Below are 54813 nucleotides of genomic sequence, written 5' to 3'. Positions count from 1 at the left end.
CCGGCACCGGACCGGCCGCCGCGGTGGTCGAGCGGCTCACCGCGACGCTCTGACGCGGCCGCCGCGATCGCGACGAGCGCCGGTGAGCGCGTCGTCGGCCGGGGCTCGGACCGACGGGTCGCTACTCGGCCTTGGCCAGCCGGAGGGCCAGCTCGGCGTCCACCCGCGCGTCACACCGCCGTGGGCGGTGCTCCGCCGGCGGCCAGGGCGAGTTCGGCGTCGGCCCGCTGCCGTACCAGGGTGAGGACCCGTCCGGCCACGGTCAGGTCGTCGGCGGGGATGTCACCGTACAGCCGGGTGGTGATGGCGGTGACCGCCTCGGCGACGCGGCGCTGGACCGCCCGGCCGGCATCGGTGAGCGCCAGGCCGGACGCGTCGGTGGGCGGCATGCCCAGCAGGCCGGCGTTGGTCAGGTCACCCACCACCGCCAGCACCGCCGATTCGTCGATCTTCAGGGTGCTGGTTATCCGCCGCACGAGGTACGCCCGTGCAACGGCCCCGCCCTCGGCGGCGACGGCGTTCAGCGCGATTGACTGGTGGAACGTGATGCCGAGCCCAGCCAGCTCACGCTCCAGCAGGGTCCGGGTGGCGTAGTGGGCCTGGCCGATGATCTGGCCGTTCAAGGTGGTCATGACACTCCTCGTCGCAGTCGTTGGAAGGACCAACGTTGGTCGAACCAACGTAACAGATTTCGTGGGTCCGACCAATGATTGGGTTAGGCTTGCGGCATGGACCACAGCGGCGAGCAGGAGAGCCTCACCCGGCTGCTCACCACCCCGAGCTGGCTGCTCAGCCAGAGCGCCGCCCACGCCGGGCGGCTGGTCAGCGACGGTTTCGCCGGCATCGGCGCCCGCGGCTACCACTACCGGATCCTCGCCGCGCTCGAGGAACTCGGCCCCGCCAGTCAGGCCGACCTCGGTCGGCGTGGCGGCATCGACCGCAGCGACGTCGTGGCCACAGTCAACGAACTCGCCGCGAAGAACCTGGTCGTGCGCGCGCCCGACCCCGCCGACCGACGGCGGAACGTCATCACCCTCACGCCCGCCGGGCGTCGCGAGCTGCGGCGGATGGAGAAGACCCTCGCCGGCGTCCAGGACACCCTGCTCGCCCCGCTGACGCCCACCGAGCGCGACCAGCTCACCCGCCTGCTCGGCAAACTGCTCGCGCACCACCGACAGCGGCACTGACCGGCGGAAAAATCGACGGCGGGGCGTACAGCGTCTGCGCCATACGCCCCGCCGTCGGCGGCCCTCAGCCGGCCTCGCGCAGCTCCGCCAGCCGGGCCTCGATCTCGGCCAGCTCGGCGCGCAGCTTCTCGGCCTGCTGCTCCGCCTCGGCCCGCTCGGCGGCCAGGATCTGCTCCACCGCCTCGTGCACCCCGGGCACGTCGACCAGCGCCACCATGCGCAGCGCCTCCGCCGGCTTCACCACGTACGGCTTGGCCAGGGCCTTGCTGCCCTGCTGCGCTGCCACCGTCCACTCGCCGTCGGCGTAGGCCAGGGTCACCGTCAACCCTGCCGGTCCCTTCGGCTTCGCCGCCTTCACCGGCCGGCGCGCCGGCTTCGCCGCCTCCACCGTCTCCACCTTCGGCTCCTCTCGCCGCTCCGAGCGCTGCGCCGGCACCCGGTCCAGGACGAACTCCGGCTCTGCCACCGCGGGCGCCTCCTCGGCCGGCGGCTCCGCCGGCGCCTCGACCGGCTTACGCCCCGCGCCGCGCGGCGCCACCGCCACGTCGGCGGGGGAGAACGGCAACTCGTCACGACCGAACCGGACCACCACGAACTCGTCCGACGCCGCCGGATCGGTCAGCTCCACCACCTGACCGACCTGCCCGGCGATCTGCCCGGCCGCGGCGGTGAACACCACCTTCGGCTTACGCCCCGCCGCCAACGCCTCCCGGAAGCTGCGCACGTCGTCTTCGGACAACCCCTGGCCCGCGGCACTCATCTGCAACCTCTTCCGTACACCTGTTTGATTCCTGCCTTGATACCAGCCGGCTGCGACACCACCCGATCGGGGGGCTCAGCCGCCCAGCGCCCGCAACGCACGGTCGGCGTGCCCGGTCATGCTCAGCTCACTGTGGACCACCTCGATCACCCGCCGGTCCTGGCCGATCACGAAGGTCATCCGCTTGGTGCCCAACGACCCCAACGGCAGCCGCCGCCGCACCCCGAACTGCTCCGCCACCGCACCGTCCGGGTCGGACAGCAGCGGATAGTCGAAGCCGTGCAACTGGGCGAACTCCGCCTGCTTCGCCACCGGATCGCGGCTGATGCCCACCCGCTGCGCGCCCAGCGCCGCGAACTCCGCGGCCAGGTCCCGGAAGTGGCAGCTCTCCGCCGTGCACCCCCGGGTCATCGCCGCCGGATAGAAGAAGAGCACCACCGGCCCCGCGACGAGCAACTCCGACAACCGCCGCACCGCCCCGGTCTGATCCGGCAGCGCGAAATCCTCCACCACGTCTCCGACTTCCACCACCGCGCACCTCCACCTCGACACCGACGCGCGGCGAGCCTAAGGGATCAGCCCCACACCGCTGACACCTCGTCCAGCACCGAGGCCGCCTGCGCCCGCCCCGACCGCGCCGCGGCCGCCCGCCGCGCCGGATCCAGCATGTTGCGCCCGATCGCCGAGCGGGCCGCGGCGTCCGGTGCCACCACCGCCACCTGCGCCCCAGCCGCCTGCAGCGTCGCCACCTGCGCCGACAGTCGGGGCATCGGCCCGAACGCCGCCGCTGTCGGCGCCAGCACCACCACCCGCTGCGCGCCGGCCGCCAGATCCGCGTTCACCGGCGAGCGCATCCCGCCGTCGACGTACCGGCGGTCACCGATGCTCACCGGCGGCCACACCCCGGGCACCGCGCAGCTGGCCCCCACCGCGTCCACCAGCGACACCCCGGACCCGGCGTCGAAGACCACGAACTCGCCCGAGGTCGCGTCCACCGCCGTGACCAGCAGCCGCCGCGCCGGCCACTCCCGCGCCGGCAACCGCGACTCGATCACCGCCCGCCGCGACGCCTCCGACGGGGTACGCGCGGCCAGCGCCATCGCCCCGATCCGGGCCCGCGACCGGGCCGCGTCCCGGGTACGCCCACCCGCCCACACCAGCCGCGCCACCGCCGCGAACCCGAACCGCGCCGCCACCTCACCCTGCGGTGGCGCCACCTGCGCCGCGTACGAGTCCTCGACCGAACGGCCCGAGCGCAGCTGCGCGCCGACCACCGAACCGGCCGAGGTGCCCACCACCAGATCCGCGTCGGCCAGCTGCACCCCCCGCTCGGCCAGCCCGGTTAGCACGCCCCACTCCCACGCCACCCCGGTGACCCCGCCACCGCCCAGCACCAACGCCCGCGTCATGTGATCCTCGCCTCGCCGTCGCCACGTGCCGGTCACGGTAGCGTCGGCGCACCGGCAACGGCAGGGGAGAGGCTCGATGGGTTCCGTCACCGTCATCACCGGCGGCAGCCGTGGCATCGGCGCCGCCACCGCCCGGCGTCTCGCACTCGCCGGGCATGACATCGCCTTCGGCTACCGGCGCGATCACGACGCCGCCGCGGCGGTGCTCGCCGACGTCCGCGCCGCCGGCCGCCGTGGCCTCGCGCTGCCCGCCGACACCACCGACCCCGACCAGGTGGCCGCGCTCTTCGACGCGGCCGCCGACCTCGGCCAGCTCACCGGCCTGGTGAACAACGCCGGCGTGACCAGCCCGATCGGCCCGTTCGTCGACCTCGACCCCGACGACCTGCGCCGCGTGGTCGACGTCAACCTCATCGGCTATGTGCGCTGCGCCCAGCACGCCGCCCGCCGGATGCGCACTGGCGCCGCCATCGTCAACGTTTCCTCCGCCGCCGCCACCCTGGGCAGCCCGGGCGAGTACGTGCACTACGCCGCCGTGAAGGCCGCCACCGACACGCTCACCATCGGTCTGGCCAAGGAACTCGCTCCACGCGGCATCCGGGTCAACGCGGTGGCCCCGGGCATCATCCGCACCGACATCCACGCCGTCTCCGGCGTACCCGACCGCGCGGACTCCGCCGCCGGACGCGTTCCGCTCGGTCGCGCCGGGGAAGCCGACGAGGTCGCCGGGGCCATCGCCTGGCTGCTCGGCCCCGACGCCTCGTACACCACCGGCGCCGTGCTGCGCGTCGCCGGTGGCCTGTGACCGCAGGCGAACAGCACGGCGACGAACGACGGCCCGGGGCGCACGCCCCGGGCCGTCACGGTCAGCTCGTGAACAACTTCGCCGCTGTGATCACCGTCTGGACCACCCCGTAGCCCAGCAGCACCGACACCACCAGCCAGGAAATCCACAACCGGGCCTGCTGCCCGCGCGGGTCCACCTCGTTCATCGCGTACCGCTCCTCTGCGCAGTCTCCGTCTCGACATCGCCCGCCACGTCCCGGGCCGCGGGTTCGTGGAACCGCTCCGGCACCGGACGGATCAACAGGTTCGCGATGAACCCCACCGCCAGCACCCCGACCATCGTGAACAGCGCCGGCCGGTACGCAGCCGCCGTCAACGTCCCCGGCTCACCCTGCGCGTCGAGGAACCCGTTGACGATCAGCGGCCCGGCGATCCCCGCCGCCGACCACGCCGTCAACAGCCGACCGTGGATCGCGCCCACCTGGAACGTGCCGAACAGGTCCCGCAGATACGCCGGCACCGTCGCGAACCCGCCACCGTAGAAGGAGAGGATCACGCACGCCAACAGCACGAACAGCGCCGTCGCGGCGTGCCCGACCAGCGCCAGCAGCGCGTACAGCACCATGCCGACGCCCAGGTAGACCAGGTAGATCGGCTTGCGGCCGATCACGTCCGACGTCGACGACCACACGAACCGGCCGGCCATGTTGAACAGCGACAGCAACCCGACGAAGCCGCCCGCCGCGGCCACCGACACCGCCGAGGCCCCGTTGTCCCGGAAGAAGTCCTGGATCATCGGGCTGGCCTGCTCCAGGATGCCGATACCGGCGGTCACGTTGCAGAACAGCACCACCCAGAGAAGCCAGAACGAGCGGGTCTTAACCGCGTTGGCCGCCGACACGTTCGCCGCGGTCACCAGCGGCTTCGCCGCGACCTGCGCCGGGTCGAAGCCCGCCGGGCGCCAGTCCGGCGCCGGCACCCGGACGTTGAACACGCCGAACATCATGATCAGGAAGTAGCCGACGCCCAACGTCACGAAGAGCCACACCAGCGCGCTGCCGGAGGCCGTCGAGCCCGCGTTCGCCGGGTCGTACCCGGGGTCGTAGAACGACAGCAGCTGCCGCGACAGCGGGGAGGCCACCATCGCGCCACCACCGAAGCCCATGATCGCCAGCCCGGTCGCCAGGCCGGGCCGGTCCGGAAACCACTTGATCAACGTGGAGACGGGGGAGATGTAGCCGATCCCCAGGCCGATGCCGCCGAGCACGCCGTACCCCAGGTACAGCAGCCACAGCTGCCCCGTCGCGATACCCAGCGCGCCGACCAGAAAGCCCGCCGCCCAGAAACACGCCGAGACGAACATCGCCTTACGCGGCCCGTTCGCCTCCACCCACGTGCCCGCCACCGCGGCCGACAGGCCGAGCATCACGATCGCGATGCTGAAGATGACCCCGATCGCGGTCTGACTCGCGTCGAAGTGCGCGATCAACGAGTTCTTGTACACGCTCGTCGCGTAGACCTGGCCGATGCAGAGATGGATCGCCAACGCCGCCGGCGGAATCAGCCAACGGCTGTAGCCCGGCGGCGCGACGGTGTGCCCACGATCGAGTGCGGAAAGCATGCGCTGCTTCCTCTCCGGTGATGGCGAGAAACCTTCAGGGGAATTCATGCCCCTGATCACGGCTCGCGGCAAACCCGCCCGGGGGTGGCCCGTCGCCGGACGGTTGACCCGGTGAGCCGAACGGTCACTGTGCGCCCCACCCACCGCCGGCGCACCGTGCGAGAACGGCGCGCGTGAGCCTGGTCTTCGGAGGTCGCCGACGTCCACGACGACGCCGTCGACAGCCACCCTCCCGTTCCGTGATCATGAGGGCATGAGCCAGTACTTCCAGGTCGGCCCGCAGGTGCTGTGGAACCCGTCCAACAACGTCGCCGAACTCTTCGTCCGCACCGGCGACGCCCTCGGCCCGCTGCTCGGCCTGCCCACCGGCGTCGGCCCGAACGTCAACGACAACTACCAGATCGACCTCGACGCCTTCGGCGCGTTCGTGACCGCGCTGGCCGACCGGTACCGGTCGAGCACCCACCTGATCCTGCGCTCGCTAATCGAGGGATATCTCGTGACCGCCGTCGTCATGCTGGGCCGAGCCGGTCGCGCCGTGCCGGACCTGGACGCCGCGGCCGCGCCGCATCCGCGTGACGTCTCCGTCGGGCCGGACGGCTTCGGCCGGCAGGCCGAGCCGGGCCGGCTGCGCGCGCTCGTGGCCGAGCACGCCCGCTTGATGCCCTGCTGATCCCGCGCCCCTGGGTGCGGCGGGCACCGGTGAGAATCACCCGCATGCCGCTGACCGTCGCACCCGCCCTCACCCCGGGCCTGATGGCCCGCCTGCCCCAACCCGAGATCGTCGCGGACGGCCTACGGCTGCGGCCGTGGCAGCCGGGCGACCGCGCGGCGGTGCTCGCCGGCTACGCCGACCCGGCCGTCCAACGCTGGCACTGCCGCACGATGGACGACGACGAGGCCCGCGACTGGATCGCCGCCTGGCCCGAGCGGTGGCGGCGGGAGACCGGCGCCGGCTGGGCCATGGTCGACGGCTGCGAGGTGCTCGGCCAGATCAGCCTTCGTCGGCTCGACCTCGCCGACGGCCTGGGGGAGGTCTCCTACTGGGTGCTGCCCGCCGCCCGGGGCCGGCGCAGCGCAGCCCGCTCCCTGTCGGCGCTGGCCGGCTGGTGCTTCACCGCCCTGGGGCTGCACCGGGTGGAGCTGTCCCACTCGAGCGCCAACCCGGCATCCTGTCGGGTGGCCCAGCGCGCCGGCTTCCCCGCCGAGGGCACCAGGCGCGGTGCGGCGTTGCACGCGGACGGCTGGCACGACATGCACGTGCACGCCCGCCTCGCCACCGACCCTGCCTGACGACGGCCACCCACCGCTACCTCGGCACCCGCCGCGTCCTGGTACGGGACGGCAAGGAGTCGCTCTACAGCGCCACCGCCGTCGTCCGGATGGCGATCGTCGACCGGTCGGGGCAGGTGCCCTGAGCGGGCCGGCTTTCATAAGGAAGGTTTACAGTCCGAAGGCGGCGCGGGTAGCGTGCGGAACAGATCGATCACCGCCGATCAGACGAGGCCTGGAGGTATCCGTGCGTCGCCGACCCACCACCATGACGCGGCTGCTGGCCATAGCCGCACTCGGACTACCGTTCGTCCTTCCGGGCGCTCCGGCAGTCGCCACGCCCGCCACCCCGGCCCGACAACTGGGCGAGGTGATCCCCGCGCCGGTCGAGGCCCGCCCCGACGCCCGGGGCACCTTCACGCTCGGCCGGCACACCGTCATCCGCACCTCGCCCGGCTCGGGCGCCGCCTGGCGGGTGGGCCGACAGCTCGCCGAGACGCTGCGCCCCGCGACCGGCTACCCGCTGCCCGTATTGCCGGTGCGGGCCACGCCCCTGCCCGAGATCGCCCTGCTGCTGGGCGGCGCGGACGCACGCGTCGGCCAGGAGGGCTACCAGCTCGACGTCACCCGCCGCGGCGTGACGATCCGGGCGAACACCGCCGCCGGGCTCTTCGCCGGCACCCAGACGCTGCGTCAGCTGCTGCCCGCCGAGATCGAGGCGTCGCAGCGGCAGCGGGTCACCTGGAGCGTTCCCGGCGGCCGGATCGTGGACTACCCGCGCTTCGCCTACCGGGGCGCGATGCTCGACCTGGCCCGACACTTCCACACCGTCGACGAGATCACCGCCTACCTGGACCTGCTCAGCCAGTACAAAATCAACTACCTGCACCTGCACCTCAGCGACGACCAGGGCTGGCGCATCCAGATCGACTCCTGGCCGAGGCTCACCACGGTCGGCGGGGGCCCCGGCACCGGCGTCGACGGCGTCGGACCGGGCTACCTCACCAAGGCCGACTACAAGGCGGTGGTCGCCTACGCCGCCGCCCGGCACATCACCATCGTCCCCGAGATCGACATGCCGGGGCACACCAACGCCGCCCAGTCCACCTACGCCGAGCTCAACTGCGACGGCGTCGCACCGGCGCCGCGTACCGACATCGCGGTCGGCTACAGCTCGCTCTGCATCGACGACGAGCTGACCTACCGCTTCGTCGAGGACGTCATCCGCGAACTCGCCGCGATCACCCCCGGCCCGTTCCTGCACATCGGTGGGGACGAGGCCCACGCCACCACCGACGAGGAGTACCGCACGTTCATGACGCGGGTCCTGCCGCTGGTCGCGAAGTACGGCAAGCGCGCCTACGGCTGGAACGAGGTCATGCAGGTCGACCCGCCGACCGACGTGGTGGCCCAGTTCTGGGGCACCGGCACGACCAACGCCGACCTGGCCGAGGCCGCAGCCCGGGGCAACAAGGTGGTCATGTCACCGGCGAACAAGGCGTACCTCGACATGAAGTACGACCGCAACACCCGCCTCGGCCTCTCCTGGGCCGCCTACATCGAGGTCCGCGACGCCTACGACTGGGACCCGGCGACCCGGGTCGCCGGCGTGGGCGAGCAGGCGATCCTGGGCGTCGAGGCGCCACTGTGGTCGGAGACGCTGCGCAGCCTCGACGACATCGAGTACATGGCCTTCCCGCGTCTGCCCGCGATCGCCGAACTCGGCTGGTCGACGGCGGCGAGCCACGACTGGGAGTCGTTCCGGACGCGGCTGGGGGAGCAGGCGCCGCGCTGGCGCCTGCAGCAGGTCGACTTCTACCCGTCACCGCAGGTGCCGTGGATCTGAGCAGGTGAGGTGGGGGTCCGGCCCGGACCCCCACCCCCGCGGTCTGCCGTACGTCCCGCCCCATCCGATCATTATCCGAGTGTATATACGCGAGGTATACCCTCAGTGTAGTCTCCTCGCATGAGCGTGCCACTGACCCTTCTCGGCCTCCTCGAACGCGAGCCCAGCCACGGGTACGACCTGAAGCGCGACTACGACGCCTTCTTCGGGCGCGGCAAGCCGCTGCCGTTCGGCCAGGTCTACTCCACCCTCAGCCGCCTGGCCCGCGACGGCAAGGTGGTGATCAGCGACGTCGCCCCCGGCTCCGGCCCGGACCGCAAGCGCTACATCATCACCGACCTGGGCGCGACCGAGGTCGAGCATTGGCTGACCCAGCCGGTCGAGCCGGAGCCGCACCTGCAGACGGTGCTCTTCGCCAAGGTCGTGCTCGCGCTGATGCTGGATCGTCCGGCCGACGAATACCTCGACACCCAGCGCAGCGCGCACCTGCATCGGATGCGCGAGCTCACCGAGGTCAAGCGCGCCGGCAACCTGGTCGACGCGCTGCTCGCCGACCACGGCCTCTACCACCTCGAGGCGGATCTGCGGTGGATCGAGATGACCGGCGCCCGACTGGACGCCCTGAGGAAGGCGGTGCGGCCATGAGCGCCGTGATCGAAGCACGCGAGGTGGAGTTCTCCTTCGGCCGAACGCCCGCGCTGCGCGGCGCCAGCGTCGCCGTGGAGGCGGGCGAGATCCTCGCCATCATGGGCCCCAGTGGCTCGGGCAAGTCCACCCTGCTGCACTGCCTGGCCGGCATCCTCGTGCCCGACGCCGGTGAGATCCTCTTTGCCGGGGCCCGGATCGACACCATGGCCGAGACCGAACGCAGCAGCCTGCGCCGGGACCGCTTCGGCTTCGTGTTCCAGTTCGGCCAACTCGTCCCCGAGCTCACCGCGGTGGAGAATGTCGCCCTGCCGCTGCTGCTCAGCGGCGTGCGCCGGGCGCAGGCGCTGCGCAGGGCGCGAGCCTGGTTCGAACGCCTCGGCCTGGACGGCCTGCAGCAGCGCCGGTCGGGTGAGCTGTCCGGCGGGCAGGCACAACGCGTCGCCCTCGCCCGCGGCCTGGTCGCCGAGCCGCAGGTGCTCTTCGCCGACGAGCCGACCGGCGCGCTCGACTCGCTCACCGGCGAGCAGGTCATGGACCTGCTGGTCGACGCCGCCCGCGAGCAGGGCACCACGGTCATCCTGGTTACCCACGAGCCCAGGATCGCGGCGTACGCCGACCGCGAGGTCATGGTCCGCGACGGGCGTGTGAACGCGCCGGACCGGATCGCCTCATGATCGCCTTCGCGTTCCGCCTCGCCGTGGCCGGCGGCCGGGAGGCCCTCACCCGCCTGGTCGTCATCGCCGCCGCCGTCGCGGTCGGCACCGGGCTGCTGCTGACCACCCTCGCCGGGGTCAACGCCGTCAACGCGCAGCTCACCCGCTACGCGTCGGTGTATCCCAGCGCCTCGACCGGCGGCGACGCCGACCCGCTGTGGTGGTCGACCCGCGACGACTACTTCCACGGCAGGCAGATAACCCGGATCGACGTCGCGGCGACCGGCCCGAACGCGCCCACCCCGAACGGCATCCCGGCCACCCCGGCAGCCGGGGAGTACTACGCCTCGCCCTCGCTGCGGACGCTGCTGGCCGCCCACCCGGCCGACCAACTGCGCGACCGCTACCCGGGGCGTGACCTCGGGGTCGTCGGCCCGGCGGCGCTGACCTCACCGGACACCCTGCTGGTCATCGTGGGCGGCACCCCCGACGAGGTCGGCAAGCTGCCCAACGCCAAGCAGGTCACCAGCGTCGGCGACAAACCCGCGCTGCCCGAGACCACGGTGAACCTCATCCTGGGCGTGGTCGCCGGTGGGCTGCTCTTTCCGGTGCTGATCTTCATCGGCACCGCCACCCGGCTCAGTGCTGCCCGACGGGAGCAGCGCTTCGCCGCGATGCGCCTGGTCGGCGCGACACCGAAGCAGATCTCGGTGGTCGCCGCGGTGGAGGCGACCGCGGCCGCCGTCGCCGGCACCGCCGTCGGCTTCCTGCTGTTCTACGCGTTCCGCGGCCCGCTCGCGGGCATCCCGTTCACCGGCATGCCGTTCTTCCCCAGCGACATGTCGCTGGGCGTGCTGGACGTCCTGCTCGTCGCGCTCGGCGTCCCGGCCGGCGCGGCGGTGGCGGCCCAGGTGTCGCTGCGCCGGGTGCGGATCTCACCGCTGGGCGTCACCCGCCGGGTCACCCCCCGCGCCCCCCGCGCGTACCGGTTGATCCCGGCCGTGCTCGGTGTCGCTGTGCTGTTCTTCGCTCTCGGCTTCCGGCCCGAGACGTCCGACGGCCAGACGGCGGTGTTCCTGCCCGGCCTGCTGCTCATCATGGCCGGCCTGGTCTTCGCCGGCCCGTGGCTGACGATGGTCGGCGCCCGCGTCATGGCCCGGTACGCCAGCCGCCCCGCCACGCTCATCGCCGCGCGACGCCTCGCCGACAACCCGAAGGCCGGCTTCCGGGCGATCAGCGGGATCATGCTCGCGCTCTTCGTCACGAGCGTGGCCGTCGGCGTGATCACCACGATCGTCGCCAACCGCGGCCCGGCCCCGGTCGGCTCGACCGACGCGGGCACCGTGACCACCGTCTTCGACGAGAAGGCATCGTCGGTGCCCGACACGCTCTTCGCCGAGCTACACGCGATCAGCGGCGTGCGGTCCGCGACCGCGATCCGCGAGAACCCGGTCCTGACCGGCTCCAGCGAGGTCGGGGTGATCGCGTGCACCGACCTCCCGGGCGCGTACGGCCGGTGCGCCGAGGGCGCCACCGTCGCCGAGGTGCCGTTGGGCCTCAGCCTCTGGCAGGAATCGGCGTCGTCCACAAAGTTCTGGCACACCGCGTCGGTCACGCTCGACGAGCTTCAGCGGCTGCCGGTGGTGTCGATCGTCGTCGGCACGGACGGGTCCGCCACCGCCATCGAGCGCACCCGCACCGTGCTCGAGATCGCGTACCCGACCTTCTGGGTGGGGCCGAACGTGCCCGGTGACTTCGAGTCGGACTTCGCCAACACGCTGCGCGGCTGGGAACAACTGGCCAACGTCATCATCATCGCCAGCCTCGCGCTCGGCGGGTGCAGCCTCGCGGTCAGCGTGATCGGCGGCCTCACCGAACGCCGGCGTCCGTTCAGCCTGCTGCGCCTCAGCGGCGCACCGGTGCGGGTCCTGCGCAGGGTGGTCGCGCTGGAGAGCGCCGTACCGATGCTCGCCGTCGCCGCCATCGCCATCGGGATGGGCCTGCTCGCCGCCCACCTGTTCCTCCGGGCGCAGATGGACTACACGCTCGTCGCGCCGGAACCGCGCTTCTACGTGATCATCGTCGTCGGGTTGGCCACCTGCCTCGGCGTCATCGCCGCCACGATGCCGCTGCTGGAGCGCGTCACCGGACCGGAGACCGCACGAAGCGAGTAACCCTCCCACCAGGCGCGGCCGGGTGGGAGGGCGCACGGGCCGCTCGGCGCCCCGTCGCTGCGCACCCGGCCGCGCCGCCGCGGGTCACCCGGACCCGCGGCGACGCGGCGCCGCGGCCGGATCAGCCGTTCGCCGCGGGCTGCTGCGGCGGCAGGTCGACCGGGTACGGCTGGTCGAAGTCGGCCGACCGGCTGACCTGCTCCCACGCGCTGGCCTCGGCGATCTGCTTCCGCGAGTAGTCCAGTGCCATCGTCGCCGCGAGGGCGCCGATCGGCAGGTGGGACGGCAGGTCGCCGCGGTGCACCATGCGCACCAGGATCTCGGCGGCGCGCTTGGGGTCGCCGGCGGTCAGCAGCGGGTTGTTCTGCCGGCGCAGGCCCACCGTGTCCGCGTACTCCGGCGGGACGTCGTGCACCGTCATCGACGAGCCCGCCCAGTCGGTGGCGAAGCCGCTGGGCTCGACGACGAGGGTGCGGATGCCGAACGGGGCCGTCTCGGCGGCGAGGACCCGGGTGAAGCCGTCGACGGCGAACTTCGCCGCCTGGTAGGAGCCCAGGCCGGGGCTGCCGCCGACCCGCCCGCCGATGGACGAGAACTGGATGATCGTGCCGCCGCGCTGCGCCCGCAGCACCGGCAGCGCCGCCTTCGACACGTGGTAGACGCCCCAGAAGTTCGTGTCGAACTGGCGTCGGAAGTCCTCGTCGGCACCGGTTTCGATCGGTGCGAGGTTCGCGTATCCGGCGTTGTTGACGACCACGTCGATGCGGTCGAAGCGGTCGACCGCGGTCTGGACAGCCGCCACGGCCGCAGCCTGGTCGCTCACGTCGAGGGCCACCGGCAGGATGCGGTCTCCGTACTGCTCGACCAGGTCGGCGAGCTGCTCGGGCGTCCGCGCGGTGGCCACGACCTGATCGCCGGCATCGAGGGCGGCGGTGGTGAGGGCCCGCCCGAAGCCGCGGGTCGAGCCGGTGATGAACCATGTCGTTGCCATGCACCTAGCGAAACACGGTTTCGTTATTAGTGCAACCGAGTTGTGTTAAGATGGATGTGATGTTCCCGACCCCTCCGAAACGTGCCCGCAGCGGCGAGGCCAAGCAGCTTCGCGAACGCACCATCCTCGACGCGGCGCGCTCCCTCGGCGCCCAGCACAGCGTCCGCGAGGTGACCCTCACCGACATCGCGGCAGCCGTCGGCATGCACAAGTCCGCCATGCTGCGCTACTTCGAGACCCGCGAGCAGATCTTCCTGACCCTCACCGCCGAGGGGTGGCGCGAGTGGTCCGCCGCCGTCCGCGCGGCCCTCGACACCCTCGACCCGGCCACCCCCGAGACCATCGGGGCCACCCTCGCCGAGACGCTGACCGCTCGCCCCTTCTTCTGCGACCTGCTCTCCCAGGCCCCGCTGAACCTCGAACGCAACGTGTCACTCGACGCCGCCCACCGGTTCAAGACGATCGCCCTGAGCCAGGTCGCCGCGATCGTCGAGGAGCTGCGCCGGCACCTCGACATCACCGAGCGCCAAGCGGTCGATGTCGTCGCCACCGCCACGAGCATGGCCGGCGCCCTCTGGCAGATGGCCGCCCCCGGCACCCAGCTGCGCACCCTCTACGAGACCCACCCCGAGCTCGCCCACGCCGCGGTCGACGTCGGCCCCCAGCTCACCCGCATCCTGACCGCGTTGCTGACCGGGATGCGGGCCGGCGCCGAAGCCACCACCTGACCGGCGGGCCCCGCACCACCAGCGTGTGCCACGCCCACCGGACGCGGGGCGTGGGCAACTGTCGGCCCGGTGTGGCACCATCCAGCACGTGACCAGCAGACCCGCCGAGGAGCAGCACCTGCGTGACCTCGCCCGGCTGCGCCGCGTCCGCGACCGCATCGACAGGGAATTCGCCAAACCCCTCGACGTCGAGGCGCTCGCCCGCGGGGCCAACATGTCCGCTGGGCACCTCAGCCGCCAGTTCCGCCAGGCCTACGGCGAATCGCCCTACTCCTACCTCATGACCCGCCGCATCGAACGGGCCATGGCACTGCTGCGCCGCGGCGACCTCACCGTCACCGAGGTCTGTTTCGCCGTCGGCTGCTCGTCGCTGGGCACCTTCAGCACCCGCTTCACCGAGCTGGTCGGCGTGCCGCCGAGCACCTACCGGGCCCAGACCGCCCCCGCCACCGCGGAGATCCCCCCGTGCCTGGCCAAACAGGTCACCAGACCGATCAGGAATCGAGAAGCGCGGGCCAGCCAGCCGCAACTAGCGTGACGGCCATGAACATCACCATTCACTACGCCTTCCTCCCGCAGACCGACCCGGAGGCCGCCCTGGCCTTCTACCGCGACACCCTCGGCTTCGAGGTTCGCAACGACGTCGGCTACTCCGGGATGCGCTGGCTCACGGTCGGCCCCGCCAATCAGCCGGGCACCTCCATCGTCCTGCACCCGCCGGCCGCCGATCCCGGCATCACCGACGACGAGCGCCGCACCATCCTCGAACTGATCGCCAAGGGCAGCTACGGCGCCATCACCCTGGCCACCGACGACCTCGACGGCCTCTTCGAGCGACTGCAGGCCAGCGACGCCGAGGTCGTCCAGGAGCCCACCGAGCAGCCGTACGGTGTCCGCGACTGCGCCTTCCGCGATCCCACCGGCAACCTCATCCGCATCAACGAACTGCGCTGAGCCGCCCGCGCTCACCACCCTGGTCCGCACCACCGGCACAGATGGAGACACGATGAGCATGGCCACCCGGTCGCCCGGGCTGCACGACGCCGACAGCCACGATCTGATCCGCGTGCAGGGCGCGCGCGAGAACAACCTCAAGGACGTCAGCGTCGAGATCCCGAAGCGGCGGCTGACCGTCTTCACCGGCGTCTCCGGCTCGGGAAAGAGCTCGCTGGTCTTCGGCACCATCGCCGCCGAGTCACAGCGGATGATCAACGAGACCTACAGCGCGTTCCTGCAGGGCTTCATGCCGACGCTGTCCCGCCCCGAGGTCGACGTGCTCGAGGGGCTGACGACGGCGATCATCGTCGACCAGGAACGGATGGGTGCCAACCCCCGCTCCACCGTCGGCACCGCCACCGACGCCAACGCGATGCTGCGCATCCTCTTCAGCCGACTCGGACAGCCGCACATCGGCTCGCCCAACGCCTACTCGTTCAACGTCCCCTCGGTGAAGGCCAGCGGCGCGATCACCGTCGAGCGCGGCGCTGGCAGGACGAAGACCGAGAAGGCGACCTTCAACCGTCTCGGCGGCATGTGCCCGCGCTGCGAGGGCATGGGCTCGGTCAACGACATCGACCTGGCCCAGCTCTACGACGACAGCAAGTCGCTCAACGAGGGCGCCATCACCATCCCCGGCTACAGCATGGAGGGCTGGTACGGCCGCATCTTCCGCGGCTGCGGCTACTTCGACCCCGACAAGCCGATCCGCAAGTACACCAAGAAGGAACTGCACGACCTGCTCCACCGGGAACCAACCAAGATCAAGGTCGACGGGATCAACCTGACGTACGCCGGCCTCATCCCGCAGATCCAGAAGTCGTTCCTGTCCAAGGACGTCGACGCCCTGCAGCCGCACATCCGCGCCTTCGTGGAGCGCGCGGTGACCTTCACGACCTGCCCCGAGTGCGACGGCACCCGCCTCAGCAAGGAGGCCCGGTCGTCGAAGATCAACGGGAAGAACATCGCCGACGCCTGCGCGATGCAGATCAGCGACCTCGCCGACTGGGTCCGGAAACTCGACGAGCCCTCGGTGGCCCCGCTGCTCACCGGCCTGCAGCACCTCCTCGACTCGTTCGCGGAGATCGGCCTGGGATACCTCTCGCTCGACCGGCCGGCGGGCACCCTGTCCGGGGGAGAGGCCCAGCGCACCAAGATGATCCGCCACCTCGGCTCCTCGCTCACCGACGTCACGTACGTCTTCGACGAGCCCACGATCGGCCTGCACCCCCACGACATCCAGCGGATGAACAACCTGCTGCTGCGACTGCGGGACAAGGGCAACACCGTGCTCGTGGTCGAGCACAAGCCCGAGACGATCGCGATCGCCGACCACGTCGTCGACCTCGGCCCCGGCGCCGGCACGGGCGGCGGCACCATCTGCTACGAGGGCCCCCTGGCGGGGCTGCGCAGCAGCGACACCATCACCGGACGCCACCTCGACGACCGGGCGAGCCTCAAGGAATCGGTGCGTGCCGCCGCCGGCGCGCTGGAGGTCCGCGGCGCGTCGACGCACAACCTGCAGGACGTGGATGTCGACATCCCGCTCGGGGTGCTCTGCGTCCTCACCGGCGTCGCCGGCTCCGGCAAGAGCTCGTTGATCCACGGCTCGGTCGCCGGCCGTGACGGCGTCGTGGTCATCGACCAGGGTGCGATCCGCGGATCGCGACGCAGCAACCCCGCCACCTACACCGGCCTGCTCGACCCGATCCGCAAGGCTTTCGCCAAGGCCAACGGCGTGAAGCCGGCTCTCTTCAGCTCCAACTCCGAGGGCGCCTGCCCCGCCTGCAACGGCGCCGGCGTCATCTACACCGACCTGGGCGTCATGGCCACCGTCGAAACCACCTGCGAGGAGTGCGAGGGCCGGCGTTTCCAGGCCTCGGTGCTGGAATACACGCTGGGCGGCCGCAACATCGCCGAAGTGCTCGCGATGCCGGTGACCGAGGCCGAGGAGTTCTTCGGCGACGGAGAAGCCCGCACCCCGGCCGCCCACAAGATCCTCGACCGGCTCGCCGACGTCGGACTCGGCTACCTCACCCTCGGCCAGCCACTCACCACCCTCTCCGGCGGTGAGCGCCAGCGGCTCAAGCTGGCCACCCAGATGGCCGAGAAGGGTGACATCTACGTCCTCGACGAGCCGACCACCGGCCTGCACCTCGCCGACGTCGAGCAACTGCTCGGCCTGCTCGACCGGCTCGTCGACTCCGGCAAGTCGGTCATCGTCATCGAACACCACCAGGCGGTCATGGCCCACGCCGACTGGATCATCGACCTAGGACCGGGCGCCGGCCACGACGGCGGCCGGATCGTCTTCGAGGGCACCCCCGCCGACCTCGTCGCCGCCCGCGCCACCCTCACCGGCGAGCACCTCGCCGACTACGTCAGCCGCTGACCGTCATCCACAGCCCGAGGCGGGGAGGCCGCAGCGCCGCCCCGCCTCGGCCGGGCCTTCTTCCGCCCCGTCACCGGGGGTTAGGCTTCGACGCATGTCCAGCTGGCGATGGCACGGCCGGGCGGCGAACACGGCCCTGATCCTCGGAGTCGGCCTGGTCGCCCTCGTCGGCCTGCTGGCCCAGTCACGCGGCATCGACACCACCACCGACTGGGCGGCGCTGCTGGCCGTGCTGGCCGCCACCGGCGCGCTGCACCTGCGCCGCCGTCACCCGGTGGCGGTGGGCGTGGTGGCTCTGGCCGCCGTCGGCGCGTACGGGGCGTTGCTGCACCGCCCCGGCCCCATCATGCTGGTCTTCGTCGTCGCGCTCTACACCGTCGTCGACGAGGGCCACCTCGCGGTCGCCATCGGGCTCGGTCTCGCCTCCGTGGCCGCCTTCGCCCTCGCGGACAACTACGACCCCACCGCCAACACCGCGAACGGGGCCACGCTGCTGCACGCCGGCTGGCTCATCGCGGTCATCGTCGGCGTGACCCGCAACCGCCGGGCCTACCTCGCCGAGGCGCAGGCCCGGGCCCTCGCCGCCGAGCAGGGCAGGGAGGAGGAGGCCCGGCGCCGGGCCACCGAGGAGCGGCTGCGCATCGCCCGCGAGCTGCACGACGCCCTCGGCCACCACCTGTCACTGATCAACGTGCAGGCCAGCGCCGCGCTGCACCGCCCCGACCCCACCCGTTCCCTGCAGGCGCTCACCGCCATCAAACAGACCAGCAAGGACACGCTGCGCGAGTTGCGCACGACGCTCGGCATCCTGCGGCAGGAGAGCGAAGCGTCGAAAATGCCCGCACCCGGCCTGCACCGCCTCCACGAACTGGTCAGCACGGCCGGGCATTCCGGGCTGGCCATCCGCACCGAACTCACCGAGACCCGGCCCCTGCCGCCGGAGGTCGACCTGGCGGCGTACCGGATCGTCCAGGAGGCGCTGACCAACGTCACCCGGCACGCCGGCGCGACCACCGCGGTGATCCGGGTCCGACCCGACCGCGACGGCGTGCTGGTGGAGGTCGACGACGACGGCACCGGCACACCGGGCCGGCCCGGCAACGGGATCCTCGGCATGGGGGAGCGGGCCCGAGCGCTGGGCGGCTCGCTCACCACCGGCCCCGGGCCGGACGGCGGCTTCCGGGTGCACGCCCGACTCCCGCTGCGCCCCACACCGGCAGGAGCGCCGGCGTGATCCGAGTGCTGCTCGCCGACGACCAGACCCTGGTACGCGCCGGCTTCCGATCCATCCTCGACGGCGAGGACGGCATCGAGGTGGTCGGCGAAGGCGTCGACGGCGCCGAGGCGGTCCGGCTCGCCCGGCAGCTGCGACCGGACGTCGCCCTGCTCGACATCCGGATGCCGCGGCTGGACGGCCTGGCAGCCACCCGGGAAATCACCGCGAACTCCGACGTCCGCGTGATCATCCTGACCACGTTCGACCTGGACGACTACGTCTACGGCGCGCTGCGCGCCGGCGCGAGCGGCTTCCTGGTCAAGGACACCGAGCCGGCGGAGCTGATCCACGGGGTGCGGGTGGTCGCCCGCGGTGACGCGCTGATCGCGCCGTCGATCACCCGCCGGCTGATCTCCGAGTTCGCCGCCCGGGCCACACACCCGGACCCGAGGCCACGGCTGAGCGCGCTCACCGAGCGGGAACGTGAGGTGATGGCGCTGGTCGCCGCCGGCCTCTCCAACGACGAGATCGCGGCGCGGCTGGTGCTGAGCCCGGCCACCGCGAAGACACACGTCAGCCGGATCATGACCAAGGCCCAGGTCCGGGACCGTGCCCAGTTGGTGATCCTCGCGTACGAGTCGGGCCTGACCGTCCCCGGCTGGCTCGCCGGCCCCTGACAACGTACCGGCGGGGGAGAGCACCCTGCTACGGCACCCGCCACGCCCGAGCAGGCGGTGTCAACGCGCCTGCCCGGGCGTGGCGGGACCGGCAGGCACCCGAGCCGTTGGTCAGCCGGCACGGCGGGCGCGGGCCAGCGCCAGCCCACCCAGGACGATGCCGACCACCCCCACCACCAGGGCCACGAAGGCCCCGCCTCGGCCGTTGCCGGTGCCGACACCACCGTCGGAGGTGGCCACCACCAGCCCACCGAGGACGACGCCGATCAGCCCCGCCACCAGGGCCACGAGGCCGCCGCCTCGGCCGTTGGCGGTGCCGATCCGGGTGGCGGGACGGGCCAGCGCCAGCCCACCGATGACAACGCCGATCAGGCCCACCACGGCGGCCACGGAGGCCCCGAGACGCCCGGCGCTCATGGTGAAGGCGTCGGCGGCGACCGGCTGGAACGAGACGTGCGCGGCCGCCGGGGCGGCGAGCCCGAAGCCCCCGAGCAGGACGGTCGGGGTGGTGGCAAGCAGGTGACGGACGTACATCGAGGATCCCCTTTTGCTCGCAGGACGGGTACAGGCGGCAGCGTATGTACCGGCGAGGTCACCCGTCGTCATGCCGCAGTTGCGGGTGGGCGTACCACCGGGGTTGTCAACAATCGGGGCTTCGTACCTCCGGGGTTGTCCCGCCGACCGGCTCGACCTCCCAGCCTGCTCGCGTTTCGACCGACGAAGGCCGATCCTTTCCCCATGCGGTCGACGATCTTCTTGCTGGAGTGTCTGGTCCGGGCGGGGATGCGCGATGTCGTCACAGTGGAGCCGGCGACGGGTGGGGTAGCGGCGCTCGCGGGCATAGCCACCCGCCGAGAGGCGCCACCGGTGTTCGTCAAGGCCTTCGCCGACCCGCCGGCCGATGACGTCTTCGTCGCGGAGGCCGAAGGGCTGGCCGTCCTGCACGAACTCGGAGGCGTGGCGACACCCGAGGTGATCATGGCGGGTCGAGAACTGCTTGTGCTGTCGGTGCTGCGGCCGAGGCCGCGCAGCGAGACCTTCTGGGAGCAGTTGGCGCATGCGCTCGCCCGCCTGCACATGAGCACCACACATCCTCGCTTCGGATGGCACCGCGACAACTGGCTGGGTCGGCGCCGGCAGATCAACACGTGGGATGACGACGGCTTCGCATTCTTCGCACAGCACCGGCTGCTTCGGTGGCTCGGACAGCCCCGCGTCGAGGCGGCACTCGACCGCGGAGACCGGGCGGCGCTGGAGCGGCTGTGTCACCGACTGCCCGAACTGCTGCCGGACCGGCCGGCATGCCTGACGCACGGTGACCTGTGGGCACAGAACGTCCTGGCCACACCGACGGGGGAGCCCGCGCTGATCGACCCGGCCGTGTCCTACATGTGGGCCGAGGTCGACCTCGCGCACGTGTGGTCCACCTCGCCCCCGCACGAGGCGCACCGGTTCTTCGAGGTCTATGCGGAGCTGACCTGCCTCGACGACGACTGGCGGGCCCGCATGCCGATCATCCAGCTGCGGCAACACCTCGCCGTGCTGGCCCAGTTCGACGACGACTGGGGCGCGGCCGAACAGATCCGTGCCACCCTCGCCCCGTTCCGGACGCGAACCTGACCAGAGGCCCGACGGCTGATGTCGCAGTCGAGTTCCGGTGTTGAGCTCCGACTGCCGCGAGCCTGGAGAGAAACCACGACACCTGTCAATGGGATAGCGGAAAATTCCGGCAGAGCGAGAAGGCCCACCCGAAAACATCCTTCGGCGTCCCAGCACAGCTTGACTACCGCCATGACCATCAATCGCCGCACGCTACTCGGCAGGGTCGCCGTGGTCGGCGCTGCCACGGCGACCGGCGCCCTGCTCACCCCCGGTGCCGCGCGGGCCGCGTCCTGGAAGAAGCGCCTCACCGGCGCGGATCTGGACACCAACCACCGGTGGCGGGTCGCGGGCACCGACCTCGGCATCCCCTACGTGCTGGAGAACGGCTCCATCGGCTACCTCTTCGGTGACACCTTCAACACTCCGTGGCCGGAGGGTCCGCCGCTGCCCAACGACTGGCGCTCACCGGTGATGCTGCGCTCCAACATCCACCCCGGCGCCGCCGGCGGCGTCGTCTTCGACAGCGCGGCCCGGGTCACCGGCGACGGGCGGGCGCCCGAGCTGATGCACAACGGCCACAACGGAGTCGGCATCGATGGTCTGTGGGAGGTGACCGTCATCCCCAACGACGGCATCAGCTTCCCGGAGACCGGCCGCCAGCTCATCTCGTACATGAGCATCGAGAACTGGGTCTCCGCCGGGCCCGCCGGGCCGCACTGGCGGTCGCGCTACGCCGGCCTGGCCTACAGCGACAACGGCAACGACTTCATTCGTACGCCGCTGAAGTGGTGGAACAACGGGAGCAACACCGACCCGTTCCAGATGTGGACGATGCAACGCCACGGGGACTGGGTGTACGTCTTCTCGGTGCGCTCGGGACGCCAGGACGGCCCGATGATGCTGCGCCGGGTCCGCTGGGACCGGCTGTTCTACCCCGAGTCGTACGAGGGCTGGGGCTGGAACGGCAGCAATTGGGGCTGGGGGCGGCCCTGCACGCCGATCCTGAGCGGCCGCTTCGGCGAGCCGTCGGTCCGGCGGCTGGCCGACGGCACCTGGGTGCTGTCCTACCTCAACTGCGCCACCGGCTGCATCGTCACCCGCACGGCGGGCGGGCCCGACCAGGTCTGGACGCCGGAGAAGGTGCAGGTCACCTCCTGGCAGGAGCCGGGGCTCTACGGCGGTTTCATCCACCCGAGTTCGAGCCGGCAGGCCAACGACCTGCACCTGATGGTCTCGAAGTGGACCAGGACGCCCGACGGGCGGAGTACGGCCTACCACGTCAGCCAGTTCGTCGGCACCGCCTGAGCGGCGCTGCGGGTCCGCACCAGTAGGTTCGATAATGTACATTATGTCAAGTAGACCGGATCGGGGGTCTCCTCGATCGGGGCCGGTGGCCCGAGATACGTCGCCACCGCGGTCGCCCTCTGCGTGACGGAGCCGGGCGCGATCGCGACCAGCTCGTGGCCGTGCTCGACGTACACCTGAGTGTGCACGCGCGCGAACTCCAGTGACTCGGCGAGGCTGATCCGGCGCGCCGCCGTCGGTGTCACGAAGCCCAACGGCTCGACCAGGAAAACCTGGCGTTGGTAGATCCCCTTCAGGGCGACCCGGTTCACCTCGGCGGCCAGCGTCGGACTCACCGGCCGACCCAGGTAACGCGCCAGCGCCAGGGTGCACAGTGGTGAGCGGTCGTAGACCTGCACGTGGCCGCGCGCGTCGGCCGCCTGCTGGCGGTGCCGCTGAAGGCGCACGACGGCCTCGACGAAGCCGGGCTCGCGCCACGGCTCGTCGCTGCCCCGCCCCTGCCGCACGGCGATCACATCGGTCGCCGCCTCGGTGACGACGGGATATCCCCGCCGCCGAAGCTCCTCGGCGATGCTGGTCTTACCCGCCCCCGGCGCCCCGGTCAGCACATATCGGCGCATCTCCGCACTCCCCTCGCCTGTCGTAAAACGCGAAAATCATGCATAATATCCCTTATGCATGACAAACAGGACAACTCGGTGGCCTACCTGATCGAGGAGTTCCTGACCGCTCGGGCCACCCGCAAGCCCTCCCCACACACGCTGGAGGCGTACCGGCGAGACCTGCGCACCGTCGCTGCGCTGGCCGGGGACGGGCTCACCCCTCCCCTCCCCCTCGACGTGCTGCCCGTCGACGCCCTCTCCCCCCGCGTCATGCGGGCCGCGTTCGCCGCGTTCGCCGCGCCCCGCGCCGCCGCGTCCGTCCACCGTGCCTGGTCCACCTGGAACACCTTCTTCACCTTCCTCGTCGCCGAGGGCGTGGTAGCGGGAAATCCGATGCCGGCGGTGGGCCGCCCTCGCACGCCGCTCCCCCAACCCAAGCCACTGCGAGGTGAGGACACGCCGGAGGAGTTGCTCGCCGCGGTCGTCCGCGAGGCCGGCCGGCAGCGCGACCCCTGGCCGGAGCGCGACCTCGCCGTGCTGGCGGTGGCGCTCTGCGCCGGGCTGCGCCTGAGCGAGCTGTTGGCGCTGCGGGTGGCGTCCCTGGCCGGTCGCGTCGGTGAGCGCCGGATCGAGGTGCTCGGCAAGGGTGGGCGGCCGCGTTCGGTGCCGATCGAGGACGGCCTGGACCGGGTGTTGGCCGGCTACCTGGACAGCCGCCGGCGTCGGTTCGGGGCGCGCAGTGTCCGGCCGGATTCGCCGCTGCTGGTGGACCGCCGAGGTGAGGCGCTGCGCCGGGGTGGGCTCCAGTACCTGGTGGAGTCATGCTACCGGCGGGCGGGCATCACCGACCGGGTGCCGCGCGGGGCGCGGTTGCACGCGTTGCGGCACACGTTCGCGACGCGGCTGGCGGAGGACGGGGCGAGCGCGGCGGAGATCATGCGCCTGCTGGGGCACGCGTCGTTGGCGGCGTCGCAGACGTACATCGAGGTGACGGCGGGTCAGCAGCGCGCGGCGGTGCGGTCCAACCGGACCAACCGCGCGCTGGCCTTCCCCGCGCCTGCGGGGTAGCTGTCGTCACGGTGGGCCGGGGGCCGGTGCGCGACGATCGTCCGTGGCATCGCGGTCTCGTTCGGCGCCGGAGAGGAACTCGTAGCAGACAAGGGCGACGAGGAATGCGGTGAGCAGGCCGAGGGCGATCATGCCGGGCAGGAACCGGCCGGCGGGTAGGAGCAGCAGTACCGCGCCGGGGGCGAGGAGTTGTCCCGGTGTCGCGCATCGGAGGCTGAGGCTGAGGAACATCGCCCGGCCTGCGAGGTACAGGGCCGTCCCGCCGAACAGCGCGACGGCCGGGATCCAGCCCAGGGGTGGGTCGGCGCCGCCGTGGGCCTGCTGGTGGGTCAGTCGGGCGAGCACCTGCTCGACCCCGAGCGCCAGGTAGATGGTCCCGGCGATCAGCGGGAAGTGGGCGACGCTGTAGGCGTTGGTGGCCATCCGGCCCCGTTCCGCGCCGGTCTGCGTCCTCAGCGTCTGCTCCGCGGTCGTCGCGCTTCGCGAGTACAGCCGGTACAGGCACACCGTGACGGCGAGGGTGAGCAGTGCGGCCAGCAGGACAGGTCGGTGGGTCATGCCGGCCCCGACGCCGGCGCCCACCGAGATCAGGGATTCGCCGAGCGCGATGATCACGACGAGGCTGTGCCGCTCGGTGAAGTGGCCCGGGCTGCGTACCGGCCAGCCGCTGAGGTTGGCGGCGAGCACTCCGCCGGAGAGGTCGACGACGAGGGCTGTGGTCCAGAGCAGGATCTGTGTGGTGCCGCCGTACATGGCGCCGAGGACGAGCGGGATCCAGGACAGCACGGTGGTGAGGGTGTAGTAGCGGATGGTCGTGCGCAGCCTCCGGTTGCCCGCCGCCGACCAGTGGTAGAGGGCCAGGTGGGTCGACCTCAGCACGATGTAGGCCAGGACCATTGTCAGCCGGGGTTCCGTCGTTCCCGGGCCGGATTCCCAGACCTCTGGGATGACCAGCGCGGTGAGGAAGACGGCGGCCATCGCGGCGGTGGTGCCGACGCGCAGTGGCCCGGCGTCGATTCGGGCGTAGTTTCCCAGCCAGGCGTAGACCAGCCAGGAGATCCACAACAGCAGCAGGACGACGAGTCCCTGGATCAGGGTCTCCGGGGTGGGCCGCGCGGTCATGAACTGGGTGACCCGGATGAGGGCGAAGACGAACACCAGGTCGAAGAAGATCTCGAAGAGGGTCGTCCGGTGGGTCTCCGCGGTCATGACCGCGCCTGACCGCTGGATCCGCCCCATCCCGTCATCTTCGTGCGTCGCGACCCCGAGCGGGCTTCTTCGGCCGGCTTGCGCGGGCCTGGCCGTTGCGGCGTCCGGGTTCGGCACGGCGCGACCGGCTCAGCATCGCTCGGGCGGCGCTCCGGCCGGCCGGGTCCGGCTGGGGCGGCTGTCCCTGGTGCGCGGCGGGCGCGTCGAGCCGGCCGGCGGGTGGCGGCGGGTCAGTGGGCGCGGTGTCCGGTGCCGTCGGCGGTGGTGGGTAGCGGGCCGAGCACGGCGTTGACGAGGTGGATGCGGGCGCCGGTGGCCTGGTAGTCGGCGCAGACGGCGTCGGCTTTGGCCTTGTCGTCGGCGAAGCGGGTGCTGGTGCCGGTGCGGGTGACGGTGAGGTTGGTGCCGTCGACGGTGGTGGCGGTGCCGGCGGTGACGAGTTCGTCGACGGTGTGGGTGCCGGTGATCAGGTGCGCTTTGAGCAGGGTGCGCAGCTTCTCGTGGTCCCGGGTCATCAGGGTGTCCCAGGTGTCGTCGTTGAACTTCGCGGCGAAGGCGTCGTCGGTGGGTGCGAGCAGGGTGATGCCGTCGCGGTCGAGGTCGGTGAGCAGGCCGCTGGCGCGCATTGCCGCTTCGAAGGTGGTGATGGTGGGGATCCAGCGCAGCGCGTCGTCGACGGGCTGCCCGGCGAGGAAGGTGGGGTTGCCGGGTTCGGTGCCGGTGGGCAGGGCGGCGCAGAGCGGCCCGCTGACCTGCACTGCCGCTACGGCGGCCGGGCTCGGGTCGGGGTTGGCGTCGTCGTTGGTGCAGGCGGCGGTGAGGGCGAGCAGCAGGGCCGCCGCGGCGAGGCGGGCGGCGCGCCGCGGGGTGCTGGTGCGGGGGTACGACACGGCGGTCTCCACTGGCTCGGGTGTGGTGCCGGCAGGGCGGGCGTGGGGCCCGTCCTGCCGGCACCTGTCACCGGGTGGGTGTCACAGGGTGGCGCACTGGTTGGCGCGGGGGCCCTGGACGGTGTTGGCGATGCCGAGGTTGATCGGCGCGGGGGTGTTGGCGGTGCAGTTGAGCGGGCCGCGGACGGTGCTGCCGGCGATCAGCGGGGTGTCGGTGCCGGTGGTGTTGGCGGAGAGGTCGACCGGGCCGGTGACGGTGACGTCGATGACGGAGACCGCGCCGGTGGTGCCGGTGACCCGCAGCGGGCCGTTGACGGTGCTGTCGGCGAGCATGACGCCGGCGGCGCCGGTGGCGGCGATCGGGCCGTTGACGGTGCTGCCGGTGGCGACGAGTGCGCCGCCGGGCCGGACGGTGATCGGGCCGTTGACGGTGGCGTCGGCGAGGCAGGTGAACCCGCTGACGGTCAGTGGTCCGTTGCGTCGGCCGGTGAGGGTCGGGTAGACGCGTTCGCCGTCGGTGAGGTTCTCCACGCCCTGGCCGTCGAGCAGCAGCGGGATGAGGCCGCGTTCGGGCTGGTTGAGGGGGACGTAGTAGCCGTCGGCGGTCTTGACGACCTTCCAGCCGTGTGCGGCGATGCGGTCGGCGACGGTGGTGCCGACGCCGCCGGGTCCGTCGGTGCGGGCGCCGCGGTACTGCTCCTCGGTGAGCTTGTAGGCGCAGGGCGCGTTGTCGAGGATGAGGTCGGCCGGCGGCGCGTCGATCGGCGGCGGGCTGTCGCCGGGGTGCGGTGCCGGGTGGGCGGGGATGGGGCGGGAGCCGCGGAAGACGAGGCGGCCGGTGTTGGCGGCCTGGAAGGTGATGGCTTCGGCGCGTGCGCCGGTGATGTCGGCGAGCTTGGCGCGGTGGTAGTCGAGGAACTGCTGGAAGGTCCAGAGGGCGGAGAAGGTCTTGCGGCGGCGGTTGTTGGCGCTGTTGCCCTCGTCGGGTCGGGTCTGGCCGCCAGAGCTGCGCAGTTCGAGCAGGCTGTTGACGACGTTCTTCAGGCCGAGGGTGTTGCGCAGGATGGTTTCCTCGCTGAGGCCGACGTTGCCGCCGCCTTCGCAGCCGTAGGGGCAGGCCCACCAGCCGGCTTCGGCGCCCTTGGCGTACATGTGGCCTTCGATCATGTCCTGGGACTCGTCGAAGATGGCCTGGGCGACGTTCTGGTGCCGGGGCGGCAGCATGGGCAGGTCGCCGGCGCGGGAGTTGCCGAACTCGTGACCGTCGTAGCCGGCGATGGGCCGGTATTCGCGGATCATCTTGACGTACGACGCGGTCTCCGGCTGGCGGATGAGCGAGTAGTCGCGGTTGAGGTCCTGGCCGGTGGAGTTGCCGCGGGTGTTGGCGGCGCGGCCGTCACCGTTGATGGTGGGGACGATCAGGACGGTGGTGTGGCTGAGCAGGTCGATGGTGCGGGGGTCGGTGCTGAAGGCGAGTTGCCGGGCCATGATGAGGCAGGCTTCGCGGTCGCCGGGCTCGTTGCCGTGCACGTTGCAGTTGACGGCGAGTGGTGAGGTGGCGGCGACGGCGGCCGGGGTGGCCGGCGGGGTGGGGTAGCCGATGACGAACATGTTGATCGGCCGGTTGAGTACGGTGCGGCCGATCTCGACGACCCGGACGCGGTCGCTGAGCTGGTCGATGGCGGCGGTGTAGGCGTACTCGTCGGTGTCGCTGGTGTACTGCGCGGCGTGGGTGGTCTCCCACTGGGTGCGCAGCTGCTCGCCGGGGGTGGCGGGGTTGCCCCAGGGGGCGGTGGTGGTGCCGACGACGGGCTCGGAGTACGGCTGTTCGGTGGTGCCGGTGCGGGCGCGTACCCGCCAGCTGAAGCGGTCGCCGGGGTTGAAGCCGGCGTCGGCGAAGGTGGGTGACTGCTGGTTGATCTGCCGGTTGGGGCGCCACACGCCGACGATGGTGGGGGTGCCGGTGGCGGTGCCGTTGTCGTCGACGGCGGTGCGTTCGATCTGGTAGTCGGTGGCGCCGTCGACGGGCTGCCAGGCGAGGGTGGCGTACCCGTCGGCCTGGCGGACGGTGAGGTCGCTGACCTGGTTGGGTTCGGCTGCCTGTTGGGCGCTGGCCGGGGTCGCGACGGTGGCGAGGCTCGCGGCGAGCAGTGTGGACAGTGCGATCAGCAGGGACCGCTGGCGTTTCATCTGGCCTCCATGGCGCGGACTGGTGGACCTTGGCGCGGTGGGCACCAGCATGATCGGCATGGATCTGCGACGCAACGATCTTGAGGGAATCTTGCGGCTGGGAACAGTAAGGGGTCCTCTCCCCCGCCGCCGCTGACGGTGTCAGCCGAGGTCGACCAGCAGGGGCCGGTGGTCGGAGATGGTGGACAGCGGTGTGCTGACGGCGGTGACCGGGGGCAGCCGGTGGTGGGCGTGCCGGTCGGCGAGGATGTGGTCGAGCTGCACCCGGGGCTCCCCGGACGGGTAGGTGGGGCGGCGGCCCAGCAGCCGCCAGCCGGAGACCGCCCGGACCACGCCGGCGGGCAGGTTGAGGTCGCCGAGCAGGACGCGCGGCGCCGGCAGGGCCCGCAGCGCGCGGACGACCTGGCGCAGTTGACGCAGGTTCCACCCGGGTACGAAGGACAGGTGGGTGGCGGCGGCGGTGAGCGGCCCGTGGGGGGTGTCCAGGACGGCGGCGAGCACGACCCGTGGTTCGTCGTGGAGCAGGACGAGCCCGCGGCCGGGGCCGGGGACGTAGACCGGGGAGCGCACCGGCGCGGGCTTGAGCCGGGTGACCTGCCAGGTGCGTACGGGGTAGCGGCTGATCAGCCCGATGCCGTAGCAGGGTTCGCCGTGGCCGTCGTCGTCGTGGTTGAGCGGGCGGAATCCTTCGCCGGGGGTGCCGACGACGGCGGCGGCGAAGCGGTGGTGCGGGGCGTCGAGGGCGCGGGCGGCGATGGCGGTGAGGTCGAGGTGGCCGCTGCGGCTCTGGTCCCGGTCGACCTCCTGCAGGGCGAGCACGTCGGCGTCGAGCGCGGTGACGGCCGCGGTGAGCCGGTCGGGGTCGACGAGCCCGTCGGTGAGCGAGCGACCGTGCAGCAGGTTGAAGGTGGCCAGGCGCACTCCTGCACCCTACGTCCCCGTGGCACTCTTGCCGGGTGGTCAAGGTGCTGCTCTGTTCCGTGCTGGTGTTCGTGATGGTGGGCGCCGTGGGCGTGTGGCTGCGGCGTCGCCGGGGCCGGTGAGCGCGCCGCCGGGGTTCGCCGGGTGACCGGCGCCCGACCCGGGGTGAGCCTGGTCGGCCGGTGGCCCGCTCCCCGTCGCGTCTCGTTAGCCGGGCAGCAGCTTTCCCGGGTGTCGTTAAGCTGCGCTGCATGCTGGATGTGCGGCGGATGCAGGTGCTGCGGGCGGTGGTGGTCAGCGGGTCGGTCAGCGCGGCCGCGCGGGAGCTGGGCTACACCCCGTCGGCGGTGAGCCAGCAGCTGGCCGTCCTGGAGCGCGAGGCCGGGGCGCAGCTGCTGGAGCGCTCCGGGCGGGGGGTACGCCCGACCGAGGCCGGGCGGCTGCTGTCCGGGTACGCGGCGGTGATCGGCGAGCAGTTGGCCGAGGCGCAGGCGGGGCTCGACGACCTGCGGGCGGGTCGGGCCGGTCGGGTGGCGCTGCGCTACTTCGCCACGGTCGGCGCGAGCCTGGTCGCCCCGGCGGTGGCGACGCTGCGCCGCGAGCTGCCCGGCGTCCGGGTCGAGTTGCGGCTGGCCGAGGCGGAGGACCCGTTGCCGCAGGTGCGCGACGGGCTCGCCGACGTGGCCCTGGTGGTACGCGCGGCGGACGCGCCGCCGGTGGACGGGATCCGTTTCGTGCACCTGTGCGACGACGCCTACCGGGCGGTGCTGCCGGCCGGGCACCGGCTCGCCGATCGGCGGGTGCTGAAGCTGGCCGAGCTGGCCGACGAAGCGTGGGTGGGCAGCGAGGGGCCGGGCCCGTGCCGCGACGTGGTGCTGGCCGCGTGCGCCGCGGCCGGCTTCGCCCCGAGGGTGGTGGTGCAGAGCGAGGACTACCCGACCGCGCAGGGGTTCGTGGCCGCCGGGCTGGGTGTCAGCCTGCTGCCGGAGACCGGGCTGGGTGGGGTGCACCCGGCGGTGCGGGTGCGGCCGGTGCGCGATCCGCGGCCGGTCCGGGTGATCTGGGCGGCGTTGCGCGAGTCCGCCCCCGCCACCCCGGCCGTGCACACCCTGCTGAGCGCGCTGCGCGCCGTCGCCGGTCCCCACGCCGGGTGAGGCTGGCCACAGGCGGCGGCGTGTGTGGTGGGCGGGTGGGAAGAATTGCCGGCCGTGGACCCCGTATCGCTGACCACCCTGCTCGCCGCCGCCGCGATGGCCGGCTGGGTGGACGCCGTGGTGGGCGGCGGGGGTCTGCTGCTGCTGCCGGCGCTGCTGGTGGGGGCGCCGGGTCTGCCGGTGGCCACCGCGCTGGGCACGAACAAGCTCGCCGCGATCGCCGGCACCGCCACGGCGGCGGCGACGTACGCGCGGCGCACCAAGGTCGACTGGAGGGTGGTCGGGCCGGCCGCGGGGCTCGCGGTGCTCAGCGCCGGGTTGGGCGCCGCGCTGGCCGGCTCGGTCCCGGCCTCGGCGTACCGGCCGGTGGTGCTGGTGGTGCTGCTGTCGGTGGCGGTGTTCGTGCTGCTGCGCCCCCGGCTGGGGGTGGTGGCCGCGCCGCAGCGGCGCACCCCGACCCGGGTGGTCGTCGCGATCGCGGTCGCCGGCGTGGGCATCGCCCTCTACGACGGGCTGATCGGCCCGGGCACCGGCACGTTCCTGGTGTTGGCGTTCACCGCGCTGATCGGCGCGGACTTCGTGCACGGCTCGGCGATGGCGAAGGTGGTGAACGCCGGCACGAACCTCGGCGCGCTGGTGGTGTTCGCGGCGACCGGGCACGTGTGGTGGCTGCTCGGCGCGGGGATGGCGGTGTGCAACATCGCCGGGGCGGTGCTCGGGGCGCGGATGGCGCTGCGCCGAGGCGCCGGGTTCGTGCGGATCGTGCTGCTGGTGGTGGTGCTGGCGCTGGTCGGCAAGCTCGGCTACGACCAGTGGCTGGCGGGCTGACATGCCGGTGCGGGCCGAGCACGACCGGGAGGTGCTGGCCGGGCTGCTGGGCCGCGATCCGGTGCTGCACGCCTACCAGCTCGGCGACCTGGACGACTTCTTCTGGCCGTACACCTCGTGGTTCCGCCGTGGCGATCAGGTGGCGTTGCTCTATCACGGCGCGGACCCGCCGACGCTGCTGGCGTTCGCCGCGCCGCCGGACGTCGCCGAGCTGGCCGCGCTCCTCGGCGAGCTGGGCCCGCTGCTGCCGGCCCGGCTGTACGCGCACCTCTCCCCCGGACTGGACGCGGCGCTGTCCCCGTGGTTTCACACGGGCGGCGCCGCGCACCACAAGATGGCGCTGACCGACCCGGCGCGGCTGGCCCTGGTCGCGCCCGCCGGGGAGCCACTGGGGGCGGCGGACCTGCCGCGGCTGCAGACGCTCTACGCCGAGGCGTACCCGGGCAACTGGTTCGATCCGCGGATGCTGGACACCGGCCAGTACCTGGGCGTGCGCGACGGTGACGCGCTGGTCGCGGTGGCGGGCGTGCACGTCTGGTCACCGACGTACCGGGTCGCGGCGCTGGGCAACGTCACCACCCACCCGGCGGTGCGGGGGCGTGGCGTGGCGAGCGCGGTGGTGGCCGCGCTGTGCCGGCGGCTGCTCGGCACCGTCGAGCACGTCAGCCTGAACGTGCGGGCGGACAACACCGCCGCGGTGCGGCTCTACGAGCGTCTCGGTTTCACCACCGTCGCCGACTACGGCGAGTACTCGCTGACCGCTCGGCGGTAGGGCGCGGGTCAGCGGCGGCTCGGTGAGTCGAAGCGTCCGGCCCGGATCTCCCGCAGCGCCCGCCGGCGGGTCTCGCCGCGCAGGGTGTCCACGTAGAGCCGCCCGGCGAGGTGGTCGGTCTCGTGCTGCAGGGCGCGGGCCAGGAAGCCGCTGCCGGAGATGGTCAACGGCTCGCCGTGCTGGTCGAAGCCGCGCGCGGTGGCGTGCAGGGCCCGCTGGGTCGGGAAGTACAGCCCGGGAATGGACAGGCAGCCCTCGTCGTCGTCCTGCAACTCGTCGGAGAGCTCCAGGGTCGGGTTGATGAGGTGACCGCGGTGCCCGTCGGCGTCGTAGACGAACACCTGGGCGTCGACCCCGATCTGCGGGGCGGCCACGCCGGCCCGGCCGGGCGCGCCGAGCAGGGTGTCCATGAGGTCGCTGACCAGGGCCTGCAGCTCGGCGTCGAAGCTGGTCACCGGCGCACACGAGGTGCGCAGCACCGGGTCGCCGATGATCCGGATGGGGCGCATCGTCATGTCGGAAAGGTTAACCGCCGGCGGACGGGGCGGCTGCGCCCGGGCGGTCGCCGACCAGCGTCTCGATGCCGTCGAGGATGCGGGCCAGGCCGAACTCGAACGCGCGGGCCGGGTCGCTGGCCGCCTGGTACTCCTCACCGGCCGCGGCGCCGACCCGGGCGGCGAGCGGGAATCGGCGCGGGTCCATCGCCTTCTCCAGGTACGGGGCGTGCGCCCCCCACCACTGCTCCTCGGTCATCCCGGTGCGTTCGGCGGCCTGCGCGGCCTCGACCGCGCCGCGTACCGCGCCGTGCACGAACCCGCCGATGAGGGTGACCACGGCGTCCATCTCCAGGTCGGTCAGGCCGATGCCGTCGACGGCGCGTAGCTCCCGCTCGTAGCGGGCGATCAGGTTGGGCCCCAGCGGGGGGCGGGTGGTGGCCACCTGCAGCAGCCAGGGGTGGCGCAGGTAGAGCGCCCAGCTCTGCCGGGCGACGTCCTCCAGTCGGGCCCGCCAGCCGGTGGGCGGCGCGTCGGGCGAGACGGTCTCGCCGTAGACGGTGTCGAGCATCAGGTCGAGCAGTTCGCCCTTGCCCGGCACGTGCGTGTAGAGCGACATGGTGCCGACGCCGAGGCGCTCGGCGACCCGGCGCATGGAGAGCGCGGCGAGGCCTTCGGCGTCGGCGAGTTCGATGGCGGCCCGCACGATCCGGTCGACGGTGAGGTCGGTGCGACCTCGGCGGCTGGCCGGTTCCCGGGTGCGCCAGAGCAGGGCGAGGCTGCGCGCGGGGTCGCCGGTGCCGCTGTACTCCGTGGTCACTCCCCGGACTCTACCGACGCGCTTACCGTACGGTGTACGGTACGTCGTACGGCGCACGGCGCACGTCGGGAGGAGCACGGGATGCGAAGCGGAACACCAACCATCGAGGCCGAGGGGCTGCGCAAGCGCTACGGCGGCACCACCGCATTGGCCGGGCTGGACCTCACGGTGCCGGCCGGCGCCGTGTGCGGGCTGCTCGGTCCGAACGGCGCCGGCAAGACCACCGCGGTGCGGATCCTCAGCACGCTGTTGCGCCCGGACGGCGGCCGGGCCCGGGTCGCCGGGCACGACGTGGCGCGCCACCCCGACCGGGTGCGCGCCGCGATCGGACTCGTCGGGCAGCACGCCGCGGTCGACGAGGTGCTCACCGGCCGGCAGAACCTGGTGCTCTTCGGTCGGTTGCACCACCTGACCCGGCGCGCCGCCCGGACCCGCGCCGACGAACTGCTCGACCGCTTCGCCCTGACCGAGGCCGGGGCCCGGCCGGTCGCCGGCTACTCCGGTGGGATGCGCCGTCGCCTCGACCTGGCCGCCAGCCTGATCCTCGCCCCGCCGGTGCTCTTTCTCGACGAGCCCACCACCGGGCTCGACCCGCGCGGGCGCAGCGAGATGTGGGACGCCGTCCGCGCCCTGGCCGCCGACGGCACCACCGTCCTGCTGACCACCCAGTACCTGGAGGAGGCCGACCAGCTCGCCGACACCGTCGCGGTGGTCGACGCCGGCCGGGTCGTCGCCGCCGGCACCCCCGAACAGCTCAAGGACGCCCTCGGCGGCGACCGGCTCGACGTGCTGCTGCCGCGCGCCGAGGACCTGCCGCGCGCCGCCGCGGTGATCGCCGCGAGCACCGCCGCGACCTGCGACGTCGACGCCGGCGCCCTGCGGGTCAGCGTGCCGGTCGGCGACCGGGTCACCGCCCTGAGCGCGGTGCTGCGCGGCCTGGACGAGGCGGGGCTGCGCGCCGCCGACGTGGCGGTACGCCGTCCCACCCTCGACGAGGTGTTCCTGCGCCTCACCGGCGAGCGCGAGCAGGTGCCGGCATGAGCAGCCTCTCCCTCGCCCCGCGCCGGCTGCGCTGGGCCGTGGCCGACACCCTCGTGCTGACCGGCCGGGCGATGACGCACTGGGCCCGGCAACCCGGGGAGCTGATCATCGGGCTGCTCTTCCCGGTGCTGCTGGTGCTGATGTTCGGCTACCTCTTCGGCGGCGCGATCGCGGTGCCCGGCGGCGGAGACTACCCGGCGTTCCTGCTGCCCGGCATGTTCGCCATGACCATGGCCTTCGGCCTCGAGACCAGCTACACCGCAGTGGCCACCGACACCGCCCGGGGCGTCACCGACCGGTTCCGGTCCCTGCCGATGGCCCGCAGCGCGGTGGTCACCGGCCGCGCGGCCGCGGACCTGCTGCACTCCGCCGCCGGCCTGGCCGTCATGCTGGCCTGCGGCCGGCTGGTCGGCTGGCAGTGGCACAACGGGCTGGGCGACGCCATGGCGGCGGTGGGGCTGCTCCTGCTGCTGCGGTTCGCGTTGATCTGGGTCGGCATCCACCTGGCGCTGGTGCTGCGCCGACCGGAGTCGGTGATGGTGCTGCAGATCCTCGTCTGGCCGGTCGGGTTCACCTCGAACGCGTTCGTCGCCCCGCAGACCATGCCGGGCTGGCTCGCCGCGATCGCCGAGTTCAACCCGCTGTCGGCGACCGTGGCCGCCTGCCGGGAGCTGTTCGGCAACCCCGGCTGGGGTGGGGAGTCGTTCGCCGCGCAGCACGCGCTCGCCCTCGCGGTGGCGTGGCCGGTGCTGCTCATCGCCGTGTTCCTGCCCCTGTCGGTGCGCCGCTACCGGCAGCTGAGCCGTTGACTCCGGTGGCTGCGTGGCCGGCGAGGGCGGCGCGCACCGGGACGGTCTTCGCCGCGGCCTCGGCCACCTCCGCCCACGGCTCGCTGCCCCAGGTGATGCCGCCGCCGGCCCAGACGTGCAGCCGCTCGGCGTCGGCGGCGGCGGTGCGGATGGTCAGGCCCAGGTCGATGCGCCCGGGGGCCACCCAGCCGAGCCCGCCCATGCTGGCCCCGCGGCCCACCGGCTCCAAGGCGGCGACCTGCTCCAGCGCGGCGCGCTTCGGCGCGCCGGTCACCGACCCGCCGGGGCAGACCGCGCGCAGCAGGTCGGCCAGGCCCAGGCCGTCGCCGACCCGCGCCGACACGGTCGACTCGGCCTGCCACAGGTCGCACCAGCGGCGCACCGCGAAGAGCTCGTCGACCCGGACCGAGCCGGTGCGGGCGACCCGGGCCAGGTCGTTGCGCTCCAGGTCGACGATCATCACGTGCTCGGCGCGTTCCTTCGCACTGGCCAGCAGCTCCCGCCGGCCGATGGCGGTGGCCGGCCGGGTGCCCTTGATCGGGCGGGTGACCAGCCGCCCGTCGGTCAGCTCGATCAGCGTCTCCGGTGAGGCGCAGCCGATGGCCCACCCGGCGCCGGTCAGGGTGCCGCCGTAGCGGGCGCCGGGCAGCGCGCCGAGGCGGGCCAGCGCCGGCAGCGGGTCGCCGGCGTACCGGGCGGCGGCGTGCCCGACGACGCTGACCTGGTAGACGTCGCCGCGGCCGATGGCCTCGCGTACCGCCCGCACCGCGGCGGCGTGCTCGGCGGGGCGCCAACTCTCCGCCCAGTCGCCGAGCCACCAGCGCCCGGCGGCCGGGCGGGCGGGTGGGGCCGGCTGGTCCGCGTGGCCGTACACGACCACGGCGACCTCCGGCAGGGCGGGCGCCGGGTTGGCCGCGCCGGGCGGCGCGCCGGCCAGCAGCGCGCCGGCGGCCGCGGAGACGTAGAGGGCGGCGCCGCACGGCCCGGCCGGGTCGTGGCCAGGGGCCGGGCGGCCCAGGTCGTCCAGGGGCAGCCCGTGCGCGGCGAGGAACTCCTGCGCGGTGGCGGCGGGGTCGCCGCCGTCGGCCGGACGCCACTCCCAGCGGGCCCGTTCGACCAGGGTGCCGCGGCACCCGGCCGGCGCCCCCGGCACATCGATCACCGCAATTGGAAGGGTATCCACGCCGTCCGGCCCATTCTCCCTCGTCCGTTCAGTGGATTCGCGCCACCCACGCGTACACCTGCTCGATGTTGGCCACTTTCGCTTGGTACTGTGCGTCACTGGTCATGTGAACCATGACACAGTGCCCCCACAGTCCGGAGAACCCGATGTGCCAGCACCAACCGACCTGCCCCTCCGCCGACGCGACTGACCGGGAAGCCGCCCGGGTCATCGCCTGCTTCCGTGAACAGGGCTGGAGCCTGCTCTGCAACGGTGTCATCGTCTTCGAGGACACCGGCGAGCTGCTCCCCGACGGCAGCTGCATCGCCCCGCACCGTGGCCCCGCCCGCCACGCCCTCGTGGCCTGACACGAACACGCTGCGTAACACCTGCCAGCGTCGACCAGGCTAGTTCCCCGGTACGGGACAACCACGCCCAGGTCGACCCCGCCGGGGCGGCGCATGACCGCCCCGGCGCGCGCCGTCAGCTCTCGAACGCCTCCGGCGACGGGCACGAGCAGACCAGGTTCCGGTCGCCGTACGCCCCGTCGATCCGCCGCACCGGCGGCCAGTACTTCCCCGCCCGGTCCACCCCGGCCGGGTACGCGCCCACCGACCGCGGGTACGCGTGCGGCCACTCGTCGCCACTGACCATCGCCGCGGTGTGCGGCGCGTTCGCGAGGGGATTGTCCCCCGCCGGCCAGTCGCCGGCGCCCACCTTGTCGATCTCCGCCCGGATCGCGATCATCGCGTCGCAGAACCGGTCCAGCTCGGCCAGGTCCTCGCTCTCGGTCGGCTCCACCATCAGCGTCCCGGCCACCGGGAACGACATCGTCGGCGCGTGGAAGCCGTAGTCGATCAGCCGCTTGGCCACGTCGTCGACGCTCACCCCGGTCGCCTTGGTCAGCGGCCGCAGGTCCAGGATGCACTCGTGCGCCACCAGGCCCTTGTTGCCGGCGTACAGCACCGGGAAGTGATCCCGCAGCCGCGCCGCCACGTAGTTCGCCGCCAGCACCGCCACCCCGGTCGCCCGGGTCAGCCCCGACGCGCCCATCATCCGCAGGTACGCCCACGGGATCGGCAGGATCCCCGCCGAGCCGTACCGGGCCGCGGAGATCGCCGGCCGGCCCTCCACCTGCCCACCCAGCGGGTCGCCGGGCAGGAACGGCGCCAGGTGCCCGCGCACCGCCACCGGCCCGACGCCCGGCCCGCCGCCACCGTGCGGAATGCAGAACGTCTTGTGCAGGTTCAGGTGCGACACGTCCGCGCCGAACTGGCCCGGCTTGGCGAACCCGACCAGCGCGTTGAGGTTCGCCCCGTCGACGTACACCTGCCCGCCGGCGTCGTGCACCTTCGCGCACAGCGACGCGATGCCCGTCTCGTACACCCCGTGGGTGGACGGGTAGGTCACCATGATCGCGGCGAGCGCGTCCCGGTGCTTGTCGATCTTCGCGTCGAGGTCGACGAGGTCGACGTTGCCCTCGTCGTCGCAGGCCACCACGACCACCCGCATGCCGGCCATCACCGCGCTGGCCGCGTTGGTGCCGTGCGCCGACGACGGGATCAGGCACACGTCGCGGTGCTGCTCACCGCGGTCGCGGTGGTAGGCGCGGATGGCCAGCAGGCCAGCCAGCTCACCCTGGGAGCCGGCGTTGGGCTGCACGCTGACCGCGTCGTAGCCGGTCAGCTCGGCCAGCCACCCCTCCAGCTGGCCGATCATCTCCCGGTAGCCGGCGGTCTGCTCCGCCGGCGCGAACGGGTGCACGTGCGCGAACTCGGCCCAGCTCACCGGCTCCATCTCGGTGGTCGCGTTGAGCTTCATGGTGCACGAGCCGAGCGGGATCATGCCCCGGTCCAGGGCGTAGTCGAAGTCCGACAGCCGGCGCAGGTAGCGCAGCATCGCCGTCTCCGAGTGGTGGCTGCGGAACACCGGGTGGGTGAGGAAGTCCGACGAGCGGCGCAGCTCGGCCGGCAGCGCGGCGTCGACGTCCCCGGCGACCCCGGCCACGCCGAACGCGGCCCACACCGCCGCCAGGTGCGCGGCGGTGGTCGTCTCGTCGCAGGAGACCCCGACCCGGTCGGCGTCGATCAGCCGCAGGTTCACCCCGCGCCCGGCGGCCGCCGCGACGACCTCGCCGGCGCGCCCCGGCACCGTCGCGGCGACGGTGTCGAAGAACGCGACGTCCGCGACCTCCACCCCGCCGGCGCGCAGGCCGGCCGCGAGCCGGGCCGCCATCTCGTGGGTACGCCGGGCGATGGCGCGCAGCCCGTCCGGGCCGTGGTACACGGCGTACATGCCGGCCATCACCGCGAGCAGCACCTGCGCGGTGCAGATGTTGCTGGTCGCCTTCTCCCGACGGATGTGCTGCTCACGGGTCTGCAACGCCAGCCGGTAGGCGGGGTTGCCGTCGGCGTCCTTCGACACCCCGACCAGGCGCCCGGGCAGCATCCGCTCCAGCCCGGAGCGCACCGCCAGGTAGCCGGCGTGCGGGCCACCGAAGCCCATCGGCACACCGAAGCGCTGGGTGGTGCCGGCGGCGATGTCGGCGCCGACCTCCCCGGGCGCGCGCAGCAGGGTCAACGCGAGCAGGTCCGCGGCGACGGTGACCAGCGCCCCGACCGCGTGCGCCGCCTCGATGAGCCCGGCGTGCTCGCGTACCGCCCCGGACGCCCCCGGGTACTGCAGGTGCAGGCCGAAGAACTCCGCCGGCAACTCGTCACGCTCGACGTCGAGCACCCGCACCTCGATGCCGAGCGGCTCGGCCCGGCTGGCGATCACCGCGATGGTCTGCGGCAGCGCGTCGGCGTCGACCACGTACACCGGGCTCTTGCTCTTCGACGCGCGGCGGGCCAGGGTCATCGCCTCGGCCGCGGCGGTGCCCTCGTCGAGCATCGAGGCGTTCGCGGTGGCCAGCCCGGTCAGGTCCGTGACCATAGTCTGGAAGTTCAACAGCGCCTCGAGGCGGCCCTGGCTGATCTCCGGCTGGTACGGGGTGTAGGCGGTGTACCAGGCCGGGTCCTCCAGCACGTTGCGGCGGATCACCGCCGGGGTGTGCGTGCCGTGGTAGCCCAGGCCGATCATGGAGACGGCGACCGTGTTACGGGCGGCCAGCGCGCGCAGCTCGGCGAGCGCCTCGGCCTCGCTGGCCGGCTCCGGCAGATCCAGCGTGCCGTGCCAGCGGATCACCTCGGGGATCGCCGCGTCCATCAACTCGTCGATCGAGTCGTAGCCGACGGCCTGCAGCATCCGGCGCTCACCGTCGGGGTCGGGACCGATGTGACGGGTGGCGAACTGCTCTGTGGTCATGGGCGGCGCTCCCGAGGGCGAGGTCGACAGGTCGGCCTCCCCCTCTGTCGCGCCGCGCAGCGCTCCACAGTGCCTGACCCACGAGGTCCTTTTGCCTGAGAGGTTCCGGGGAGGATTTGCCCCTTCGGCGCCGCCCCGGGTGCTGTTGGGCGGTCTCTCCCACGTGGGTGTTACCGGCAATGCCAACGCTACCAGCGCGCATGTTTCCGGCCGATGTCGTACCCCCAAGTGTGATCATCGGGGCCCGCGTACGCCCCCACCGTGGCCCGCCGGGGGGCGGTCAGCCGGCTACCGGCGCGGTGGCGTCGAGCCCGGCGGGCACCGCACCGGGCCGCCCCGCACCGGCGGCGCGCTCGGCGAGCCCGGTCAGCAGCCGGCCCAGCGGCGCGTCGACGGTCAGCGCCGCGTACCCGTCACCGCGGGTCGGCCCCTGGTTGACGATCACCACCGGGATGCCGAGCTTCGCCGCGCGCAGCACGAACCGGCGGCCCGACATCACCGTCAACGACGAGCCCAGCACCAGCAGCAGCCGGGCCCGCTCGACCAGCTCGAAGCAGCGCGCCACCCGCGCGGCGGGCACCGTCTCGCCGAAGAACACCACGTCCGGTTTGAGCGTGCCGGTGCCGCAGAACGTGCAGTCGACGACGTGGAACCGGGCCTCCGCCGCCTCGTCGAGGTCCACGTCACCATCCGGGTTGACGGCCGCGACCCGGGCGTCGAACCCGGGGTTCGCCTCCCGCAGCCGCCGGTCCAGCTCCTCGCGTGAGGTCTGGTTGCCGCAGTCGAGACAGACCACCTCGTCGAGGCGGCCGTGCAGCTCCACCACGCCTGGGCTGCCCGCGGCGGTGTGCAGCCCGTCGACGTTCTGGGTGATCACCGCGTCGACCAGGCCGTGCTGCTGCAGCCGGGCCACCGCCCGGTGCCCGTCGTTGGGCAGCGCCCCGGCCATCAGCCGCCACCCCAGGTGGCTGCGCGCCCAGTAGCGGCGCCGCGCCAAGGGATCACGGGTGAACACCTGGTAGGTCATCGGGGTGTGCCGGCGGGCCACCCCGCTCGGCCCCCGGTAGTCCGGGATGCCCGATTCGGTGGAGAGCCCCGCCCCGCTCAGCACCACGACACCACCGCCGGCCATCCGCTCGGCCAGCGCGTCGATCGTCTCCGTCACGGCGTCCATGCTGCCTCAGCCCGCGCCCCCGCGCCCACCGGCGGGCTAGGTTGGCGGGTATGCGCGTCGTCATCGCCGGAGGCCACGGCAAGATCGCCCTACTGTTGGAGCGGCAACTCGCCGGGCGCGGGGACACCGCCGTCGGCCTGATCCGCAACCCCGAACACGCCGCGGCGCTGACCGCGGCGGGCGCCGAACCGGTCGTCTGCGACCTGGAGCACACCGACGTCGCCGAGGTCGCCGGGCACCTCGCCGACGCCGACGCGGTGGTCTTCGCCGCCGGCGCCGGCCCGGGCAGCGGCGCCGCCCGCAAGGACACCGTCGACCGGGCCGCCGCCGGCCTGCTCGCCGACGCCGCGCAGCGCGCCGGCGTCCGCCGCTACCTGCTGGTCTCCTCGATGGGCGTGGAACGCGACCCGGCGCCCGGCACCGACGAGGTGTTCGCCGCCTACCTGCGGGCGAAGAAGGCCGCCGAGGACGACGTGACCGCCCGCGACCTGGACTGGACGGTGCTACGCCCCGGGCGCCTCACCGACGAGCAGCCGACCGGACGGATCACCCTGGCCCGGCACGCGCCGCGCGGCGCCGTCACCCGCGCCGACGTCGCCCAGGTGCTGCTCGCGCTGCTCGACCGGCCCGACAGCGCCGGGCGGATCCTGGAACTCGTCGGCGGGAACACCCCACTGGGCGAGGCGCTCGCCACCGCCTGACCACCCTCCGGGCCGCCACCTGCGGCTCCGGTCGGCCCGCGCGGAACCGCAGGCCGACCGGAGACCGTTCAGCGCTGCTGGTGCCGGGGCAACGCCGCCGGCTGCGGCCCACCGGCGACGAACGGCGCCCCCGGGGTCTCCTTCGCGATCCGGTCCATCGTCCGGGCCAGATGCTCACTGCCGTCGTCGAGATGCCGCGCCGCGGCCTGCATGTGCGAGATCATCATCTCGCCGAAGATCCGCAGCGCCTCCCGGGTGGCGACCGTGTCGTCGAAGCTCGGCCCGGCCGCGCTGCGGTACTCCGTCACCGCCCGCTCGGCCTCCTGCTTCGCCTCCTCCGCCGCCGCCCGCATGTAGCTCTCGTACTGGACCCGGGCGTACTCGGCGACCCGCCGGGCGTAGTCGTGCGCCTGCGCGATGATCTGCTCGGCCTCCCGCTGCGCCGCCGAGAGCAGATTCACCTCCTTCGCCGCCGGCACATTCGACGCCTCACCCTTGCTTGGGATCACCCCGTGCCGGTGCAGCTCCACCCGGTCGTTGAGCCGCTCGTTCTCCGCCCGCAGGTGCGCGATCTGCGCCGCCAACACGTCCAGCTCGTCGGCCACCTGCAACCGGAACCGGTCCACCTCGGCGTTGTCGTAACCGCGCCGGGTGAACGGCGCGGCCCCGAACTCCCACCGACGCGCCCGGTCGGCCGTCATCCGCACCTGCACGCCGCCGGAGACCTGCATCCCGTCGTACCTGCTGATCGGGGTCGCGCTCACCGGACCCGCCTTCCGTTCGCGGCTGCGGGGCTCGCAAGCTCACTCCTCGCGCTCACCGAGCCCCCCTCTCCGAGTTGTCAGTGGTGGTGGACGACGGCTCCACGGCCGTCCGCCACGCCGGGCCGTACCAGTGCTTGCCGAGCCCTTCGTGATGCAGCTGACCGGCGTGGTAGCCGGCCCGGGTCAACGCCTGCACCGAGTGGGTGACCATCTCGTCGGATCCGCACACGTACACGTGCCGGGTCCGCCAGTCACCGTCGGCCAACGCCCGGTCCACGGCCTGCATCAACTCCCCCGGCCGCTGCGGGTCCGCACCCACCACGTACGTCACCGTCAACCACGGGAACGACGACGCCAACTTGTCGATCGCGTCGGTGTCGTAGAACTCGCTGCGTGAACGGGCCCCCACGTACAGGTCGACCCGGCGGCGGGAACCCTCCGCCGCGACCTGCTCCACCAACGCCTTCACCGGCGCCCAACCGGTCCCGCCGGCCAGCAGCAACAGGTCGCTGGACCCGGCCGACCAGAGGGTCAACCGATCCCCCACCGGCGCGGCCAGGTGGATCTGGTCACCCACCGACGTCCCGTACACCAGCCGGGAGGAGACCGCGCCACCCGGCGCGGCCCGCACGTGCAGCTCCAACGTGCCGTCCGCCCGCGGCGCGTTCGCCGGCGAGTAGTACCGCCACGACCGCACCGACGGATGCGACACCCCGATCGACTGCCCCGGGGTGAACGGCAGCAGGTACTGCGGACGCAACGTCAGCACCGCCACGTCGAAGCCCCGCCGCTCATGGGCCACGATCTCCGCCACCCACCACGGCGGGTTCACCGACTCCGCCGCCTGCGCGGACTCGGTCATCACCTGCGCGACCAGCCCGTACGCGGCCGTCCAGTCCTGCGCCAGCTCGTCGGTCCACTGCTCAGCGAGGAAATGCCGCAACGTGGCGATGAGCGCCTCGCCCACCGCCGGATAGTGCTCGGCGCGCACCGCGAACTTGCGGTGGTCCGCGCCGAGGTCCTGCAGGAACCCGACCAGCCGGTCCAGCTGGTCGACGTTGGTGACGATGTGCCCCAGCGCGGTGACCAACCGGTCCCGCTGACCGGCCATGTTCGTCGGGAACATCTGCCGGGTCTCGGGATGGGCCAGGAACAGGGTCGAATAGAAGTAGAGCGGCACCTGGTCGCCGTGCGCGGCGACCGCGGACCAGCTCTGCTTGAGTCGGGCGACGTCCACGCTCAGACGCCCGAGGAGTTCCCGCTGGCCACCACCTGGCCCTGCACCTCGCCGAGGACCGTCTGCACGTCCGCCAGCACGTCCTGCGGGACGCCGAGCTCGGTCAGCGTCGCGATCAGGTGCTCGCCCACCTTGGCGTAGTGCGCGACCGGAATGTTCAACGGCTGGTGCGCCTCGGCCAGCCCGCGGCCGGTGTACTCGTTCGGGCCGCCGAGCACCACGGTCAGCATCAACGCCAGGTGCCGGCGCTGACCCACCATCTCCACGTCGGCGAAGTAGCCGGCGAGGTCCGGGTCGGCGAGCACCTTGTCATAGAACAGCTCGACGGCCGCCTTCACCGAGCTGGCACCACCAATGCGCTCGTAGTGCGAGACGGGGGTGGCTTCTTCCGTAACCGTCACGGTCGTTCCTTCCAGGGTGGAGGGTGGTCGCGCGGGGTCGGCGCGGAGGGGCATCGGCCCGTCGGCACGCGATGACGCGGTCCCGCTGACATCGGCACCAAATGGGCCGTGTCGGACCATAGCGTGCCGACGGCCGCCGGTCACGGCCCCCCTATCAGATTCCCGACAGCGCCCACGCACACACCGTCACCACCGCTGCCACGCAGCGAAACGGCCCGCGTACCGGTGGTGATCCTCAGTGGACGGTGAACGGCGGCTTCCTCCACCCTGGACGGTGAGGCCGCGCGGACCATCGCGCAACCTGCGGAAACCGCCGCTGACCACCGATGATGTAACCCGCACCGGCCACCGGCAGGTCGCCCAGCGACCCGGATCGGGACACCCTGGCGCAGCCCGCACCAACCCGGATCAGGCGAACAGCACCAATCGGCGCCCGGAACACAGCGTCACCACGCCATCGCCCGAAAAGAGGTTCCCCGCCACGCCGGGGAAAGACGCCGGACTCAGCCGGCCCGCCGCCGCGCCCGCCGCGCGGCCAACTCGTCGCCCACCGGATCCGCAGCGGGGACCGCCGGCTCCCCGGAACCCGCCCCCGCCGCCGGCTCCGCCGGCAGATGCGACAACGAACCCTGGATCTCCTTGAACGCCCCACCGATCGCGATGCCGAACACGCCCTGGCCACCCTGCAACAGGTCGACCACCTCCTCCGGGGAACGGCACTCGTACACCGTCGTCCCATCCGAGATCAGCGTGATGCCCGCCAGGTCCTCGACCCCGCGCGAGCGCAACGCCTCGATCGCCTTGCGGATGTTCTGCAACGACACCCCGGCGTCCAGCAACCGCTTCACGACCTTCAACACCACCAGGTCGCGGAACGAGTACAACCGCTGCGTGCCCGAGCCCGACGCGTCGCGCACACTCGGCACCACCAACGACGTACGCGCCCAGTAGTCCAACTGGCGGTAACTGATGCCCACCGCCTGACACGCGGTCACACCCCGGTAGCCCACCGAACCGTCACTGTCCGTCGCCGATCCCGGCGGCGCCATACCCGGCTCGTCCAGTTCCGTACCCGGATCGGAATTCCGCGGCTCGTGCATCCGGACAACCTCCCCGCCAGTGTGGTGACGCGCCGTTTCCGGGACGCGCACCCCTCGACACGGCAACCCTATAGCGACCTTCAAGGGTTACCACGGAGGAACGACCGCGACACGCCGCGCAGCCACGCGAAAGATCACCACACACGCGAGACGTCACCGACCGTGACGCCCGGGAAAGACGACCAGCTGCCCGTGACCCCACGGACCCGCCGCTCAGCCCGCGAAATCCTCCGGACGCACCTGCTCCAGGAACTCGCGGAACTTCTCCACCTCGTCCTCCTGCTCGTCCGGGATGACGATCCCCGCCTCGCTGAGGACCTGCTCGGCACAACGAATGGGAGCCCCCACCCGCAACGCCAACGCGATGGAATCGCTGGGCCGCGCCGACACCCGCACCCCGTCACCGATCAACAGGTCCGCGTAGAACACGTTCTCCTTGAGCTCGGTGATCTCCACCGCCCGCAACGGCGCCTCCAGCGCCGCCAACACGTCGCGCAGAAGATCATGCGTCAACGGTCGGGCCGGCTTGACCCCCTGCTGCTCGTAAGCGATCGCCGTCGCCTCCACCGCACCGATCCAGATCGGCAGATAGCGGTCCCCCTCGACCTCCCTGAGCAGGACGATCGGCTGGTTACTGGGCAGCTCCACCCGAACCCCGACCACGCTCAGCTCGCGCACCGCCGCCTCCGTGTCGTTGTCACCTACGCCGCACCGCGCCCTTCCCTGCACGGTACACGGACCGCGACACGGCCGTCCCATGCGCTACCCGCACCACGCCCGCGCCAGAAAGGGGTTACCCCGGCAAGCCTACGACACGCTTCCCGGAGCAGATCTTTCCGCTCGACCACCACCGCAGCGCACCGGCACACACCTCACCGGCCCAGCGTCGAACGCAACCCCACCCGCACCAACGCCGCATGCAACTGCTGCGACAACGCCACCAACTCCCGCGCGGTCTCCGCCGCCCTGGCCCGCGCCGCCGGATCACTCTGCCGAGCCAACGGCGCCACCAACTGAGCGAACAGACCGACCTCCCGATCCGCCGCCGAGCGGTAACCGCGCAGATGCCGCGGCTCCAACCCGTACGCCGCCAGACCCGCCACCGCCGAAGCGATGATCAACGCGTCCCCGTCGTACCAGCCCGGCGGATCCGACACCACCACGCCGAGGCGCTCCAACTCGCCCAGCGTCGACTCGTCGATTCCGCTGCGCGCCACCAGATCCGACCGGCCGAGCCGCACCTCCGGCGACTCGACCGGCTCCTCCCGGCCCGGCACCTCGCCAGACGGGCCCACCGCGACCAACATCGGCCGCGACCGCTCCGGCGCGTCCCCGGACGCGTCCCACTCGGCCAGCTGCTCCCGGATCACCCGCAACGGCAGGTACTGGTCGCGCTGCGCGGTCAGCACGAACCGCAACCGCGCCACATCGTCCCAGCTGTACTTCCGGTAACCCGCCGCCGTCCGCTGCGGCTCGACCAGCCCCTCGGCCTCGAGGAACCGCAACTTCGAGATCGTGACGTCCGGGAAGTCCACCCGCAACTGCCCCAGCACCTCACCGATGCTCATCAGCGGCTGGGACCGGGCCGCCCCCGGTGGCGTGGAGGCCGCAGGCTCGTTCACCCCCGGCCGGCCTCCTCCTCCGGGCGCGGACCGGCGATGAACACCACCCGGAACTTGCCGATCTGCACCTCGTCACCATTGCTCAACGTGGCCGCCTCGACCCGCTCCCGGTTCACGTACGTGCCGTTGAGGCTCCCCACGTCGCGCACGGTGAACGTGCCACCGTCACGGTGGAACTCCGCGTGCCGCCGGGATACCGTCACGTCGTCCAGGAAGATGTCACTGTCCGGGTGCCGGCCACTGGTCGTCACATCGTGGTCGAGCAGGAACCGGGCGCCCGCGTTCGGGCCGCGACGAACCACCAGCAGCGCCATTCCCGGCGGCAACGAGCCGGACATCCGGCTCGGCACCACATCGGTGTCCGGCCCCTCCAGCACTTCGTCGAGCGAACCGAGATTGAGCGTCGAAGTGACGTCGAGCGGGGGGAACTCGTCGTCTGGCCGCGTCATGGGACCACCTCACGGATCTGTTCGGTCGGCGTCGGGTGATGGCGGGTCTGGCCGCCGGGCAGTCGCACACCCGGCGGCTGGCTCCCCGTGCCAGGGAAGGCAATTCCGCAACGCTCAACTATTTGGGTTCTCGGTCGACTGGGCGAGCCTAGCCAGCGCCGAAATGCAGGGCAACCGGACGCGCGGACTCGACGGGCGCACCGGATCAAGCAGACTCAGCTCTCAGTGAGCTCGCGGTACGCGCCCGCGGTCAACAACCCGTCCACCGCCGTCGGATCAGCCGGAGTGATCTCCACCAACCAACCCGCACCGTACGGGTCCGTGTTGATCGCCTCAGGCGCGTCACCGAGCGCGTCGTTGCGCGCGGCCACCGTGCCGGCCACCGGCGCGTAAATCTCCGACACGCTCTTCGTCGACTCGATCTCACCCAGCGACTCACCGACCGCCACCACGGCACCCGGCTCCGGCAACTGGACGTACACGATGTCACCCAGCGCGTCCTGCGCGAAGTGCGTGATGCCGACCCGGACCGTGCCCGTGCCGTCACCCGCCACCCACTCGTGCTCGGCGGTGTACCGCAGATCCTCAGGAATCACCAGACGCGTCCTTCATCCATCGGTGCGCCGAGCCACCCGGCCCGGCGCGGCCGCGCCGGTCAGGAGACCGGACGGGCGTGTTCCAGCTTGATCGGTGCATGAAGCGCCGAAACCTCGACAGCCTCATGCTCCTCAGGGGTCACCGTACCGCCGTCACCCTGGACCGACGCCACCACCCCACCAGGAATGGTCAACGCCGTGCGCATCGTCGCCGGATCACCGATCACCGTGATCGTGTACGGCCCGGTCAACCGCCGCCCGTCCACCACCAACGACCCGTTCTCCCCGTCCAGGAAGTACGTCGACGCGATGATCCGCACCGTCGCCCGATCACCACCGGAGATCTGCATCGCCTCCGCGCCCGCGCCCCGCAGCTCCTGCACCGCGTCCAGCACCCGGGTCGCCGAGACCGGCTTCGCGCCCGCCTTGAACTCGACCGTCAACCCCGGCCCCGTCGCCGGCAGCGTGCCGGCCAGGATGCCCAGCTCGTCCGCCCGCCGCGTCGCCTCGTCCAACGCCGCCTGCCGCCCCTGCTCACCGGAGCGCAACTGCCGCTGGCTCTCCTCCAACGCCGCGATGTCCTGCCGCAGCCGGTTCTCCCGGGCGTCCAGGTCCGACAGGATCCGGACCAGGTCCTCCTGCCGCGTCGCGCCCAACGTCGGATCCGCCGACGTCGTCTTCAACTGCACCACCAGGGTGAACCCCAGCAGCGCCAGCAACACGGCGATCATCACCCCCGCCGCCGAGAACCGGGACCGCGCCGCCGACACCGTCGACGAGTCGTCGCCCGTCACCCCGGCCGCGCTCTCTCCCGACACGGCCCGGGACAGATCCACCGTCGCGTCCTCGACTGGCTGCCCGCCCTCGCCGGGTCGCTCCACCGGCTCCGGCTCGTCCACCGGCGCGTCCGGCACCAACGGGCTCAACTCGTCCGGATCCGGCGCGTCCGGCCGCGGATCCGGCTCACCCGCCGGGCCCGCCGGCCGCGCCGGACCCGCCGGCTGCGGCCATCCCGTGCCGGTCTCGGTCTGCTCGTCGCTCATCGCCACAAACCTACGCCCGGAACAGGTGCCGACGGATCGCCGCCACGTTTCCGAAAATCCGCACCCCCAGCACGACCACGACACCCGTGGAGAGCTGCCCGCCCACGCCCAACTGGTCCCCCAGGTAAACGATCAACGCCGCCACCAGCACGTTCGAGATGAACGACACCACGAACTGCTTGTCGTCGAAGATGCGGTCGAGCTTCGCGCGCACCCCACCGAAGACCGCGTCCAGCGCGGCCACCACCGCGATCGGCAGGTAGGGCTGCAACGCCGCGGGCACGGTGGGATCGAGCCAAACCCCGAGAACCACACCGGCGACCAGCGCCAGCACCGCGATCATCGACCACCTCCGGAGGGGCTGGGAGACGTCCCCGAGCCGGACGACCCGGGACTTGCGGACCGGTCACCCGACGCAGAGGGGCTCGGGCTGGCCGGTGGCTCCGCGTAGCGTAGCTGCGGCTCGGGAGCCGCCGGCAAGGTGAGGTCGTCGGCGTCCCGCACGCCGAACGACAGGCCGGTCTTCTCGGCCACCTCCCGCATCAACGCGGCGTTGCGGCTCTGCTCGAAGCGGCGCTTCATCGACCCCGGCCCGATCGCGGACACCTCGTACGGCCCGGTCACCGGCCGGAAGTCGACCAGGATCGCCTCCCCCGCCGAGCGGATGGTCGACGTCGCCGTCAGCCGCTGCCCGTTGATCGCGATCGCCTCCGCGCCGGCGCCCCACAGGGCGTTGGCGACCCCCTGCAGGTCGCTGTAGAGCACCCGGGGCGGACCGGCGCCCGCACCGGTCACCGCGTCGGCGTTGCCCGGGGCGTCGGCCAACCGGACCACCACCCCGTCGCCGCGCACCCGACCCACCCCGGTGCCCGCCTCCAGGTCCCGTAGCCGCGCCGCGGCCGAGCCGCTCAGCGCCGCGTCCCGCTCCCGGCTGACCTCCTCGCGCAGCTGATCGGCGCGCGCGGAGAGCTGGTCGGTGGCGCTCTCCCGCTCCTTGATCTGGGCCACCAGCCCGGAGCGGGCCTGACTGCGCCCCGGCTCGTCCTCCAACGTCTGCCGGTACGCCACCGCCAGCAGAAAGCCGAGCAGCAACAGCACGACGACCGTGACGGTACGGGCCGAACGGGTCCGCCAGGCCGGCGGCGGGTTCTCCCGACGGCGGGCCGCCGCGTCGGCGTACCCCGGGTCGAGCGGGTTGCGGAACAGCTCGGTGAGGAAGTCAGGGGTGAACACCCGCGCGGGGCGCTCGCGCTCGTCCCGGCCGGCGCCCGTGCCGGCGTCCCGGTCGCCGCTCATGCCGGCGCTCCCCGGCCGCGGGCCGCCCGGACCAGCCGGACCGCCTGGATGACGTACATCGCGCCGGCGACCCAGTAGAGCACCAGACCCCACCAGGCCAGCCCCCAGCCGATGGCGCCGGCCACCGTCGCCGCCCCGGACACCGCCGTCGCCAGCAGCAGGGTCGGGAACGCGGCCAGCAGCAGGAAGGTGGCGGTCTTGCCGACGTAGTGCACCGGCGGCGGGCCGTAGCCGTAGCGACGCAGCACCGCCAGCGAACCGAGCAGCAGCAGCTCCCGGGCCAGCAGGGCCGCGGTGAACTGCCACGGCACCACGTCGCGCACGGTGAACGCGATCAGCGTGGCGAGGATGTAGAGCCGGTCGGCGAGCGGATCGAGCAGCTCACCCAGCCGGCTCACCTGGCGCAGCCTGCGGGCGACCCAGCCGTCGACCCAGTCGGTGGTCCCACCGATGGCGAGGACCACGACCGCGGCGACGTCCGCGTGTGGCACCAGGAGGAGATAGAGGAAGAGCGGCACGCCGAGCAGGCGTACGAAGCTGATCAGATTGGGCAGCGTGAGCACCCGGTCCCCGGCCGCCGCACCGTCCGTGCCGCCCGAGGCCTCGGAATGCCCTGCCCCAGCCGGCCGACGCGACACCGAACCTCCTCCACGGCACGCCTCGACGCCCGGCGATCGTCGGGCGCTGCAAAGGACGTGCGCGCTGTCGGGCCGGCAACCGCCGGCGCCCCCTGCGGCCCCGTGGAACGGGACCTTCGCCTGAAGTCGGCCCACGATCGACGATCGCGGGCCGAGTGAGTTGCGCTGCCACTATATCGGGCCGTCGGTGCAGGGCCGCTGCCCCGAGCGCCGGCTTGCGGTCTGCCTTCTCTGATGTGGCGGAGGTCACCTCGCGTAAGGCGTCCTAGGACACTAGTCGAAGGGTCAGGCGGTGCGCACAGCCGAGCCGGTCTGCTGCTGGTCGGCAGCCGGCGCGGCGGCCTGGCCGAACGCGAGCAGCGCGAGCAGCAGTTCGTGCTGGGCGCGGGGCGGCATCCGGTCGAGTACCGCCTGCACCGCCCGGTGCCGCCGCTCGGTCAACTCGCGCAGCAGCTTCTCGGCCGCCGCGGTGGGTCGCAGCCGCACCTCGCGCCGGTCCCGCGGGTCCGCCACCCGACGCAGCAGCCCGGTGGCCTCCAACCGGTCGCACAGCCGACTCGCCGAGGAGGGCACCACGTCCAGCAGCTCGGCCAGCCGGTTGACGTTCGTCCCCGGCCGGCTGCTGATCAACGACAGCACCCGCAACTGGGTCGGCGAGACCGAGATGTGGTGCCGGGAGGCGGCCGAGTCGAGCACACCGACCAGCACTTCGGCGGCGGCGTCGATCGCCGCGGCGAGATCCGGAGGTCGCTCCATCCGATGTCCCCTGCCATCGTCCCGCTCGTGCCCGACCGCGGCGGGGCCGCTCATCCGCCGTCCCGGCCGCGGAAACCGCGCCAGTCCAGGCAGACCACGACGGCGTCGTCGCGCAGGTCGGTCTCCGCGTGGTAGGCGTGCAGTTCGCGCATCACCGTACCAACCGCCTCGGCGGCCGGCTGCAACCGCGTGGCCCGCATCGACCGGGCCATCGCCCGCTCGCCGTACGGTTCCTGCTCGGCCGGGGCGGCCGCCCAGACGCCATCGCTGACCACGAAGAGGCGGTCGCCCGGCGCCAGCTCGAACTCCTGCAGGTCGTAGCGCGCCTCGGCGAACATGCCCAGCGGCAGCTGCTGCTCCAGCGCGATCTCCTCGACCGTGCCGCCGCGCAACCGCAGCACGTGCGGCGAACCCGCGTCGACCGCCCGCACCAGTCCGGAGCGGATGTCCACCTCCAGCAGCAGCGTCGCCACGTACCGCCGACCCCGGTGCTGGTAGTAGAGCGTGTCCGATGCCAGCTCGGCCTGCTCGGCGAGGCCACCACCGGAGCGGCGGGCGTTGCGCATCGCGTTGACCGCGACCGCGGTGAGCAGGGACGCGGCCAGTCCGTTGCCGTCGCCGTTGAGCACCGTCACGGTCAGCCGGTCACCGTCCACCGACCAGTCGAAGTGGTCACCGCCCACCGTGTACGCCGGTTCGAGCTGCCCGGCGAGGTCGAACGCCTGGTGCGACACGCTGCGCCCGGGCAGCAGCTCCCACTGCATCTCGGCGGCCATGCTCAGCCGCTCCCGGCGCCGCGCGCGGCGGTAGCGGTCGGTCTCCCGGTCGGCCGCGCGTAACGCCACCGCCAGGTCGCCGGCGATGTCGGTGGCTTGCGCCTCGACGCTCCGACCGGGCGCGCCGGGCAGCTCGATCAGCAGAACCCCGAGCCGCTCCCCCCACACCGACAGCGGCAGGTAGAGCCGGCACCGCCCGTCGTCGGCGGCGTCGCGGACCGGCTGCTGACTGCTGAAACAGCGCTGCGCCACTCCCTGGCAGGCGAGAAAGCCGGCCGCTGGCAGTTCCGGGTCGAGCACCGGCCAGAGCCCGCTGATCCGGTAGTCGGCGATGAAGACATCGGTCCGGGTCGCGCCGAGGGCGGACCGGATAGCCTGGTCGGCGGCCTCCACCAGCTGGTCGGGCGGGGCAGCGCGGAGAGCACGCGACACCGAATCGGGCGCGTCCACCATGGTTGTTCCTCCGGGATACTTGCTGTAGGGCAAGCATCATACGGACAGGGTCCGACGGCCGGACGGCGCGGTGCCCGGCTGCCCCCGAGACGGGGAACGGCTAGTCGTCGCCCCGGACCGCGACCCCGCCGTGGAAGGCGTCCGGCACCTGCGGGGGCGGTCCTTCCGGACGCCACCTGGTGACCGGGACGATGCCGTCGTCGGTCGGCGTCCAGCGGCCCAACAGCGGCCGGAACGCCGACGGCGGACGCATCCGGAACGCCGGCCCCATCATCGCCAACGCCTGCGGATAGCCGGCCAACTCCTCGGTGTCGAAGTCGACCGCCAGGCAACTGCCCGGGGCCGCCGCCGTGTACAACTCGTCGAGCGTACGGGCCAACGTGTCGTCGTCGAGGAACGCGGCCAGACCGAGGAAGACCACTCCCACCGGCCTCCTCCCCCAGCCCGGCACGAACCGGTGCAGCTGGGCCGGGTCGACCGTGCCGACATCGGTGGCGTCGCCGTAGCCGTAGCCGGCCCGGTCGCTGCCGGCCAGGATGCGCTGGCCGAGCCGGATCGTCACCGGGTCGACGTCGGTGTAGAGCACGGTGGCCTCCGGCGCCACCTCGTGCACGTTGCCCATCGTGGGCACCCCGGCGCCGAACACCAGGAAGCTGTCCACCCCGCGCGCCGCGATGGCCCGTACCGACCGGCCGAGGAAGGCGCGCAACGCCCGGAACACCGGCGCGCACGGCCCGTACGCCTGCTCGAAGGCCTGCGCCGCGGCCACGTCGACCGGGAAGTGGTGCTCCCCGCCGAGCCAAAAGTCGATCATGCGCGCGGTGCTGGGCTGGTCGGGTTCAACCATCGATGACGCTCCCTCCCCGGTGGTCGTCGCCAGCGTACCGACCGGGCGTCCTGGGCGGTATCGCCCCGCCCGTGGCACCTCGGCCGGGATACTGGCGCAGGGTGGGCGGGAGGTGGGCGGTGAACTCGGCGGAGAGCGCGGCCGTGGTGGTCGGCGTGGACGGCTCCGAGCTGTCGCTGCGCGCGGTACGGCTGGCCGCGGCGGAGGCCGCCCGCCGACACCGGCCGCTGCGGGTGGTGCACGGGTTCATCTGGCCGCTGCTGCACGTGCCGCTCACCGCCGCGCCCGACGGGCCACCCGGCGGCGGGCTGCGCAACCAGGCGGAGCAACTGGTCGCCACGGCGGTCGCCGAGGCCGAGGCCGCCGCGCCCGGGACACGGGTCTCCGGAGAGATCATCGACGGCGAGGCCGCGGCGGTGTTGCTCGGCGAGTCGCCCACCGCCGCGCTGATCGTGCTCGGCGACCGGGGGTTGGGGGGCTTCACCGCCCTGGTGGTCGGGTCGGTGGCGATCCAGGTCTCGTCGTACGCCGACTGCCCGGTGCTGGTGGCCCGCGGCGCCGAGCGCACCGACGGGCCGGTGCTGGTCGGGGTCGACGGCTCGGAGCTCTCCGACCACGCGATCGAGTTCGCCGCCGAGACCGCGTCCGTCCGTGGCGCCCCGCTGCTCGCGGTGCACGCCTACCGCCATCCGGCCTCCACCGGCCCCGGTGACATGCAGCCGCTGGTCTACGACGCGGCGCAGCTGCGCACCGACGAGGACCGGCTGCTCGCCGAGTCGATCAGCGGGGTCCGCGAGCGGTACCCGGACGTGTCGGTCAGCCGCAAGGCGGTACGCGGAAAACCCGGGGCGGTGTTGGCCGAGGCCTCCCGGCAGGCGCAGCTGGTGGTGGTCGGCGGTCAGGGGCGCGGCGAGTTCAGCGGGTTGCTGCTGGGGTCGGTGAGCCAGTCGGTGCTGCACCACGCGGACTGCCCGGTCGCCGTGGTCCGCGCGCCCCGCTGAGCACGGTTGGCCGGCCGGCCAGCGGGTAGACGAGCGCGTACGCCATCGGCGACAGCGACCGGAGGAGGCAGTGATGCCAGGACCACGGCCGGGCAGCAACGCGTACGACAAGCAGCGGGCGCGGATACGCAACGCGATCGACGATTCCGGGCGACGGGTGCCCGACGGCCGGGCGAACCAGGTCGCGAACCGGATCCTGCAGGAGGACCGCGGCCAGCGCGGCGTGGTTCGCGGGGAACGGACCTACGGCCCCAAGGGCGAGCGCGAACCGGGCGACCCGAAGTGAGGACCGCGGACCTGGCCGACGGCGCCATCGCTGGCGCCGTCGGCACCACCGCGTTGAACGTCGTGACCTACCTGGACGTCGCGCTGCGGGCACGGCCGTCCAGCAGCACACCCGACGAGGCCGCCGGGCGACTCGCCGGCGCCG

Annotated in this window: 61 protein-coding genes and 1 riboswitch (2 of these 62 cut by a window edge); of the genes, 28 read left to right on the top strand and 33 right to left on the bottom strand. The window is 72.7% G+C overall.

Going from position 1 to position 54813, the window contains the following annotated elements:
* On the top strand, positions 1–53 hold the 3' end of the coding sequence (locus ACIP9D_RS31785; RefSeq protein WP_350874424.1) for a nitronate monooxygenase. 985 nt of this gene lie to the left of the window's left edge; only the last 53 of its 1038 coding nucleotides appear in the window; its start codon lies beyond the left edge, outside the window; it ends in the stop codon at positions 51–53.
* A 117-nt stretch (positions 54–170) separates the two neighbouring features.
* Here the strand turns inward: ACIP9D_RS31785 and ACIP9D_RS31780 are convergent, their stop codons facing one another.
* On the bottom strand, positions 171–632 hold the full coding sequence (locus ACIP9D_RS31780) for a hypothetical protein (RefSeq protein WP_350874425.1): 462 nt from the start codon (positions 630–632) through the stop codon (positions 171–173).
* 96 nt (positions 633–728) lie between these two features.
* Here ACIP9D_RS31780 and ACIP9D_RS31775 point away from each other — a divergent pair, with 96 nt between their 5' ends.
* Positions 729–1187 (top strand): MarR family winged helix-turn-helix transcriptional regulator, encoded by a 459-nt coding sequence (locus ACIP9D_RS31775; protein ID WP_350874426.1) that lies wholly within the window; start codon positions 729–731, stop codon positions 1185–1187.
* Between the two features lie 64 nt (positions 1188–1251).
* On the opposite strand, the gene ACIP9D_RS31770 is transcribed toward ACIP9D_RS31775, so the two are convergent.
* From ACIP9D_RS31770 to ACIP9D_RS31760, 3 genes are all read right to left on the bottom strand, one after another.
* Positions 1252–1947, bottom strand: coding sequence for a hypothetical protein (locus ACIP9D_RS31770; RefSeq protein WP_350874427.1), 696 nt, complete (start codon positions 1945–1947; stop codon positions 1252–1254).
* A gap of 75 nt (positions 1948–2022) precedes the next feature.
* The gene (locus ACIP9D_RS31765) at positions 2023–2478 is read right to left on the bottom strand and encodes a peroxiredoxin (protein ID WP_400451369.1); all 456 of its coding nucleotides are present in this window, start codon (positions 2476–2478) and stop codon (positions 2023–2025) included.
* 44 nt (positions 2479–2522) lie between these two features.
* The gene (locus ACIP9D_RS31760) at positions 2523–3356 is read right to left on the bottom strand and encodes a patatin-like phospholipase family protein (protein ID WP_350874429.1); all 834 of its coding nucleotides are present in this window, start codon (positions 3354–3356) and stop codon (positions 2523–2525) included.
* A 76-nt stretch (positions 3357–3432) separates the two neighbouring features.
* On the opposite strand from ACIP9D_RS31760, the gene ACIP9D_RS31755 reads away from it, so the two are divergent.
* On the top strand, positions 3433–4161 hold the full coding sequence (locus ACIP9D_RS31755; protein WP_350874431.1) for an SDR family oxidoreductase: 729 nt from the start codon (positions 3433–3435) through the stop codon (positions 4159–4161).
* A 61-nt stretch (positions 4162–4222) separates the two neighbouring features.
* On the opposite strand, the gene ACIP9D_RS31750 is transcribed toward ACIP9D_RS31755, so the two are convergent.
* The gene (locus tag ACIP9D_RS31750) at positions 4223–4348 is read right to left on the bottom strand and encodes a hypothetical protein (RefSeq protein ID WP_350874432.1); all 126 of its coding nucleotides are present in this window, start codon (positions 4346–4348) and stop codon (positions 4223–4225) included.
* Complete coding sequence (locus ACIP9D_RS31745; RefSeq protein WP_350874434.1) at positions 4345–5763, bottom strand: OFA family MFS transporter; 1419 nt, start codon at positions 5761–5763, stop codon at positions 4345–4347. Before ACIP9D_RS31745 ends, ACIP9D_RS31750 begins: the two co-directional genes overlap by 4 nt.
* Positions 5764–6016: 253 nt before the next feature.
* Here ACIP9D_RS31745 and ACIP9D_RS31740 point away from each other — a divergent pair, with 253 nt between their 5' ends.
* The 6 genes from ACIP9D_RS31740 (at position 6017) to ACIP9D_RS31715 (ending at position 12356) form a co-directional block, all read left to right on the top strand.
* On the top strand, positions 6017–6436 hold the full coding sequence (locus ACIP9D_RS31740) for a DUF6086 family protein (protein WP_350874435.1): 420 nt from the start codon (positions 6017–6019) through the stop codon (positions 6434–6436).
* Positions 6437–6480: 44 nt separating this feature from the next.
* The gene (locus ACIP9D_RS31735) at positions 6481–7056 is read left to right on the top strand and encodes a GNAT family N-acetyltransferase (RefSeq protein ID WP_350874436.1); all 576 of its coding nucleotides are present in this window, start codon (positions 6481–6483) and stop codon (positions 7054–7056) included.
* 226 nt (positions 7057–7282) lie between these two features.
* Positions 7283–8881: a beta-N-acetylhexosaminidase gene (locus tag ACIP9D_RS31730; protein ID WP_350874438.1), complete on the top strand. Its 1599-nt coding sequence runs from the start codon at positions 7283–7285 to the stop codon at positions 8879–8881.
* Positions 8882–9001: 120 nt separating this feature from the next.
* Positions 9002–9526, top strand: coding sequence for a PadR family transcriptional regulator (locus ACIP9D_RS31725; RefSeq protein WP_350874440.1), 525 nt, complete (start codon positions 9002–9004; stop codon positions 9524–9526).
* Positions 9523–10203 (top strand): ABC transporter ATP-binding protein, encoded by a 681-nt coding sequence (locus ACIP9D_RS31720; RefSeq protein ID WP_350874441.1) that lies wholly within the window; start codon positions 9523–9525, stop codon positions 10201–10203. The genes ACIP9D_RS31725 and ACIP9D_RS31720 overlap by 4 nt, the downstream gene beginning before the upstream one ends.
* Positions 10200–12356, top strand: coding sequence for an FtsX-like permease family protein (locus ACIP9D_RS31715; protein WP_350874442.1), 2157 nt, complete (start codon positions 10200–10202; stop codon positions 12354–12356). Before ACIP9D_RS31720 ends, ACIP9D_RS31715 begins: the two co-directional genes overlap by 4 nt.
* Before the next feature lie 121 nt (positions 12357–12477).
* Here the strand turns inward: ACIP9D_RS31715 and ACIP9D_RS31710 are convergent, their stop codons facing one another.
* Positions 12478–13347 carry an SDR family NAD(P)-dependent oxidoreductase gene (locus ACIP9D_RS31710; protein ID WP_350874443.1) on the bottom strand — a complete coding sequence of 290 codons (870 nt, stop codon included), beginning with the start codon at positions 13345–13347 and terminating at the stop codon, positions 12478–12480.
* 59 nt (positions 13348–13406) lie between these two features.
* Between ACIP9D_RS31710 and ACIP9D_RS31705 the strand changes: the two genes are divergently transcribed.
* The 6 genes from ACIP9D_RS31705 (at position 13407) to ACIP9D_RS31680 (ending at position 19356) form a co-directional block, all read left to right on the top strand.
* Positions 13407–14075 (top strand): TetR family transcriptional regulator, encoded by a 669-nt coding sequence (locus ACIP9D_RS31705; RefSeq protein WP_350874445.1) that lies wholly within the window; start codon positions 13407–13409, stop codon positions 14073–14075.
* A gap of 88 nt (positions 14076–14163) precedes the next feature.
* On the top strand, positions 14164–14613 hold the full coding sequence (locus ACIP9D_RS31700) for a helix-turn-helix transcriptional regulator (RefSeq protein ID WP_350874447.1): 450 nt from the start codon (positions 14164–14166) through the stop codon (positions 14611–14613).
* Positions 14614–14618: 5 nt separating this feature from the next.
* A complete protein-coding gene (locus ACIP9D_RS31695; RefSeq protein ID WP_350874448.1) occupies positions 14619–15029 on the top strand; it encodes a VOC family protein in 411 nt (136 codons plus the stop codon).
* Between the two features lie 52 nt (positions 15030–15081).
* Positions 15082–17463 (top strand): excinuclease ABC subunit UvrA, encoded by a 2382-nt coding sequence (locus tag ACIP9D_RS31690; RefSeq protein WP_350874449.1) that lies wholly within the window; start codon positions 15082–15084, stop codon positions 17461–17463.
* Positions 17464–17557: 94 nt separating this feature from the next.
* Positions 17558–18697, top strand: coding sequence for a sensor histidine kinase (locus ACIP9D_RS31685; RefSeq protein WP_350874450.1), 1140 nt, complete (start codon positions 17558–17560; stop codon positions 18695–18697).
* The gene (locus tag ACIP9D_RS31680) at positions 18694–19356 is read left to right on the top strand and encodes a response regulator transcription factor (RefSeq protein ID WP_350874451.1); all 663 of its coding nucleotides are present in this window, start codon (positions 18694–18696) and stop codon (positions 19354–19356) included. The genes ACIP9D_RS31685 and ACIP9D_RS31680 overlap by 4 nt, the downstream gene beginning before the upstream one ends.
* A gap of 111 nt (positions 19357–19467) precedes the next feature.
* On the opposite strand, the gene ACIP9D_RS31675 is transcribed toward ACIP9D_RS31680, so the two are convergent.
* On the bottom strand, positions 19468–19890 hold the full coding sequence (locus ACIP9D_RS31675; RefSeq protein WP_350874452.1) for a DUF6223 family protein: 423 nt from the start codon (positions 19888–19890) through the stop codon (positions 19468–19470).
* Positions 19891–20025: 135 nt separating this feature from the next.
* On the opposite strand from ACIP9D_RS31675, the gene ACIP9D_RS31670 reads away from it, so the two are divergent.
* Together ACIP9D_RS31670 and ACIP9D_RS31665 are read left to right on the top strand one after the other, a co-directional pair.
* Positions 20026–20976 carry a fructosamine kinase family protein gene (locus ACIP9D_RS31670; protein ID WP_350874453.1) on the top strand — a complete coding sequence of 317 codons (951 nt, stop codon included), beginning with the start codon at positions 20026–20028 and terminating at the stop codon, positions 20974–20976.
* A 171-nt stretch (positions 20977–21147) separates the two neighbouring features.
* Positions 21148–22263 (top strand): DUF4185 domain-containing protein, encoded by a 1116-nt coding sequence (locus tag ACIP9D_RS31665; protein ID WP_350874454.1) that lies wholly within the window; start codon positions 21148–21150, stop codon positions 22261–22263.
* 41 nt (positions 22264–22304) lie between these two features.
* Here the strand turns inward: ACIP9D_RS31665 and ACIP9D_RS31660 are convergent, their stop codons facing one another.
* The gene (locus ACIP9D_RS31660) at positions 22305–22883 is read right to left on the bottom strand and encodes an AAA family ATPase (RefSeq protein ID WP_350874456.1); all 579 of its coding nucleotides are present in this window, start codon (positions 22881–22883) and stop codon (positions 22305–22307) included.
* A 54-nt stretch (positions 22884–22937) separates the two neighbouring features.
* On the opposite strand from ACIP9D_RS31660, the gene ACIP9D_RS31655 reads away from it, so the two are divergent.
* Positions 22938–23933, top strand: coding sequence for a tyrosine-type recombinase/integrase (locus ACIP9D_RS31655; protein WP_350874458.1), 996 nt, complete (start codon positions 22938–22940; stop codon positions 23931–23933).
* A 6-nt stretch (positions 23934–23939) separates the two neighbouring features.
* Here ACIP9D_RS31655 and ACIP9D_RS31650 read toward each other — a convergent pair whose 3' ends face one another.
* The 4 genes from ACIP9D_RS31650 to ACIP9D_RS31635 all read right to left on the bottom strand — a co-directional run bounded on the left by ACIP9D_RS31650 (position 23940) and on the right by ACIP9D_RS31635 (position 29143).
* Complete coding sequence (locus tag ACIP9D_RS31650) at positions 23940–25142, bottom strand: low temperature requirement protein A (RefSeq protein ID WP_350874459.1); 1203 nt, start codon at positions 25140–25142, stop codon at positions 23940–23942.
* Between the two features lie 230 nt (positions 25143–25372).
* The gene (locus ACIP9D_RS31645; protein ID WP_350874461.1) at positions 25373–26032 is read right to left on the bottom strand and encodes a fasciclin domain-containing protein; all 660 of its coding nucleotides are present in this window, start codon (positions 26030–26032) and stop codon (positions 25373–25375) included.
* An 81-nt stretch (positions 26033–26113) separates the two neighbouring features.
* Complete coding sequence (locus tag ACIP9D_RS31640; RefSeq protein WP_350874462.1) at positions 26114–28222, bottom strand: M14 family zinc carboxypeptidase; 2109 nt, start codon at positions 28220–28222, stop codon at positions 26114–26116.
* A 141-nt stretch (positions 28223–28363) separates the two neighbouring features.
* A complete protein-coding gene (locus ACIP9D_RS31635) occupies positions 28364–29143 on the bottom strand; it encodes an endonuclease/exonuclease/phosphatase family protein (protein WP_350874463.1) in 780 nt (259 codons plus the stop codon).
* A gap of 251 nt (positions 29144–29394) precedes the next feature.
* Between ACIP9D_RS31635 and ACIP9D_RS31630 the strand changes: the two genes are divergently transcribed.
* From ACIP9D_RS31630 to ACIP9D_RS31620, 3 genes are read left to right on the top strand one after another with little or no spacing between them, the layout of a single operon-like run.
* The gene (locus tag ACIP9D_RS31630; RefSeq protein WP_350874465.1) at positions 29395–30297 is read left to right on the top strand and encodes a LysR family transcriptional regulator; all 903 of its coding nucleotides are present in this window, start codon (positions 29395–29397) and stop codon (positions 30295–30297) included.
* A 54-nt stretch (positions 30298–30351) separates the two neighbouring features.
* The gene (locus ACIP9D_RS31625) at positions 30352–31125 is read left to right on the top strand and encodes a TSUP family transporter (RefSeq protein ID WP_350874467.1); all 774 of its coding nucleotides are present in this window, start codon (positions 30352–30354) and stop codon (positions 31123–31125) included.
* Position 31126: 1 nt separating this feature from the next.
* Positions 31127–31897, top strand: a complete 771-nt coding sequence (locus ACIP9D_RS31620; RefSeq protein ID WP_350874468.1) for a GNAT family N-acetyltransferase — start codon at positions 31127–31129, stop codon at positions 31895–31897.
* Between the two features lie 8 nt (positions 31898–31905).
* On the opposite strand, the gene def is transcribed toward ACIP9D_RS31620, so the two are convergent.
* Together def and ACIP9D_RS31610 are read right to left on the bottom strand one after the other, a co-directional pair.
* A complete protein-coding gene (def, locus tag ACIP9D_RS31615; protein WP_350874470.1) occupies positions 31906–32412 on the bottom strand; it encodes a peptide deformylase in 507 nt (168 codons plus the stop codon).
* 10 nt (positions 32413–32422) lie between these two features.
* Positions 32423–33211 carry a TetR/AcrR family transcriptional regulator gene (locus ACIP9D_RS31610; protein ID WP_350874471.1) on the bottom strand — a complete coding sequence of 263 codons (789 nt, stop codon included), beginning with the start codon at positions 33209–33211 and terminating at the stop codon, positions 32423–32425.
* 81 nt (positions 33212–33292) lie between these two features.
* Here ACIP9D_RS31610 and ACIP9D_RS31605 point away from each other — a divergent pair, with 81 nt between their 5' ends.
* Positions 33293–34252 (top strand): ATP-binding cassette domain-containing protein, encoded by a 960-nt coding sequence (locus ACIP9D_RS31605; protein ID WP_350874472.1) that lies wholly within the window; start codon positions 33293–33295, stop codon positions 34250–34252.
* Positions 34249–35061: an ABC transporter permease gene (locus ACIP9D_RS31600; RefSeq protein WP_350874473.1), complete on the top strand. Its 813-nt coding sequence runs from the start codon at positions 34249–34251 to the stop codon at positions 35059–35061. The genes ACIP9D_RS31605 and ACIP9D_RS31600 overlap by 4 nt, the downstream gene beginning before the upstream one ends.
* On the opposite strand, the gene ACIP9D_RS31595 is transcribed toward ACIP9D_RS31600, so the two are convergent.
* A complete protein-coding gene (locus tag ACIP9D_RS31595) occupies positions 35006–36229 on the bottom strand; it encodes a chorismate-binding protein (RefSeq protein ID WP_400451371.1) in 1224 nt (407 codons plus the stop codon). The genes ACIP9D_RS31600 and ACIP9D_RS31595 overlap by 56 nt on opposite strands.
* Positions 36230–36390: 161 nt before the next feature.
* On the opposite strand from ACIP9D_RS31595, the gene ACIP9D_RS31590 reads away from it, so the two are divergent.
* Positions 36391–36591, top strand: a complete 201-nt coding sequence (locus tag ACIP9D_RS31590) for a DUF5999 family protein (RefSeq protein ID WP_350874477.1) — start codon at positions 36391–36393, stop codon at positions 36589–36591.
* 115 nt (positions 36592–36706) lie between these two features.
* Here the strand turns inward: ACIP9D_RS31590 and gcvP are convergent, their stop codons facing one another.
* Entirely contained in the window at positions 36707–39529 is a 2823-nt protein-coding gene (gcvP, locus tag ACIP9D_RS31585) for an aminomethyl-transferring glycine dehydrogenase (protein WP_350874478.1), read from the bottom strand.
* Positions 39530–39602: 73 nt separating this feature from the next.
* Positions 39603–39701: riboswitch (glycine riboswitch) on the bottom strand.
* 108 nt (positions 39702–39809) lie between these two features.
* Positions 39810–40703 carry an NAD-dependent protein deacetylase gene (locus ACIP9D_RS31580; protein ID WP_350874479.1) on the bottom strand — a complete coding sequence of 298 codons (894 nt, stop codon included), beginning with the start codon at positions 40701–40703 and terminating at the stop codon, positions 39810–39812.
* A 50-nt stretch (positions 40704–40753) separates the two neighbouring features.
* Between ACIP9D_RS31580 and ACIP9D_RS31575 the strand changes: the two genes are divergently transcribed.
* Positions 40754–41404 (top strand): NAD(P)H-binding protein, encoded by a 651-nt coding sequence (locus ACIP9D_RS31575; protein ID WP_350874481.1) that lies wholly within the window; start codon positions 40754–40756, stop codon positions 41402–41404.
* A gap of 68 nt (positions 41405–41472) precedes the next feature.
* Here ACIP9D_RS31575 and ACIP9D_RS31570 read toward each other — a convergent pair whose 3' ends face one another.
* The 15 genes from ACIP9D_RS31570 to ACIP9D_RS31500 form a co-directional block, all read right to left on the bottom strand.
* Complete coding sequence (locus ACIP9D_RS31570) at positions 41473–42168, bottom strand: cell division protein DivIVA (RefSeq protein ID WP_350874482.1); 696 nt, start codon at positions 42166–42168, stop codon at positions 41473–41475.
* A 52-nt stretch (positions 42169–42220) separates the two neighbouring features.
* Complete coding sequence (locus ACIP9D_RS31565; protein ID WP_350874483.1) at positions 42221–43405, bottom strand: globin domain-containing protein; 1185 nt, start codon at positions 43403–43405, stop codon at positions 42221–42223.
* A gap of 2 nt (positions 43406–43407) precedes the next feature.
* Complete coding sequence (locus ACIP9D_RS31560; protein WP_350874484.1) at positions 43408–43806, bottom strand: group 1 truncated hemoglobin; 399 nt, start codon at positions 43804–43806, stop codon at positions 43408–43410.
* 503 nt (positions 43807–44309) lie between these two features.
* The gene (locus ACIP9D_RS31555) at positions 44310–44906 is read right to left on the bottom strand and encodes a MerR family transcriptional regulator (RefSeq protein WP_350874485.1); all 597 of its coding nucleotides are present in this window, start codon (positions 44904–44906) and stop codon (positions 44310–44312) included.
* Between the two features lie 213 nt (positions 44907–45119).
* Complete coding sequence (locus ACIP9D_RS31550) at positions 45120–45584, bottom strand: bifunctional nuclease family protein (protein WP_120331353.1); 465 nt, start codon at positions 45582–45584, stop codon at positions 45120–45122.
* Positions 45585–45778: 194 nt separating this feature from the next.
* Positions 45779–46474 carry a MerR family transcriptional regulator gene (locus ACIP9D_RS31545; RefSeq protein WP_350874518.1) on the bottom strand — a complete coding sequence of 232 codons (696 nt, stop codon included), beginning with the start codon at positions 46472–46474 and terminating at the stop codon, positions 45779–45781.
* A gap of 50 nt (positions 46475–46524) precedes the next feature.
* The gene (locus tag ACIP9D_RS31540; protein WP_007071101.1) at positions 46525–46977 is read right to left on the bottom strand and encodes an FHA domain-containing protein; all 453 of its coding nucleotides are present in this window, start codon (positions 46975–46977) and stop codon (positions 46525–46527) included.
* A 215-nt stretch (positions 46978–47192) separates the two neighbouring features.
* Complete coding sequence (gene gcvH / locus ACIP9D_RS31535) at positions 47193–47573, bottom strand: glycine cleavage system protein GcvH (RefSeq protein WP_350874486.1); 381 nt, start codon at positions 47571–47573, stop codon at positions 47193–47195.
* A 59-nt stretch (positions 47574–47632) separates the two neighbouring features.
* Entirely contained in the window at positions 47633–48616 is a 984-nt protein-coding gene (locus ACIP9D_RS31530; RefSeq protein WP_350874487.1) for a DUF881 domain-containing protein, read from the bottom strand.
* 10 nt (positions 48617–48626) lie between these two features.
* On the bottom strand, positions 48627–48959 hold the full coding sequence (locus ACIP9D_RS31525; RefSeq protein WP_350874488.1) for a small basic family protein: 333 nt from the start codon (positions 48957–48959) through the stop codon (positions 48627–48629).
* Positions 48956–49912 (bottom strand): DUF881 domain-containing protein, encoded by a 957-nt coding sequence (locus ACIP9D_RS31520; RefSeq protein WP_350874489.1) that lies wholly within the window; start codon positions 49910–49912, stop codon positions 48956–48958. Before ACIP9D_RS31520 ends, ACIP9D_RS31525 begins: the two co-directional genes overlap by 4 nt.
* Complete coding sequence (locus ACIP9D_RS31515) at positions 49909–50550, bottom strand: CDP-alcohol phosphatidyltransferase family protein (protein WP_350874490.1); 642 nt, start codon at positions 50548–50550, stop codon at positions 49909–49911. The genes ACIP9D_RS31520 and ACIP9D_RS31515 overlap by 4 nt, the downstream gene beginning before the upstream one ends.
* Before the next feature lie 285 nt (positions 50551–50835).
* Positions 50836–51306, bottom strand: coding sequence for a MarR family transcriptional regulator (locus ACIP9D_RS31510; protein ID WP_350874491.1), 471 nt, complete (start codon positions 51304–51306; stop codon positions 50836–50838).
* Between the two features lie 50 nt (positions 51307–51356).
* Positions 51357–52535 (bottom strand): PP2C family protein-serine/threonine phosphatase, encoded by a 1179-nt coding sequence (locus tag ACIP9D_RS31505; RefSeq protein ID WP_350874492.1) that lies wholly within the window; start codon positions 52533–52535, stop codon positions 51357–51359.
* A gap of 100 nt (positions 52536–52635) precedes the next feature.
* Positions 52636–53382 carry an SAM-dependent methyltransferase gene (locus tag ACIP9D_RS31500; protein ID WP_350874493.1) on the bottom strand — a complete coding sequence of 249 codons (747 nt, stop codon included), beginning with the start codon at positions 53380–53382 and terminating at the stop codon, positions 52636–52638.
* Positions 53383–53501: 119 nt separating this feature from the next.
* On the opposite strand from ACIP9D_RS31500, the gene ACIP9D_RS31495 reads away from it, so the two are divergent.
* The 3 genes from ACIP9D_RS31495 to ACIP9D_RS31485 all read left to right on the top strand — a co-directional run.
* A complete protein-coding gene (locus ACIP9D_RS31495) occupies positions 53502–54383 on the top strand; it encodes a universal stress protein (protein WP_350874494.1) in 882 nt (293 codons plus the stop codon).
* Positions 54384–54456: 73 nt separating this feature from the next.
* Positions 54457–54669 (top strand): phosphatidylethanolamine-binding protein, encoded by a 213-nt coding sequence (locus tag ACIP9D_RS31490; RefSeq protein WP_350874495.1) that lies wholly within the window; start codon positions 54457–54459, stop codon positions 54667–54669.
* Positions 54666–54813: the 5' portion of a hypothetical protein gene (locus tag ACIP9D_RS31485; protein WP_350874496.1), read on the top strand. Its footprint extends 329 nt past the window's final position; 148 of the gene's 477 nt are visible here — the first part of the coding sequence; the start codon lies at positions 54666–54668; its stop codon lies beyond the right edge, outside the window. The genes ACIP9D_RS31490 and ACIP9D_RS31485 overlap by 4 nt, the downstream gene beginning before the upstream one ends.

This window comes from Micromonospora sp. NPDC093243 (assembly GCF_044753725.1).
GTDB lineage: Bacteria > Actinomycetota > Actinomycetes > Mycobacteriales > Micromonosporaceae > Micromonospora.
This window is presented reverse-complemented; position numbering and strand designations above follow the sequence as displayed.

Coding starts and splice junctions, on each gene's coding strand:
- ACIP9D_RS31710 (WP_350874443.1), bottom strand. CDS start 13,347: ATGGCAACGACATGGTTCATCACCGGCTCGACCCGCGGCTTCGGGCGG.
- ACIP9D_RS31760 (WP_350874429.1), bottom strand. CDS start 3,356: ATGACGCGGGCGTTGGTGCTGGGCGGTGGCGGGGTCACCGGGGTGGCG.
- ACIP9D_RS31555 (WP_350874485.1), bottom strand. CDS start 44,906: ATGCACGAGCCGCGGAATTCCGATCCGGGTACGGAACTGGACGAGCCG.
- ACIP9D_RS31630 (WP_350874465.1), top strand. CDS start 29,395: ATGCTGGATGTGCGGCGGATGCAGGTGCTGCGGGCGGTGGTGGTCAGC.
- ACIP9D_RS31545 (WP_350874518.1), bottom strand. CDS start 46,474: ATGAGCATCGGTGAGGTGCTGGGGCAGTTGCGGGTGGACTTCCCGGAC.
- ACIP9D_RS31530 (WP_350874487.1), bottom strand. CDS start 48,616: ATGAGCGACGAGCAGACCGAGACCGGCACGGGATGGCCGCAGCCGGCG.
- ACIP9D_RS31660 (WP_350874456.1), bottom strand. CDS start 22,883: ATGCGCCGATATGTGCTGACCGGGGCGCCGGGGGCGGGTAAGACCAGC.
- ACIP9D_RS31755 (WP_350874431.1), top strand. CDS start 3,433: ATGGGTTCCGTCACCGTCATCACCGGCGGCAGCCGTGGCATCGGCGCC.
- ACIP9D_RS31620 (WP_350874468.1), top strand. CDS start 31,127: ATGCCGGTGCGGGCCGAGCACGACCGGGAGGTGCTGGCCGGGCTGCTG.
- ACIP9D_RS31500 (WP_350874493.1), bottom strand. CDS start 53,382: ATGGTTGAACCCGACCAGCCCAGCACCGCGCGCATGATCGACTTTTGG.
- ACIP9D_RS31775 (WP_350874426.1), top strand. CDS start 729: ATGGACCACAGCGGCGAGCAGGAGAGCCTCACCCGGCTGCTCACCACC.
- ACIP9D_RS31575 (WP_350874481.1), top strand. CDS start 40,754: ATGCGCGTCGTCATCGCCGGAGGCCACGGCAAGATCGCCCTACTGTTG.
- ACIP9D_RS31520 (WP_350874489.1), bottom strand. CDS start 49,912: ATGAGCGGCGACCGGGACGCCGGCACGGGCGCCGGCCGGGACGAGCGC.
- ACIP9D_RS31770 (WP_350874427.1), bottom strand. CDS start 1,947: ATGAGTGCCGCGGGCCAGGGGTTGTCCGAAGACGACGTGCGCAGCTTC.
- ACIP9D_RS31745 (WP_350874434.1), bottom strand. CDS start 5,763: ATGCTTTCCGCACTCGATCGTGGGCACACCGTCGCGCCGCCGGGCTAC.
- ACIP9D_RS31655 (WP_350874458.1), top strand. CDS start 22,938: ATGCATGACAAACAGGACAACTCGGTGGCCTACCTGATCGAGGAGTTC.
- ACIP9D_RS31665 (WP_350874454.1), top strand. CDS start 21,148: ATGACCATCAATCGCCGCACGCTACTCGGCAGGGTCGCCGTGGTCGGC.
- ACIP9D_RS31605 (WP_350874472.1), top strand. CDS start 33,293: ATGCGAAGCGGAACACCAACCATCGAGGCCGAGGGGCTGCGCAAGCGC.
- ACIP9D_RS31525 (WP_350874488.1), bottom strand. CDS start 48,959: ATGATCGCGGTGCTGGCGCTGGTCGCCGGTGTGGTTCTCGGGGTTTGG.
- ACIP9D_RS31695 (WP_350874448.1), top strand. CDS start 14,619: ATGAACATCACCATTCACTACGCCTTCCTCCCGCAGACCGACCCGGAG.
- ACIP9D_RS31590 (WP_350874477.1), top strand. CDS start 36,391: ATGTGCCAGCACCAACCGACCTGCCCCTCCGCCGACGCGACTGACCGG.
- ACIP9D_RS31740 (WP_350874435.1), top strand. CDS start 6,017: ATGAGCCAGTACTTCCAGGTCGGCCCGCAGGTGCTGTGGAACCCGTCC.
- ACIP9D_RS31720 (WP_350874441.1), top strand. CDS start 9,523: ATGAGCGCCGTGATCGAAGCACGCGAGGTGGAGTTCTCCTTCGGCCGA.
- ACIP9D_RS31675 (WP_350874452.1), bottom strand. CDS start 19,890: ATGTACGTCCGTCACCTGCTTGCCACCACCCCGACCGTCCTGCTCGGG.
- ACIP9D_RS31780 (WP_350874425.1), bottom strand. CDS start 632: ATGACCACCTTGAACGGCCAGATCATCGGCCAGGCCCACTACGCCACC.
- ACIP9D_RS31735 (WP_350874436.1), top strand. CDS start 6,481: ATGCCGCTGACCGTCGCACCCGCCCTCACCCCGGGCCTGATGGCCCGC.
- ACIP9D_RS31705 (WP_350874445.1), top strand. CDS start 13,407: ATGTTCCCGACCCCTCCGAAACGTGCCCGCAGCGGCGAGGCCAAGCAG.
- ACIP9D_RS31505 (WP_350874492.1), bottom strand. CDS start 52,535: ATGGTGGACGCGCCCGATTCGGTGTCGCGTGCTCTCCGCGCTGCCCCG.
- ACIP9D_RS31580 (WP_350874479.1), bottom strand. CDS start 40,703: ATGGACGCCGTGACGGAGACGATCGACGCGCTGGCCGAGCGGATGGCC.
- ACIP9D_RS31690 (WP_350874449.1), top strand. CDS start 15,082: ATGAGCATGGCCACCCGGTCGCCCGGGCTGCACGACGCCGACAGCCAC.
- ACIP9D_RS31685 (WP_350874450.1), top strand. CDS start 17,558: ATGTCCAGCTGGCGATGGCACGGCCGGGCGGCGAACACGGCCCTGATC.
- ACIP9D_RS31640 (WP_350874462.1), bottom strand. CDS start 28,222: ATGAAACGCCAGCGGTCCCTGCTGATCGCACTGTCCACACTGCTCGCC.
- ACIP9D_RS31750 (WP_350874432.1), bottom strand. CDS start 4,348: ATGAACGAGGTGGACCCGCGCGGGCAGCAGGCCCGGTTGTGGATTTCC.
- def (WP_350874470.1), bottom strand. CDS start 32,412: ATGACGATGCGCCCCATCCGGATCATCGGCGACCCGGTGCTGCGCACC.
- ACIP9D_RS31540 (WP_007071101.1), bottom strand. CDS start 46,977: ATGACGCGGCCAGACGACGAGTTCCCCCCGCTCGACGTCACTTCGACG.
- ACIP9D_RS31650 (WP_350874459.1), bottom strand. CDS start 25,142: ATGACCGCGGAGACCCACCGGACGACCCTCTTCGAGATCTTCTTCGAC.
- ACIP9D_RS31715 (WP_350874442.1), top strand. CDS start 10,200: ATGATCGCCTTCGCGTTCCGCCTCGCCGTGGCCGGCGGCCGGGAGGCC.
- ACIP9D_RS31510 (WP_350874491.1), bottom strand. CDS start 51,306: ATGGAGCGACCTCCGGATCTCGCCGCGGCGATCGACGCCGCCGCCGAA.
- ACIP9D_RS31490 (WP_350874495.1), top strand. CDS start 54,457: ATGCCAGGACCACGGCCGGGCAGCAACGCGTACGACAAGCAGCGGGCG.
- gcvP (WP_350874478.1), bottom strand. CDS start 39,529: ATGACCACAGAGCAGTTCGCCACCCGTCACATCGGTCCCGACCCCGAC.
- ACIP9D_RS31600 (WP_350874473.1), top strand. CDS start 34,249: ATGAGCAGCCTCTCCCTCGCCCCGCGCCGGCTGCGCTGGGCCGTGGCC.
- ACIP9D_RS31725 (WP_350874440.1), top strand. CDS start 9,002: ATGAGCGTGCCACTGACCCTTCTCGGCCTCCTCGAACGCGAGCCCAGC.